The organism is Pseudomonas sp. JL3, from assembly GCF_031570575.1.
Lineage (GTDB): Bacteria > Pseudomonadota > Gammaproteobacteria > Pseudomonadales > Pseudomonadaceae > Aquipseudomonas > Aquipseudomonas cucumis.
On record NZ_JAKWJK010000014.1, the window covers coordinates 115344 to 173014 of the forward strand.

The 57671-nt window shown below is 59.5% G+C and carries 49 protein-coding genes, 4 tRNA genes and 1 pseudogene (2 of these 54 cut by a window edge); 20 read left to right on the plus strand and 34 right to left on the minus strand.

Translation table 11 applies throughout. The features are described from left to right. Both MMG91_RS21725 and MMG91_RS21730 read right to left on the minus strand, forming a co-directional pair. Window positions 1-39: the beginning of a multidrug efflux SMR transporter gene (locus MMG91_RS21725; RefSeq protein ID WP_310660656.1), read on the minus strand. It extends 267 nt beyond the left edge of the window; only the first 39 of its 306 coding nucleotides appear in the window; it begins with the start codon at window positions 37-39; its stop codon lies beyond the left edge, outside the window. Continuing rightward, window positions 40-678 (minus strand): FMN-dependent NADH-azoreductase, encoded by a 639-nt coding sequence (locus MMG91_RS21730; RefSeq protein ID WP_305447996.1) that lies wholly within the window; start codon window positions 676-678, stop codon window positions 40-42. A 123-nt stretch (window positions 679-801) separates the two neighbouring features. On the opposite strand from MMG91_RS21730, the gene MMG91_RS21735 reads away from it, so the two are divergent. After that, window positions 802-1734, plus strand: coding sequence for a LysR substrate-binding domain-containing protein (locus MMG91_RS21735; protein WP_310660657.1), 933 nt, complete (start codon window positions 802-804; stop codon window positions 1732-1734). A 39-nt stretch (window positions 1735-1773) separates the two neighbouring features. Here MMG91_RS21735 and MMG91_RS21740 read toward each other — a convergent pair whose 3' ends face one another. Further along, entirely contained in the window at window positions 1774-3849 is a 2076-nt protein-coding gene (locus MMG91_RS21740) for an AsmA family protein (RefSeq protein WP_310660658.1), read from the minus strand. Between the two features lie 387 nt (window positions 3850-4236). On the opposite strand from MMG91_RS21740, the pseudogene MMG91_RS21745 reads away from it, so the two are divergent. The 8 genes and pseudogenes from MMG91_RS21745 to MMG91_RS21780 form a co-directional block, all read left to right on the plus strand. Next, window positions 4237-4803: pseudogene (locus tag MMG91_RS21745) on the plus strand (hypothetical protein); the annotation flags it as partial. Between the two features lie 186 nt (window positions 4804-4989). Next, on the plus strand, window positions 4990-5421 hold the full coding sequence (locus tag MMG91_RS21750; protein WP_310660685.1) for a hypothetical protein: 432 nt from the start codon (window positions 4990-4992) through the stop codon (window positions 5419-5421). 157 nt (window positions 5422-5578) lie between these two features. Beyond that, window positions 5579-6211, plus strand: a complete 633-nt coding sequence (locus MMG91_RS21755; protein ID WP_008009759.1) for a TetR family transcriptional regulator — start codon at window positions 5579-5581, stop codon at window positions 6209-6211. A 192-nt stretch (window positions 6212-6403) separates the two neighbouring features. After that, window positions 6404-6904 carry an urease accessory protein UreE gene (gene ureE, locus MMG91_RS21760; RefSeq protein WP_310660659.1) on the plus strand — a complete coding sequence of 167 codons (501 nt, stop codon included), beginning with the start codon at window positions 6404-6406 and terminating at the stop codon, window positions 6902-6904. Then, window positions 6901-7575, plus strand: coding sequence for an urease accessory protein UreF (locus MMG91_RS21765; RefSeq protein ID WP_310660660.1), 675 nt, complete (start codon window positions 6901-6903; stop codon window positions 7573-7575). Before ureE ends, MMG91_RS21765 begins: the two co-directional genes overlap by 4 nt. A 23-nt stretch (window positions 7576-7598) precedes the next feature. Then, window positions 7599-8213, plus strand: coding sequence for an urease accessory protein UreG (ureG, locus tag MMG91_RS21770; protein WP_038360437.1), 615 nt, complete (start codon window positions 7599-7601; stop codon window positions 8211-8213). Window positions 8214-8241: 28 nt separating this feature from the next. Beyond that, window positions 8242-8814, plus strand: coding sequence for a HupE/UreJ family protein (locus MMG91_RS21775; protein ID WP_310660661.1), 573 nt, complete (start codon window positions 8242-8244; stop codon window positions 8812-8814). A 170-nt stretch (window positions 8815-8984) separates the two neighbouring features. Continuing rightward, window positions 8985-10112 (plus strand): AGE family epimerase/isomerase, encoded by a 1128-nt coding sequence (locus MMG91_RS21780; protein WP_310660662.1) that lies wholly within the window; start codon window positions 8985-8987, stop codon window positions 10110-10112. A 49-nt stretch (window positions 10113-10161) separates the two neighbouring features. Here the strand turns inward: MMG91_RS21780 and MMG91_RS21785 are convergent, their stop codons facing one another. The 9 genes from MMG91_RS21785 to MMG91_RS21825 all read right to left on the minus strand — a co-directional run bounded on the left by MMG91_RS21785 (window position 10162) and on the right by MMG91_RS21825 (window position 21046). Beyond that, window positions 10162-11067: a cation diffusion facilitator family transporter gene (locus MMG91_RS21785; protein WP_305447988.1), complete on the minus strand. Its 906-nt coding sequence runs from the start codon at window positions 11065-11067 to the stop codon at window positions 10162-10164. Between the two features lie 90 nt (window positions 11068-11157). Beyond that, on the minus strand, window positions 11158-11925 hold the full coding sequence (locus MMG91_RS21790; protein ID WP_095052905.1) for an SDR family oxidoreductase: 768 nt from the start codon (window positions 11923-11925) through the stop codon (window positions 11158-11160). A 751-nt stretch (window positions 11926-12676) separates the two neighbouring features. Then, the gene (locus tag MMG91_RS21795; RefSeq protein ID WP_030128307.1) at window positions 12677-13393 is read right to left on the minus strand and encodes an ABC transporter ATP-binding protein; all 717 of its coding nucleotides are present in this window, start codon (window positions 13391-13393) and stop codon (window positions 12677-12679) included. Beyond that, window positions 13390-14265: an ATP-binding cassette domain-containing protein gene (locus tag MMG91_RS21800; RefSeq protein ID WP_310660663.1), complete on the minus strand. Its 876-nt coding sequence runs from the start codon at window positions 14263-14265 to the stop codon at window positions 13390-13392. The genes MMG91_RS21795 and MMG91_RS21800 overlap by 4 nt, the downstream gene beginning before the upstream one ends. Further along, window positions 14262-15545, minus strand: a complete 1284-nt coding sequence (livM, locus tag MMG91_RS21805; RefSeq protein WP_310660664.1) for a high-affinity branched-chain amino acid ABC transporter permease LivM — start codon at window positions 15543-15545, stop codon at window positions 14262-14264. The genes MMG91_RS21800 and livM overlap by 4 nt, the downstream gene beginning before the upstream one ends. 3 nt (window positions 15546-15548) lie before the next feature. Further along, window positions 15549-16463: an ABC transporter permease subunit gene (locus MMG91_RS21810; RefSeq protein ID WP_030128310.1), complete on the minus strand. Its 915-nt coding sequence runs from the start codon at window positions 16461-16463 to the stop codon at window positions 15549-15551. 170 nt (window positions 16464-16633) lie between these two features. Then, on the minus strand, window positions 16634-17767 hold the full coding sequence (locus MMG91_RS21815; protein WP_305447986.1) for an ABC transporter substrate-binding protein: 1134 nt from the start codon (window positions 17765-17767) through the stop codon (window positions 16634-16636). Window positions 17768-18130: 363 nt separating this feature from the next. Further along, complete coding sequence (locus MMG91_RS21820) at window positions 18131-19414, minus strand: FAD-binding oxidoreductase (protein WP_310660665.1); 1284 nt, start codon at window positions 19412-19414, stop codon at window positions 18131-18133. A 141-nt stretch (window positions 19415-19555) separates the two neighbouring features. Then, entirely contained in the window at window positions 19556-21046 is a 1491-nt protein-coding gene (locus tag MMG91_RS21825; protein ID WP_310660666.1) for an aldehyde dehydrogenase family protein, read from the minus strand. A 184-nt stretch (window positions 21047-21230) separates the two neighbouring features. Here MMG91_RS21825 and MMG91_RS21830 point away from each other — a divergent pair, with 184 nt between their 5' ends. The 3 genes from MMG91_RS21830 (at window position 21231) to nadE (ending at window position 24335) form a co-directional block, all read left to right on the plus strand. Beyond that, window positions 21231-22142 (plus strand): LysR family transcriptional regulator, encoded by a 912-nt coding sequence (locus tag MMG91_RS21830; RefSeq protein ID WP_310660667.1) that lies wholly within the window; start codon window positions 21231-21233, stop codon window positions 22140-22142. Window positions 22143-22276: 134 nt separating this feature from the next. Then, window positions 22277-23503: a nicotinate phosphoribosyltransferase gene (pncB, locus tag MMG91_RS21835; protein WP_305447982.1), complete on the plus strand. Its 1227-nt coding sequence runs from the start codon at window positions 22277-22279 to the stop codon at window positions 23501-23503. A gap of 4 nt (window positions 23504-23507) precedes the next feature. Further along, a complete protein-coding gene (gene nadE, locus MMG91_RS21840; RefSeq protein WP_310660668.1) occupies window positions 23508-24335 on the plus strand; it encodes an ammonia-dependent NAD(+) synthetase in 828 nt (275 codons plus the stop codon). Window positions 24336-24453: 118 nt separating this feature from the next. On the opposite strand, the gene azu is transcribed toward nadE, so the two are convergent. Further along, window positions 24454-24900 carry an azurin gene (gene azu, locus MMG91_RS21845; RefSeq protein WP_305447979.1) on the minus strand — a complete coding sequence of 149 codons (447 nt, stop codon included), beginning with the start codon at window positions 24898-24900 and terminating at the stop codon, window positions 24454-24456. A 344-nt stretch (window positions 24901-25244) separates the two neighbouring features. On the opposite strand from azu, the gene MMG91_RS21850 reads away from it, so the two are divergent. Then, on the plus strand, window positions 25245-25832 hold the full coding sequence (locus MMG91_RS21850) for a TIGR00730 family Rossman fold protein (protein ID WP_305504236.1): 588 nt from the start codon (window positions 25245-25247) through the stop codon (window positions 25830-25832). Between the two features lie 68 nt (window positions 25833-25900). Beyond that, entirely contained in the window at window positions 25901-26089 is a 189-nt protein-coding gene (locus MMG91_RS21855; protein WP_007902706.1) for a hypothetical protein, read from the plus strand. 72 nt (window positions 26090-26161) lie between these two features. Here MMG91_RS21855 and MMG91_RS21860 read toward each other — a convergent pair whose 3' ends face one another. The 15 genes from MMG91_RS21860 to rnr all read right to left on the minus strand — a co-directional run bounded on the left by MMG91_RS21860 (window position 26162) and on the right by rnr (window position 45390). Further along, window positions 26162-26539, minus strand: a complete 378-nt coding sequence (locus MMG91_RS21860; RefSeq protein WP_305447977.1) for an NUDIX domain-containing protein — start codon at window positions 26537-26539, stop codon at window positions 26162-26164. A 134-nt stretch (window positions 26540-26673) separates the two neighbouring features. After that, window positions 26674-27564, minus strand: coding sequence for a transglutaminase family protein (locus tag MMG91_RS21865; RefSeq protein ID WP_310660669.1), 891 nt, complete (start codon window positions 27562-27564; stop codon window positions 26674-26676). After that, on the minus strand, window positions 27564-30050 hold the full coding sequence (locus tag MMG91_RS21870; protein WP_310660670.1) for a circularly permuted type 2 ATP-grasp protein: 2487 nt from the start codon (window positions 30048-30050) through the stop codon (window positions 27564-27566). The genes MMG91_RS21865 and MMG91_RS21870 overlap by 1 nt, the downstream gene beginning before the upstream one ends. An 88-nt stretch (window positions 30051-30138) precedes the next feature. Continuing rightward, window positions 30139-33414 (minus strand): transglutaminase family protein, encoded by a 3276-nt coding sequence (locus MMG91_RS21875; RefSeq protein ID WP_310660671.1) that lies wholly within the window; start codon window positions 33412-33414, stop codon window positions 30139-30141. A 175-nt stretch (window positions 33415-33589) separates the two neighbouring features. Next, window positions 33590-34051 (minus strand): hypothetical protein, encoded by a 462-nt coding sequence (locus MMG91_RS21880; RefSeq protein WP_310660672.1) that lies wholly within the window; start codon window positions 34049-34051, stop codon window positions 33590-33592. Continuing rightward, window positions 34052-34513, minus strand: a complete 462-nt coding sequence (locus MMG91_RS21885) for a hypothetical protein (RefSeq protein WP_310660673.1) — start codon at window positions 34511-34513, stop codon at window positions 34052-34054. Further along, window positions 34513-35430 (minus strand): NAD synthetase, encoded by a 918-nt coding sequence (locus MMG91_RS21890; RefSeq protein ID WP_310660674.1) that lies wholly within the window; start codon window positions 35428-35430, stop codon window positions 34513-34515. Before MMG91_RS21890 ends, MMG91_RS21885 begins: the two co-directional genes overlap by 1 nt. Window positions 35431-35644: 214 nt before the next feature. Further along, the gene (locus tag MMG91_RS21895; RefSeq protein WP_305447973.1) at window positions 35645-37948 is read right to left on the minus strand and encodes a YgiQ family radical SAM protein; all 2304 of its coding nucleotides are present in this window, start codon (window positions 37946-37948) and stop codon (window positions 35645-35647) included. Between the two features lie 149 nt (window positions 37949-38097). Next, entirely contained in the window at window positions 38098-39492 is a 1395-nt protein-coding gene (gene dnaB, locus MMG91_RS21900; RefSeq protein WP_008068885.1) for a replicative DNA helicase, read from the minus strand. 120 nt (window positions 39493-39612) lie between these two features. Continuing rightward, window positions 39613-40059, minus strand: coding sequence for a 50S ribosomal protein L9 (rplI, locus tag MMG91_RS21905; protein WP_003197251.1), 447 nt, complete (start codon window positions 40057-40059; stop codon window positions 39613-39615). Window positions 40060-40078: 19 nt separating this feature from the next. Next, window positions 40079-40972, minus strand: coding sequence for a hypothetical protein (locus tag MMG91_RS21910; RefSeq protein ID WP_305447972.1), 894 nt, complete (start codon window positions 40970-40972; stop codon window positions 40079-40081). A 36-nt stretch (window positions 40973-41008) separates the two neighbouring features. Further along, window positions 41009-41239 carry a 30S ribosomal protein S18 gene (gene rpsR, locus MMG91_RS21915; protein ID WP_002551829.1) on the minus strand — a complete coding sequence of 77 codons (231 nt, stop codon included), beginning with the start codon at window positions 41237-41239 and terminating at the stop codon, window positions 41009-41011. A 28-nt stretch (window positions 41240-41267) separates the two neighbouring features. Further along, complete coding sequence (gene rpsF / locus MMG91_RS21920; protein ID WP_007902678.1) at window positions 41268-41690, minus strand: 30S ribosomal protein S6; 423 nt, start codon at window positions 41688-41690, stop codon at window positions 41268-41270. Between the two features lie 308 nt (window positions 41691-41998). Further along, a complete protein-coding gene (rlmB, locus tag MMG91_RS21925) occupies window positions 41999-42763 on the minus strand; it encodes a 23S rRNA (guanosine(2251)-2'-O)-methyltransferase RlmB (protein ID WP_305447971.1) in 765 nt (254 codons plus the stop codon). Next, window positions 42760-45390, minus strand: coding sequence for a ribonuclease R (gene rnr, locus MMG91_RS21930; RefSeq protein ID WP_310660675.1), 2631 nt, complete (start codon window positions 45388-45390; stop codon window positions 42760-42762). Before rnr ends, rlmB begins: the two co-directional genes overlap by 4 nt. 226 nt (window positions 45391-45616) lie before the next feature. On the opposite strand from rnr, the gene MMG91_RS21935 reads away from it, so the two are divergent. The 6 genes from MMG91_RS21935 (at window position 45617) to MMG91_RS21960 (ending at window position 49395) form a co-directional block, all read left to right on the plus strand. Then, window positions 45617-45703, plus strand: a tRNA-Leu gene (locus tag MMG91_RS21935). Between the two features lie 164 nt (window positions 45704-45867). Continuing rightward, a tRNA-Leu gene (locus MMG91_RS21940) sits at window positions 45868-45954 on the plus strand. 164 nt (window positions 45955-46118) lie between these two features. Then, a tRNA-Leu gene (locus MMG91_RS21945) sits at window positions 46119-46205 on the plus strand. A 164-nt stretch (window positions 46206-46369) separates the two neighbouring features. Further along, a tRNA-Leu gene (locus tag MMG91_RS21950) sits at window positions 46370-46456 on the plus strand. A gap of 363 nt (window positions 46457-46819) precedes the next feature. Further along, window positions 46820-47830 (plus strand): iron ABC transporter substrate-binding protein, encoded by a 1011-nt coding sequence (locus tag MMG91_RS21955; protein ID WP_310660676.1) that lies wholly within the window; start codon window positions 46820-46822, stop codon window positions 47828-47830. Then, complete coding sequence (locus tag MMG91_RS21960; RefSeq protein WP_310660677.1) at window positions 47830-49395, plus strand: iron ABC transporter permease; 1566 nt, start codon at window positions 47830-47832, stop codon at window positions 49393-49395. Before MMG91_RS21955 ends, MMG91_RS21960 begins: the two co-directional genes overlap by 1 nt. 231 nt (window positions 49396-49626) lie before the next feature. Here MMG91_RS21960 and MMG91_RS21965 read toward each other — a convergent pair whose 3' ends face one another. The 6 genes from MMG91_RS21965 to hflX all read right to left on the minus strand — a co-directional run. Continuing rightward, the gene (locus MMG91_RS21965) at window positions 49627-51561 is read right to left on the minus strand and encodes a methyl-accepting chemotaxis protein (protein ID WP_305447967.1); all 1935 of its coding nucleotides are present in this window, start codon (window positions 51559-51561) and stop codon (window positions 49627-49629) included. Window positions 51562-51710: 149 nt separating this feature from the next. Beyond that, the gene (locus MMG91_RS21970; protein ID WP_201189510.1) at window positions 51711-53003 is read right to left on the minus strand and encodes an adenylosuccinate synthase; all 1293 of its coding nucleotides are present in this window, start codon (window positions 53001-53003) and stop codon (window positions 51711-51713) included. 54 nt (window positions 53004-53057) lie between these two features. Then, window positions 53058-54245: an ATP phosphoribosyltransferase regulatory subunit gene (locus tag MMG91_RS21975; RefSeq protein ID WP_007902665.1), complete on the minus strand. Its 1188-nt coding sequence runs from the start codon at window positions 54243-54245 to the stop codon at window positions 53058-53060. A 317-nt stretch (window positions 54246-54562) separates the two neighbouring features. Then, on the minus strand, window positions 54563-55432 hold the full coding sequence (hflC, locus tag MMG91_RS21980) for a protease modulator HflC (RefSeq protein WP_052965949.1): 870 nt from the start codon (window positions 55430-55432) through the stop codon (window positions 54563-54565). Beyond that, window positions 55432-56601 carry an FtsH protease activity modulator HflK gene (gene hflK / locus MMG91_RS21985; protein WP_310660678.1) on the minus strand — a complete coding sequence of 390 codons (1170 nt, stop codon included), beginning with the start codon at window positions 56599-56601 and terminating at the stop codon, window positions 55432-55434. Before hflK ends, hflC begins: the two co-directional genes overlap by 1 nt. A gap of 96 nt (window positions 56602-56697) precedes the next feature. Continuing rightward, window positions 56698-57671, minus strand: partial view of a ribosome rescue GTPase HflX gene (hflX, locus tag MMG91_RS21990; RefSeq protein WP_008009827.1) — the 3' portion only. The gene runs 328 nt beyond the window's last position; the window shows 974 of its 1302 coding nt (coding positions 329-1302); its start codon lies off the right edge, out of view; its stop codon occupies window positions 56698-56700.

Below are 57671 nucleotides of genomic sequence, written 5' to 3' on the forward strand. Positions count from 1 at the left end.
CTCGAACCCGGCGGCGATCAGCAGGAACACCCAGGCCATCTAGAACTCCCTGGCCAGCGCCAGCAAACGCTGCTCGGCCTCGGCCACGGACACCTGGAAGGTGCGCTCGGCGGACTCTTCGCCCTCGGCGGCGACCACGGTGACGTCGGTGATGCCGATAAACCCCAGTGCCGTACGCAGCAATGGATCGGCATGGTTCATCGCTTCAAGTTCACCGCCGGGGCCGAAACCGAACCCGCCGCGACTGGTGACGATCAATGCCTTCTTGCCCTGCACCAGCGGTTCATACTGAGCGATGCCGTTGTCCAGGGTGTGATTGAACGTCAGCCCGAGCCGCACAATCTGGTCGATCCAGGCCTTCAGGCCGCTGGGCACGCTGAAGTTGTACATCGGCGTGGAAATCACCAACAGATCATGACCGAGCAACTCCCCCACCAATTCATCGCTGAGTGCCAGGTCGGCCTGCATCGACAGCGGTCGCGCTTCAGGTTCTGGATGGAAAGCGGCCGCCACAAACGCTTCGTTAACGGCCGGAATCAACGCCCGACCGACTTCTCGACGGGTCAATTGCGACTGCGGGTTGCGGACCTGCCAGGCGCTAAGAAACACCTCGGCCAAACGCCGCGAATGTGAACGGTCGCCACGGGGGCTGGCGTGAATGGCAAGAATTCTGCTCATCTGAATCTCCTTTAAGGGCTAAACTGAAACGGCTTGTGCATGCAGCTTGAAGCGCGTGACTGCCTCTCTTCAAATGAACAAAAATCAGTCTGGATGAATCCATTTCATCCATGGAGTTCTAAAATGTTTGCCTCGTTGCCGCTGACCGCCCTGCGCGCCTTCGAATCCGCCTCACGCCTGTTGAGTTTCAAGGCCGCCGCCGAAGAGCTCTCCGTAACGCCGACGGCGGTCTCGCACCAGATCCGCTCCCTGGAAAACTGGCTCGGCGTGCCGTTGTTCGAACGACTGCCACGCCAGGTGCGCCTCACCGAGTGCGGCGAACGGTTGTTTCGCAGTCTGCATGGCGCCCTGCTCGAAGTGGCGCAAAGCGTCGATACCTTGCGCCCGCAACGCAGCAGCACGAACCTGACGATTTCCACCACCGCCGCGTTCGCAGCCCTTTGGCTGGTGCCACGGTTGGGACGGTTTTACGCCCGCCATCCGAATATCAGCCTGCGGCTGGACACTCACTGCGAAGTGATCGATTTGCATCAGGACGCCAGCGTCGATCTGGTGGTGCGTTACAGCCTCGACGATTACCCGAACCTTTATGGTTTGTGCCTGTTCGACGAATTCTTCGGGGTCTATGGCTCGCCTGAACAAGTGGCCCTGCCGGCCAGTCGGGTACCGACCCTGATCAGCGTGCGCTGGCACAACTCCAAGCTGTACGCCCATGGCTGGGAGGCCTGGTGCGCGCAGTCCGGCGAAACCTGGCTGGCTGCGCAACCGGTGGTGCGTGAATACGACGAGGAGCATTACGCCCTGCAAGCCGCCATCGCCGGGCAAGGCCTGGTGCTGGCGAGCAATATTCTGGTGTCGGAGAGTGTGGCCAGCGGCTTGCTGTTGCCTTATCGGGGTGACATTCAAGTCGATGGGGCCGGATACAGCGCGCTGTGCGTACCGGGCCGTGAACGGCATCCGCCGGTGCGGGCGTTTTTTGCGTGGTTGCAGGAAGAAGCCCGGTTGTCTGGTCTATTGCCAAGATCGCAGCCTGCGGCAGCGCCCACAGGCGCGTAGGAGCTGCCGAAGGCTGCGATCTTTTGATCTACCGGTTTGTTACCGGGTGGGCTTAACCGTCACCGGCGCCTTGCCCGCCTTCATCTGCTCCAGCAACGGCGCACACTGATTCGGCTCACCACCGCTCGGCGCTATCAGCGCCAGCAAGCCCGCCGCCGGCGCGGCGATCACACCCAGTGCAACCATTCCGGCCCCACGCAGCATCAACGGCACCGGTTTCACTCCCGCATCCGGCTTGATGAACTTGCCCCGCACATACAGCGGCGAACGCAGCGAAATCAAACGCCAGCCCTTGGATTCCGGGGAAATGGTCAGGTCCAGTTGCTCGGTCGCCATGTTTGCCGTGCCGTCGACATAAACGATCGCGGTCTCGGTATCGAAAACGAACAGCCGCGTGGTCGCCAGACCGGCCTTGATCTCGAAATCGGCCGCCGCGCAGTTGATCTTCACTTCCCTGTCACCAAAGATCTTGCCGACCACATAGTTGCCGACGTTGAGCCCCGCCAACTCCATCAACTCGCGGCTGATCGCGCCGTCATTGATCAACATCTTCAAATTGCCGTCGGCAGTGCCCAGCAGCTTGGCTACCGAGTTGCCCCGACCGACAAGATCGGCGTCGCCATTAAGCTCACCAAAACTGGTTTTCATCCGCTCCAAGGTGGGGAACAACTGCTTGAGCTTGAACTTGCGCGCGGTCAGTTTGGCCCGACCTTCCAAGGGCTCGGTGCGTCCGTCCAGACGAATCTGCGCATCCAGATTGCCACCGGCCACACCGAAACGCAGGGGTTCGAGGCTGAGCACACCATCAGTCAGCACCACATGGGTGTAGAGATCGTTGAACGGCAGTTTTGCGCTGTGGACGATGCGTTTGCCGGTGAACTCCACATCAGCGTCCATGTCGCGCCAACGTTCAGTCCTGAACTCCTCGACCGGCAGCAGCTTGTCCGCCGGCTGCTTGCTTTCACCGCCACGGGCCTCTTGCTTGGCGTTGGAATCGGCACCGATCAATGGGGCCAGGTCGGTAAATAGCAGTTGATTGGACTCCAGTGCCCCACTGAGTTTGGGCCTCGGCTGGCTCGCCATGTAGGTCAGGTTGCCATGGATGTCACTCTGACCAATGGTGCCGTTGAACGCCTCATAACGGTACACCGCCCCGCCCGGCTCTTGCAGCTTGGCAATCAAGTGCCCGTCGGTGGCGTAAGGTGGGGTATCCGGCAGCGTCACGCCGATCAGCGGATAAAGATTACCCAGGCTGGCACCGGCCAGTTTCAGGCGCAAATCCAGGGCGCCGAGGTTCAATGGATCGGTGAGCGTGCCGGCCAGTTCGACGCTGGTGTCGGCGATCTTCATTTGCGCCTGAAGCGGGAACGGCTTGGTGGTGTCCTGTAAAGCCAGCAAGCCGCCGGTCTTGCCCTGACCCGCGAGATTCTGACCGTGGTATTGGCCTTTGACCTTCAATGCGAAGGCGTAATCCTGTGGCGAGCCACCCTTTTCAAGCGCTTTTTTTGCCGCTTTGTCGCCAACAATGTCGCTGAACGGAATCGGTTTGCCCAACGGATCGATGAGCAGATCAAGCTGGGTCTTCAGCTTCTGGTCGTCGAGCGTGACGTGGCCCTTGTCGAAGCCGATGGCACCGATGTCCAGCGCCCAGTTCGAAGGCTCGGCGTCGGGATCTTTGGGATCGAACTTGAACGTCCAGTTGGCGCGGCCGTCCGCCAGACGTTGCAGGTCGGCATTGGGTTCGGTCAGGTCGATGCGCGGGATCACTACCCGCTGCGCCAGCAAGGCCAGCGGCGAAATGCGCAGCTCCACGCGTTTGAGGGTGGCCATCTGCGGCTGCTTCGACCAGTCCGGGTTGCCCAGGCTCAAATCCTCGGCCACCACATGCGGCCACGGCACCCAGGCCCGCCAGCCGCCCTCATCAGGCTCGCGCCGCCAGATCACCGCAAGGTTGCCATTGATGGTGAACGGACGATGCAGTTCTTCGGACACTTTGGCGTTCAGGGGCGGTTTGATCCGGTTCCAATCGAAGAACGCGATGATCAGCACCAGGACGGCCAGCAGGACAACGAGGCTGGCGAAGGTCCAGGCAAGAATTTTACGAGTGCGCGTCATTGCACAGGGCTCCTGAATACGACTGAGCGCCCCGACAGCGACGCACTGATGAAACGTTAGGCCAGAACCGGCCTGCCATGACATTTAGGACTGGGAAATGGCACGCAGGTTTAACCGAATAGGCGCTTAACACTCAAATAATCGGTTGGGGACACCCTGCTCCCTCATCCGGCGTTACCGCACCCGCACTTTTGCGAGGCGAGAGTGGGTCGAAAATACCCACCCCAGTGCAAAAAAACTCGCCGGAAACACCTGTTCTAGAGCACCGCGGCCGAACAATCAATTCTGTTGATTATTACCATTGCCTTTATGAACTTTTATATCGACTTATCGAGAGTAGCATTGACCTCGTACCCACTTTATCGCCCTCCCAAGGAGCAACCCATCATGAAACGCGAATTACTGCTTAGCCTGACCCTCTCGATGTTAGCCAGCACCGCTTTTGCTTTGCCGGCCGCTGATCAGGCCACTCCACAAGCCAAAGACAGCCACTCGGTGTTCAGCCAGACCGTCGCCGCTGATGGTTCCGACCGCACCCCACAAGGTCAGACCCTGGCCGAAGGTGGCAATGATCGCCTGAAAGAAAAAGGCCTGATTACTCAGGACGGCTCGGACCGTACTCCACAAGGCCAGACCCTGGCGGCTGACGGTTCCGATCGCACTCCACAAGGCCAGACCCTGGCGGCTGACGGTTCCGACCGCACCCCACAAGGCCAGACCCTGGCGGCTGACGGTTCCGACCGCACCCCACAAGGCCAGACCCTGGCGGCTGACGGTTCCGACCGCACCCCACAAGGCCAGACCCTGGCGGCTGACGGTTCCGACCGCACCCCACAAGGCCAGACCCTGGCGGCTGACGGTTCCGACCGCACCCCACAAGGCCAGACCCTGGCGGCTGACGGTTCCGACCGCACCCCACAAGGCCAGACCCTGGCGGCTGACGGTTCCGACCGCACCCCACAAGGCCAGACCCTGGCGGCTGACGGTTCCGACCGCACCCCACAAGGCCAGACCCTGGCGGCTGACGGTTCCGACCGCACCCCACAAGGCCAGACCCTGGCGGCTGACGGTTCCGACCGCACCCCACAAGGCCAGACCCTGGCGGCTGACGGTTCCGACCGCACCCCACAAGGCCAGACCCTGGCGGCTGACGGTTCCGACCGCACCCCACAAGGCCAGACCCTGGCGGCTGACGGTTCCGACCGCACCCCACAAGGCCAGACCCTGGCGGCTGACGGTTCCGACCGCACCCCACAAGGCCAGACCCTGGCGGCTGACGGTTCCGACCGCACCCCACAAGGCCAGACCCTGGCGGCTGACGGTTCCGACCGCACCCCACAAGGCCAGACCCTGGCGGCTGACGGTTCCGACCGCACCCCACAAGGCCAGACCCTGGCGGCTGACGGTTCCGACCGCACCCCACAAGGCCAGACCCTGGCGGCTGACGGTTCCGACCGCACCCCACAAGGCCAGACCCTGGCGGCTGACGGTTCCGACCGCACTCCACAAGGCCAGACCCTGGCTGAAGGCGGTGGTGACCGTGTAATCGAACGCAACAGCGCTGTGAGCTGAGCCCATGGCGGCCCCGAAAAAAAGCCCAATCCCCGGATTGGGCTTTTGACTTTATAGAAGCTGCATCTCCCCGCGTGATCTCCCGATAGTCGTTCGACGCCAGCGATGCCGATTTGCTAGAGTGCGCCGCTGTCCCTGTCCAGAAAACACCCTTGCGATGCTGCCCCGCGCCGAACAGAAACAACAGACCCGCAACGCCCTGATGGACGCTGCTCGCCACTTGATGGAAAGCGGCCGAGGATTCGGCAGCCTGAGCCTGCGCGAAGTGACCAGGACCGCCGGGATCGTACCCACCGGTTTCTACCGGCATTTCGCCGACATGGATGAACTGGGCCTGGTGCTGGTGAGCGAAGTCGGTCAGACCTTCCGTGAAACCATCCGGCTGGTGCGCCATAACGAGTTCGTCATGGGCGGCATCATCGACGCCTCGGTACGAATCTTTCTCGACGTGGTCACGGCCAATCGCTCGCAGTTCCTGTTTCTTGCCCGCGAACAGTACGGCGGTTCACTGCCGGTGCGCCAGGCCATTGGCCGCTTGCGCGAAGACATCAGCTCGGATTTGGCGGCTGACTTGTCACTGATGCCGAAACTGCAGCATCTGGACATCGCAGGCTTGAGTGTCATGGCTGATCTGATCGTCAAAAGCGTGTTCGCGACACTGCCCGACATTATTGATCCCCCGGCCGAGGCGCTACCCGAGCATTTGACGCCGCAGGCGAAGATCACGCAGCAATTGCGCTTCATCTTCATCGGCCTAAAACACTGGCAAGGCCTCGGCAGCACCGAGTAACGCACTTCACCCTGTGGGAGCGGGCACTCGCTGCAATTTGGTGCGCAAAAAATCCTCTCGCACCAACTTCAATCAAAACCCTGCAACATCCTGAACCACCCTTCACGCTCCGACAGGCATTTCCTACCTATCACCCGATTGGCAAGCCCCTTGCTCTATCCCTGAGCATTGTCCATTGCTGGAAGCCTTCCGATGCTGGTGATTCATCGCAGAATCGACCCTCAACCCGTCTGGGCCGCCGAGTTGCACCTGACCTTCGAAGCCCGGAGCAAAAGCCGTTTGCGCTGTTTCAGTGCCGAGGGTGAAGACGTCGGGTTGTTTTTGGAGCGCGGTCAGCCGCCGCTGTATGACGGCGAATGCCTGCAAGCCGAAGACGGGCGCGTCGTTCGCGTCTGCGCTCGCCCCGAACAACTGCTGCACGTCACCTGCGCCAACGCCTTTGAACTGACCCGCGCCGCCTATCACCTGGGCAACCGCCATGTGGCCCTGCAAGTCGGTGATGGCTGGTTGCGCCTGCTCGACGATTACGTGCTCAAGGCCATGCTCGAGCAACTGGGCGCCCACGCCGAGAACATCGAAGCGCCATTCCAGCCGGAACACGGTGCCTATGGTGGCGGCCATCACCATTCGCGGCACGGTGACGAGGATTTCAACTACCCGCCGAAACTGCACCAGTTCGGCGTGCGTTTATGAACCCAGCCTGGGCGCTGCTGCGTCTGGCCAGCCCGCAGCTGCCGATTGGCGGCTACAGCTATTCCCAGGGTCTGGAGATGGCTGTGGATAACGGCCGCGTGGACGATCCCGACAGCGCGCGGCGCTGGATCAGCGATCAGTTGCTGCTCAATCTCGCGCGTTTCGAAGCGCCGCTACTGCTCGCCCATTGCATTGCCGCGGCCGAAGAAAACTGGGCCGAACTGCTGCAACGCTGCGAAGAACATCGCGCCAGCCGGGAAACCCGCGAACTGCATCAGGAAAGTCGGCAGATGGGGTATTCGTTGAAGCAACTGCTCAACGGTTTACCGGAACTGGATGCACCCGCCCGGGCCTTTCTCGACCAATGCCCTGAACCGCATCTGGCCCTTGGCTGGGCGCTGGCGGCCCGCGCCTGGCAGATCAGCCCCCAAGATGCGCTGGCCGCCTGGCTCTGGAGCTGGCTGGAAAACCAATTGGCGGTGCTGATGAAGACCTTGCCTCTGGGCCAGCAAGCCGCCCAGCGCTTGACCAGCGAACTGCTGCCGCTGCTGCAACAGGCGCAGCAAAACGCCACCCGAATCAACCCCGAACACACTGGCAGCGCCGCTTTCGGCCTGTCCCTGGCGTGCATGGCACATGAGCGCCAGTACAGCCGTCTGTTCCGTTCCTAGGGCCTTTTATTTTGGAGAATCACATGAACACACAACCTCTGCGCGTCGGTATCGGCGGGCCGGTCGGTTCCGGCAAAACCGCCCTGACCCTGGCTCTGTGCCTGGCCCTGCGTGATCGCTACAACCTGGCCGTCGTGACTAACGACATCTACACCCGCGAAGACGCCGACTTTCTTGTGCGCAACGAAGCCCTGGCGCCCGAGCGGATCATCGGCGTGGAAACCGGCGGCTGCCCGCACACCGCGATCCGCGAAGACGCCTCGATCAACCTCGAAGCCGTGGATCAACTGAATCGGCGTTTCCCGGGGCTGGATCTGATTCTGGTGGAGTCAGGCGGCGACAACCTCTCCGCGACCTTCAGCCCGGAACTGTCCGACCTGACTATCTACGTGATCGACGTTTCGGCCGGCGACAAACTGCCGCGCAAGGGCGGGCCGGGGATCTGCAAATCCGATTTGCTGGTGATCAACAAGATCGACCTCGCGCCGCTGGTAGGCGCCTCGCTAGAGATGATGGACAGCGACACCCAGCGCATGCGCAACGGCAAACCGTTCGTCTTCAGCAACCAGAAAACCGGCCAGGGCCTGGAAGCAATCATCGCCTTCATCGAACGCCAGGGCTTGCTGACTGCGGCCTGATCACACTTATCAACAAGGAAGCTTATCCATGACACTGAAACGCATTCTGGGCACCATGGCCCTGCTGTTGACCCCGGCCATCGCGTTCGCTCACCCGGGCCACGGCGACAATGGTTTGATGGCCGGCATCAGCCACCCGATCGGCGGCCTCGATCACTTGCTGGCAATGGTTGCCGTGGGGTTGTGGGCCGCGCAGCAGAAAGGCGCCGCGCGTTGGGCGCTGCCGTGCTCGTTCGTGGGCACTATGCTGATCGGCGGCCTGCTGGGGTTTGAAGGGCTGAACCTGCCGGCACTGGAAAGCGGGATTGCCGCATCGGTATTGGCATTGGGCCTGGCGGTGGCTTTGGCGGTGCGTCCGCCGTTGAGCCTGGCGGTGACTGCGACCGCATTGTTCGCGCTGTTTCATGGCGTGGCGCATGGTCTGGAGTTGCCGGAGATGTCGAGCCCATGGGCGTATGCCGCGGGGTTTGTGGCAGCGACAGCGGCTTTGCATGCCGCAGGTTATGCGGTGGTTCGCGTCTTGCCTCAGGCCGCGGCACCGTTGATTCGACTGGCGGGTGCGGCTTCAGCCATGACCGGCGCCTGGTTGCTGGCGGGTTGATTGATCGTTCCCACGCTCTGCGTGGGAATACAGCCCGGGACGCTCCGCGTCCCTTTCGAAGCGGACGCGGAGCGTCCAATGAGGCATTCCCACGCGGAGCGTGGGAACGATCGACGCGCTCACTCTGCTACCATGTCGCGCAATCGCCCCTGCCGTGACGACGCCAGCCAATGCCCTCTGTTTCCCGCTCTGCTTCCCAGCCTGAATTGACCGCCCTGTTCGCCTTGGTGCAACAGCACTTCCAGGACGTGATCGTGCCGCTCTGGCAAGGCCCCGGCTGGAACGCCGACATGGCATTGCCGTATGAAGCGCTGGACGCCGAGCATCGACCATTGCCACCTCAGCGCTATCGGGCCATGGCTTGCGCGCGGCAGCTGTACCTGTTTGCCAGCCTGATCGGCCAAGTGCCGCAAGCCGAAGAACGTGCGGCGGCACTGTTCCGATCCTTGCAACAGCATTTCCACGATGCCGAGCATGGCGGCTGGTTCTACAGCATCGACCCGCAAGGTGCGCCGCTGGATCAGCGCAAAGACCTCTACACCCACGCCTTCATCCTGTTCGCCTGCGCCCATTACTGGGACAAGGGGCGCGAACCGCTGGTGGAGTCGGTGCTCAACGCCACCCTGGAAGTGTTGGCGCAACGCTTCGCCACAGGCGACGGCCTGTACGAAGCCAGCCTGGACCGTGATTGGTCCTCGCTCAACTCCGGGCCGCTGCAGAATCCATTGATGCATTTGGCCGAAGCCTTCCTCGCCATCCTTTCAGTGCGCGAGGACGCTGCTGTGCAGAGCGCGCTTATCGAGTTATGCACAGCCATGCAGAAGCGCTTCATCGACCCGCAACACGCGGTATTGATGGAAAAGCCGCTGGGCGCTGTGGATAACTGGTTCGAGCCGGGCCATCAGTTCGAATGGTATTTCCTGCTGGAGTCCTCACCCTTGCTGCGCGGCTCCAAACTGCATGCCTCGCTGGACCGCGCCTTTACGTTTACCGAGCAACTGGGCGTGGATCAACAGACCGGGGCTGTGTGCGCGATGCTGGAGCTGGACGACCATCCTCGTGATGCGACCCAACGCATCTGGGCCCAAGCCGAATACCTGCGTGCCCTGACTTTGCGCCCGGGCAGCGAAGCGTCCGTGCAGCGCCAATTGCAGGCGCTGCAACAGCGCTTTTTACATGCGGGTGGCTGGTATGAGTGTCGCGATGAGCAGGGCGAAGTAAGCCGCAAGGACATGCCTTCGACCACGCCTTATCACTTGGCGACCTGTTATCGCGGGTTGGCTGACTACCTCGGTTGAGTTTTTTGTGGCGAGAGGGCTTGCCCCCTCGCCACAGGTCACCAGCCAATCAGGCAATCCACTTCCTGTCCCCGGTAAAACTGATGGTCAACCATCTCGCCGCATCCGGCTTGCCGAGCTTCGCGGAAATCTCCTCCCGCAGCGCATCCAGCTGTTTCACGCTCTGCAGCCGGTAATCCGCCGGCAACACCACGTGAATCTCGATAAACCGCGCCCGTCCGTGCTTCTGCACGTAGGAGATGTAGTCGTCGAAACCATGTTCGACTTTGGCCACGTCCATAACCTGGCGCACGGTGTCATTCAATTGATCGGGAGCAATCCCCAGCACATCTTGCAACGCTGGGCCGAGAATCTTGAAGGCCGGTGGCAGCATGCTCAGCGCCAGCAGAATCAGGATCAATGGGTCGACATACACCGCCCACTCGTCATAGCCCTGACTCTTGAGCAGCAGCGCCGCGAGAAAACTGACCAGCAGGCCCACCGAAAGCATCGCGTCCACCAGCCAACTGATGTTGTCGAACTGGATCAGCGTTGATTTGAGCTTTCGATTGCGATGGCGGACGTAGAAGAAATAAGCGAACTCGACGACGGTGAACACCGCCGCGTAGATGATCACCAACCCAAGCTCGATCTCACGACCGCCATTGATAATGCCGAACACACCGTTGAGAAAGGCGTAGATCGCAATCAACAACAGAAAACTGCCTTCGATCAGCAGCACCATGGGCTCCAGGTGCCAGAAGCCGAACTGGAAGCGATGGTTGCTTTCTTTGGCGATCAGTTTGGCGGTGATCAACATAAGGACCTTGATGAAGGTCGCGATCAACGAGAAAAAACCATCGAACAGGATGGATTGGGCACCAGAAATAAAACCGGTGACGATCCCGGCGATCGCCACGGCGAACATCAGGATGGTCGATTGTTTGAGCAGCGACTGCTCACCTCGGTTACTCACGTAGACTCCTCTGAAAACCTTGAAACCGCGGGGTGCGGCGGGGTTATTGGGAAGGAGTCTACCTTATGTCCTGCTTTGTCTATCCCGGCCTTACGCCTTGGCATTACGCTCAATGGCAAACCCGCTCCAGGTCTGGCTCACCGGCATTAGCTCAAGGCTGTTGATGTTGATGTGGGCCGGTGCGTTGAGCACCCAGAAAATGGTCTCGGCGATGTCTTGCGGCTGGATCGGCTCGGCGCCGGCGTACGTGGCGTTGTAACGCTCCTGGTCACCGGCGAAACGCACCAGCGAGAACTCGCTTTCGCACAGGCCCGGTTCGATGTTGCTGACCCGCACGCCCGTACCTTGCAGGTCGCAACGCAAGTTCAGGGAGAACTGTTTGACGAACGCCTTGCTCGCGCCGTACACGTGGCTGCCCGGGTACGGGTAGTTGCCGGCGATCGAACCGAGGTTGACGATGCTGGCGCCACGACCATGAGCGATCAAACGCGGCAACAACAGGCGAGTGCTGTACATCAAGCCTTTGATGTTGGTGTCGACCATGGTGTCCCAATCATCAAGATCGCACTTGGGGGCCGGGTCCACGCCCAAGGCCAGGCCGGCGTTGTTGATCAGCCCGCGCAGCTTGGCGAAGGACGGCGGCAGGTTGGCAATCGCCTCCTCCATGGCCTTGCGATCCCGTACGTCGAGCACCAGGCCATGGACCTCGGTCTGCTTCGACAACTCAGCGCACAGGGCATTGAGGCGCTCTTCACGACGACCTGTCAGCACCAGTTTCCAGCCGGCTTCGGCAAAACGACGGGCACAGGCTTCACCAAAACCGGAGGTTGCGCCGGTAATAAACAGGGTGTTGGACATCGTGTTCTCCTTGCTTCGGCTGATCGACAGCCCTTGGAATAGAAAATCAGTTGCCAGCATGCCCGGCCTTGTCCACAGCGGCAACCATCGTAAAAACCGTACAAAAAACAATCAACACCGGCAACGCCATATGGGCCGTGGCTTGCAGCCATGTACGCGCACCTTATCCACAGGCCGGTCCACAGTTTCCGGGGGCAAGTGCAAAAGCTGCAAGCCGCTGTCCACAAGGCTTTGCGGGCAGATTAGAAAGTTTTTTGCTTGACCCTCGGGGGCCTGCTGTGTAGCCCCGGGCAATTTGCACGACCGGGCGGTCAAACCGACGATGGCGCCAAGCCAGTAACTACGGCCCTCAGCGGACTCTTTCCAGAGTTTAACCACAGACTTATCCACAGGCTTGTCCGCCTCGATTCATAACCTGTTTGCCCCTAACAAAAAGGTTGACAAAGCCGGCTCGAGGTCCAGTAAAAACACCTGATCAAAAAACAACCACATCTCTGTAAGCCACGGATTCAAAGGCTTTCAGCCAGCTACTCCCACGTTATTCACAGCCAGCTCCACAGCAAACGGGGACAAGTCAAAACCGTGACAAAACAGCAATTTGCAGCGGCTTTATGTCGCGCTTTGAGAGGTCATGAATATTGTTTTCCACAATTTCCCTTTACCTCAAAGCACCATCCTGTGCAGGAGCTTCTGCGAGCATAAAAAAACGCCCTGACGTGGAGTTCGTCAGGGCGTTTTTTGGGCTTTTCGGTTAGTGGCCGCCGAGGTAGGCGTTACGCACCTCATCGTTCACCAGCAGCTCCTTGCCGGTGCCGCTGAGGCGAATCTCGCCGTTGACCATCACGTACGCCCGGTCCGACAACTTGAGGGCGTGGTTGGCGTTCTGCTCCACCAGGAAGATGGTCATACCGGTGCTTGCCAGTTCCCGCAGGGTCGCGAAGATCTGTTTCACCACAATCGGCGCCAGCCCCAGGCTCGGCTCATCGAGCAGCAACAGCTTCGGCCGGCTCATAAGCGCCCGGGCGATGGCGAGCATTTGCTGTTCGCCGCCCGACATGGTCATGGCGCGTTGGGTACGCCGCTCTTCGAGCCGTGGAAACAACTCGAACATGCGCTGCATGTCTTCCTTGGCGTACTTGTCACCGATAGGAATGGTGCCCATCAACAGGTTTTCCTCGACGGTCATGTCAGGGAACACCCGCCGGCCTTCCGGCGATTGAGCGATGCCGTTTGACGCAATGTAGTGGGACGACTTGTGCGTGATATCCACACCCTGGTAGATGATCTGCCCGTCAGCGGCCCGTGGCTGGCCGAAGATCGACATCAGCAGGGTCGATTTGCCGGCGCCGTTGGAGCCGATCAGGCTGACGGTTTCACCTTCATTGATGTGCAACGAGACTTTCTTCAGGGCCTGAATCGGTCCGTAGAACACGTCCAGATCCTTGAGTTCGAGGATGGGTGCACTCATACCACTTCCTCTTCTTCGGCGCCCAGGTAGGCGGCAATCACTTTCGGATCGTGTCGAATCGCATCAGGCCCGCCCTCGGCAATGACAACGCCGTGGTCCAGTACAACGATGTGGTCGGAAATACTCATTACCATGCCCATGTCGTGTTCGATCAGTACCACGGTCAGATCGTGCTCGTCGCGCAGCAGCCGGATCATCGCGCTCAGCGCTTCGGTTTCCTGAGGGTTAAGGCCGGCGGCCGGTTCGTCGAGGCAGATGATCTGTGGCCGGGTGCACATGGCCCGGGCGATTTCCAGACGGCGTTGTTGACCGTAGGACAGTTCACCGGCCAGGCGGTTAGCGCAGTCCACCAGGTCCACCACTTCCAGCCAATAGAACGCATGGTCCAGCGCATCGCTTTCGGCTTTGCGGTAACCCTTGGTGTTGAAGATGCCCGAAAGCAGGTTGCGGTTGACCCACATGTGCTGGGCCACCAGCAGGTTTTCCAGCACCGACATTTCCTTGAACAGGCGAATGTTCTGGAAAGTCCGCGCCAGACCGGCACGGTTGATCAGGTGCGTGCCACCGAACATCTTGTAGTGGAGCCGGCTGACGAAGCTTTTCGGCGAAACGAAATCAACGGCCTTGAACGGTTCCCCGAGCATTTTGATGACGTCGGTTTTCACCCCACGGGCATTGAGTTCGATATGCCCGCCGGACGCTTTATAGAACCCGGTCAGGCAGTTGAACACCGTGGTCTTGCCCGCACCGTTGGGGCCGATCAAGGCAAAAATCGAGTTGCGTTTGACTTGCAGGCTTACGTTACTAAGGGCCTTGATGCCGCCAAAGTGCATCATCAGATTTTCGACCGAGAGAACGATTTCTTCGCTCATGGCGCCACTCCTTTACGTGGGGTCACACCGGTACGGCTGATCCGGATCAGGCCGCGCGGTCGCCAGATCATCATCAACACCATCAGGATGCCGAACAGCAGCACGCGATATTCGGCGAAGCCGCGCAGCAGTTCCGGGGCGACCGTCAGCACGAACGCCGCAATCACCACGCCGATGGTCGAACCCATGCCGCCGAGCACCACGATGGCGAGGATCAGTGCCGACTCGAAGAAGGTAAATGAAGTCGGGTTGACGAAACCCTGATAGGTGGCGAAGAACACACCCGCCAGACCGGCAGTCGATGCACCGATGGTGAACGCCGACAGCTTGACCAGTACGTGATTCAAGCCCATGGAACGGCAGGCGATTTCGTCTTCGCGCAAGGCTTCCCACGCGCGACCGACGGGCATGCGGGTCAAGCGGTGCTTGATGTACAGCACGGCCAGAACCACCAGAAACAATACCGCGTATATGAAGTAGTACTTCACGTCCGGGTTATAGGCGATGCCGAAGAACTCATGGAACGGGACGCCGCCCTCCTTCGCTCTTTTACCGAACTCGAGGCCGAAGAAGGTCGGCAACGGAGCCGCCATGCCGTTCGGACCTCCAGTCAGGGACAGCCAGTTATTGAGGATCAACCGGATGATTTCACCAAACCCCAGGGTCACGATCGCCAGGTAATCACCGTGCAAGCGCAGCACCGGGAAACCCAGGATGCAACCGGCCAACCCGGCAGTGATTGCCGCCAGCGGCAGCACCGTCCAGAAACCCAGCCCCAGGTATTGATAACCGAGCGCCAGCCCGTAGGCACCGATGGCGTAGAACGCCACGTAACCCAGGTCGAGCAGGCCGGCCAGGCCGACCACGATGTTCAGCCCCAGGCCCAGCAATACGTAGATCAGCCCGAGGATGACCACGCCCAGCAGGTAGGAGTTGGAGAAAAACGGAAACACCACGGCGATAACGATTATCACCGGGATGATCCAGCGCAAGCGGGATTTGTAATCAGGCGGCAGTACATGAACCCCGGAGCCGGTGCTTTCAAAGCCTTCAAGAATTCTCAGGCCCTTGGGGGTTTGCAGGAACAGGCTCAAGGCAAAGCGGCCGGCCATGACGATGGCAACAATCCATGCCACCCGGGTCGCCTCCAGGTTGAAGCCGTAGCCGTCCAGGACTACACCGACAATCGGGCCGAACACAATCAGGGCTACCAGGCCGGCAAGAATCGCGTCAACCAGGCTTCTTTTGAGATCAATGGTTTTTTTAGTGGTTGAAGACATCGCTTACACCTTCGACACAAGAGGACGGCCGAGCAGGCCTTGGGGCCGAAAGACCAGAACGAGAACGAGCAGCGAGAAGCTGAAAACGTCTTTGTAGTCCGAGTTGACCAAGCCTGAGAACAGTGACTCGGAGATCCCGAGAATAATCCCGCCGAGCATCGCCCCAGGCAGCGAGCCGATCCCACCGAGCACCGCGGCGGTGAATGCCTTGATGCCAATGATGAAGCCCGCGTAGAAGTCGAATGTGCCGTAATTCATGGTGATCAGCACACCCGCCAGGGCTGCCATCGCGGCACCGATGATGAACACGTAGGAGATGACGCGATCGGTGTTGATCCCCAGGATCGAGGCCATCTTGCGGTCTTGCTGGGTGGCGCGGCACATACGGCCGAGCTTGGTGTACTTGATGACGTAGGTCAGCAGGGCCATACCGACAAACGCTGCGATCAGAATGAAGATTTTGGTGTAGGTCAGCTGGACGAAGCCGGTCCCAACTTCAACTCGCCATGCACCGGTCAGCAGTGTCGGTACGCCTTGTTGACGGGCGCCTTGGGAAATCTGTGCATAGTTTTGCAGGATCAACGAAATACCGATGGCGCTGATCAGCGGTGCCAGTCGGGTGGAGTTGCGCAGCGGTTTGTAGGCGACGCGCTCGATGACCCAGCCATACACCGCCGTGACGATGATGGTGAAGACGAGTGTGCCAAGCATCAACAGGGGGAAGGATTCAATACCGAAGTAGGCCAGCAGAGCCAGACTGATCGCCGCGAGGTAAGCGGAAATCATGTAAACCTCGCCGTGGGCGAAGTTGATCATGCCGATGATGCCATAGACCATTGTGTAGCCGATGGCGATCAGGCCGTAGACCGACCCGAGGGTCAGGCCGTTGACCAGTTGCTGCAGGAAAATACCATCCATAACGCAATCTCACGCATTTGAGAGACTGCACAAAAACCGGATGCGCCGGACCGGGGTTCAGCCGCCGACGCAACACGTTGATATGCAGCTCTACGAGAAAAGACAGGTACAACACGGACATGTTCTTTGATTGCCCGGCGCACAAGACGCCGGGCAATCAACCAGTCATATCACTTCTGTTTTTCCAGCTGGTGGTATTTGCCATCCTTGTCCCACTGGTAAACCACGTAGTCGGAGACTTTCAGGTCGCCCTTGGCGTCCCAGGTCTTCTCGCCCATCACGGTTTTAACCGGATTTTTCTTCAGCCACTCGGCGGCTTTCTCGCCATTGTTGGATTTGGAGCCATTGAAGGCTGCGGCCAGAGCCTGGACCGAAGCATAGGCGTACAGGGTGTAGCCTTCAGGCTCGGTGCCTTTCTTGCGGAACTCGTCCACTACGGTCTTGCTGTCTGGCAGCAGGCGTGGGTCGGCACCAAAGGTCATCAGCACGCCGTCAACGAATTGCGGACCGCCAGCGGTGGTCACCAGTTCGTCGGTTACGATGCCGTCGTCGGACATGAACTTGACGTCTTTGAGACCTTGCTCACGCAGTTGACGAACCAGAGGACCGGCTTCCGGGTGCAGGCCACCGAAGTAAACGACGTCGGCGCCAGCGCCGCGGATTTTGGTGACGATGGTGCTGAAATCTTTTTCGCCACGGGTCAGGCCTTCGTACAGGACCGGCGTCACGCCGCGCTTGGCCAACTGAGCCTTGGTAGCATCCGCCAGACCTTGACCGTAGGTATCCTTGTCGTGCAGAACCACGACTTTCTTGCCCTTGAGCACGTCGACGATGTAGTCGCCGGCCACGATGCCTTGCTGGTCGTCACGCCCACACATACGGAACATGGCACTCAGACCGCGCTCGGTAACAGCCGGGTTGGTGGAACCTGGCGTGATCGCGATGATGCCCGCTTCGTCGTAGATCTCGGAGGCCGGGATGGTCGACGAGGAGCAGAAGTGACCGACTACGCCAGCGACTTTCTGATTGGTCAGGTCCTTGGCGACTGTCACAGCCTGTTTCGGTTCGCAGGCGTCATCACCTTTGACCAGTACGATTTTTTCCCCGTTGACACCGCCAGCGGCGTTGACTGCATCAGCCGCTGCCTGCGCACCCTTCATGTACTGCTCGCCAAATGCCGCGTTGGCGCCCGTCATTGGACCCGCTACGCCGATCTTGATGTCAGCCTGAGCAAACGCAGAAACACCCAACGCAGTTGCCACTGCGAGGGCCAGAAAGCCTTTCTTGTAAAACGTCTGGGACATGAGGTGGTGCTCCAAGGTTTTTTTAGTTGGCACTGCGACTTCACTGAATGCTCAGAGCAAGGGCCGTGCCATCGGTTTTTTATTCTGGGAAAAGTCGCTGCCTTATTGTTTTTTCGACTGTTTCGGGCCCATTTTCATTGGGCGTGCAACCGTCTAAACCGCGGGAGGTGAAACCATTTATTCTTAAAGGCGCAACCCGCGCGCGCCATCATTGCAACCGCAGCGCCAAACGATGTGCAACCAGCCTGTAACAGCTCGCGTCACCGAACTGCACACTGCTGGTGCGCAGACTGCTACAACCCGCACCATTACAGGCTAGCCGCTTCGCCGAAAAGCGCCGCTTTCAGCAACATATTTCAACAATCAGATCACGATCCGCAAGCACTGGCCCGCGTGATACAGCGAAAATCCAGCCTCATATAGACAGCTTCGTAGCCCCACACCTGCCAATGGCTGCATCGGGGCGAAGGGAATCGGCAGGGCTTGAGGATTTCCATTACACAAATAATCGGCAAAGGCTTTACCGACCACTGTACCGGTGGTCACGCCCCGACCGTTGTAACCGGTGACGGCCACCAATCCCGGTGCCGGCTCGAACAGGCGCATCAAATGATCCGGCGTGAAAGCGATACAACCGGTCCAGGTGCACTCCCACTCCACCGGTTTCAGGTAAGGAAAGTAGTGCTGCTGCACACGGTCGGCCCAGGCTTTCAGGAACCAGGTCGGTTTCTGGTTGCCATTGCCAAGACTGCCGAGCAACAACCGCCCTTCGGCATCGCGACGGATACTGCTGAGCACCTGCCGGGTGTCCCAAGAACCCTGGCCGCCGGGCAGAATCTGTTGCGCGGCGTCTTCGGTCAGCGGCACCGAGGCCACTTGATAGTAATAACCGGGGAAGAAATTGCGCCGCAGCTCCGTCCAGTCGCCTTCGGTATAAGCATTGGAGGCGATGACTACCTGCTCGGCCAGCACCGAGCCTTGGGCGGTCTGTACCGACCAGCGCTGGCCCTGACGTTCAAGTCGGGTCACCGGGGAATGATCGAACAGCTGACCGCCGAGGCTGATGGCCGCGTTGGCCAGCCCCGTGGTGTAGGCCATCGGGTTGATCGTGCCGGCACGCCGATCAAGCAACGCGGCGGCGATTTTTGTGGTGCCCGTTGCTTGTTCGCAGGCTTGACCGGTCAACAGCTCGACCGGTGCGCCGCGACGTTTCCATTGCTCTTCGCGACTGCGCAGATCCGCTTCACCACGCGCGTTGTGCGCCATGTGCAGCGTGCCTTCGCGGCGTAACTGGCAATCGATGTTGTATTTGTCGACCAGGCTGAACACCAGCGACGGCGCCGCACCCAGCATGCGGTTGAGCTGGCTGCCGACCGCCTCGCCGAAACCGGCTTCGATTTCATCCGGTGGTATCCACATCCCGGCGTTGACCAGCCCGACGTTACGCCCCGAACCGCCATGCCCGGCGCGATGCGCTTCCAGCACACAGACACTTTTACCTTGTTCCAGCAGATGCACCGCCGCCGACAAACCGGTGAAACCGGCGCCGATGACGCAGACATCCACTGTCACCTCGCCTTTGAGCGCCACGTTGTCGGGCCTTTGCGGCGTCAGTTTTTCCCACAGACACTCTTCGCGTAACGGCATTGCCAGACTCCAATCCGAAACCTAACAAACAACAAGCAAAAGCTTCGCGGGCAAGCCTCGCTCCTACAGGTTTTGTGTTTGCCCGCGAATTGCGGGGCGCCACTAGCCCCGTAGGAGCGAGGCTTGCCCGCGAAGAGGCCGTCAGTCGAACGTAATCCCCTGAGCCAACGGCAACTCCAGCGAATAGTTCACGGTATTGGTCTGACGACGCATGTACCCGCGCCATGCATCCGAACCGGATTCACGACCACCGCCCGTTTCCTTCTCACCGCCAAACGCGCCGCCGATCTCCGCGCCGCTCGGGCCGATGTTGACGTTGGCGATGCCGCAATCGCTGCCCACCGCCGACATGAACCGCTCGGCTTCACGCACGTCGGTGGTGAAGATGCACGACGACAGGCCTTGTGGCACGGCGTTGTTCAGGCGCAGCGCCTCTTCGAAATCGTTGTAACCGATCACGTACAGAATCGGTGCGAAGGTTTCGCTGCACACCACATCGCTCTGCTCCGGCATTTCGACGATGGCTGGCGATACGTAATAAGCGTTGGGGAATTTGTCTTCCAGCTGACGTTTGCCGCCGAATACGCGGCCGCCTTCGCTCAAGGCCTGTTCCAGCGCGTCCTGCATGTTCTCGAAGCTGTGTTTGTCGATCAGCGGCCCGACCAGGTTGCCTTCCAGCGGATGGCCGATGCGTACCTTGGAGTAAGCGGTTTTGAGGCGGGTGACGATTTCTTCCTTCACCGACTCATGAGCGATCAGGCGACGCAGAGTGGTGCAACGCTGTCCGGCGGTGCCGACGGCGCTGAACAGAATCGCCCGTACGGCCATGTCCAGATCGGCGCTTGGGCCGAGGATCATCGCGTTGTTACCGCCCAGTTCCAGAATGCTGCGGGCAAAACGTGCGGCGATTTTCGGCGCCACTTCGCGCCCCATGCGGGTGCTGCCGGTAGCGCTGACCAGCGCGACACGCGGGTCATCGACCAGGGCTTCGCCAGCATCGCGACCACCGATGATCACCTGGCTCAGGTGCGGCGGGGCGTCGCTGAAATTCTTCAGGACGCGATCGAACAACGCTTGGCAGGCCAGTGCGGTCAGAGGGGTTTTCTCCGACGGTTTCCAGATCACCGGGTTGCCGCAGACCAGCGCCAGCGTCGCGTTCCAGGCCCAAACGGCGACCGGGAAGTTGAATGCACTGATCACGCCGACGACGCCCAGCGGGTGCCAGGTTTCGCGCATATGATGGCCAGGACGCTCGGAGGCGATGGTCAAACCGTACAGCTGACGGGACAGACCGACCGCGAAGTCGCAGATGTCGATCATTTCCTGAACTTCACCCAAACCTTCCTGAGTGATCTTGCCGGCCTCCCAGGAAACCAGCTCACCGAGATCAGCCTTGTACTCGCGCAAGATGTCGCCCAATTGGCGCACCAATTCGCCACGGCGCGGCGCCGGAACCTTGCGCCACAGTTCGAACGCATGATCTGCGCGACTGATGTGCTGCTCGACTTCAGCGGCGCCTTCCCAGTTCACGGCAGCGATACGGCTGCCATTAATCGGCGAATGCACCGGCACTTTGCCGTTTTGATACAGGGCCGGGTTCACACCAAGACGATCAAGCAATGCGGCAACCATGGGTCACTCCTCAAGCAAAAAACAGAAAACGTGCAGCCGGATTCATTCGGCTGATCAGACCTGTAGTTTTAGCTCCCCGGAGGTTACCCAACAAACGACCTTTAAGAGAGATATCATTCCGTTTATTCATGCTGCGAATTTGCCGGTAAAAAAGAGCATAGAGAAACAAGAAAAAGGACCACCCATGCTGAATAAACGCTACTTGCCGTCGATTACCGCCTTGCAGTGCTTCGAGGCCGTGACCCGGCATTTGAGCTTCACCCGTGCCGCCGAAGAGCTGAACCTGACGCAGAGCGCCGTGAGCAAACAGGTCGCGCAACTCGAAGAATTGCTGCAACACCTGTTGTTTCGCCGGGTGCGTCGACGCCTGCAAATGACCCCCGCCGGCGATTTGTACCTGGTGGAGGTGCGAAAAATCCTCACCCAAGTCGAAATGTCGACTCATTACCTGCGTTCCTACGGCGGTGAAACCGAAGTCTTGCGAGTTTCGACGCCGCCAACCTTCGGTGCGCGCTGGCTGGTGCCACGCCTGAAAGGCTGGCGCCTGCGACATCCGTCGATCCATCTGGACCTGTGCAGCGAACAGGAAGCCGACGACCTGCTGCAAGGTCGCAGCGACCTGGCGTTCTACTTTGGCCAGGGCTCCCGGCCCGGCACCGAATGCCTGAAGCTGTTTGGCGAAGAGCTGGTGCCGGTCTGCGCACCGGGCAGCCTGCCGGACACGCCGTTCACCGACCCTACGCAACTCACTGACCTGGTCCTGCTGCAAAATGCTTCCCGGCCTCAGGCTTGGCACGACTGGTTCGACAGCCAGGGCTACCACACCGAACACAGCTACCACGGCCCGCGCTTTGAAACGTTTTACATGTGCATTCGCGCCGCGCAGGTCGGCTGCGGCGTCGCACTGTTGCCACGGTTTCTGGTGGAAGAGGAATTGGCCGACGGCAAACTGGTCATTCCCTGGCAGCATGCAATGCCCAGCACCGACGCCTATTACCTGGCGTATCCAGAGCATTCGGCGGAAGTGCCCAAGGTGCGGGATTTTGTGAAGTGGATGCTGGAGCAGATCGATAGTCCGGACATGCCATCCAAGTAGGGTTGCCACAGGGATCTGCTGCGATCTGAAAAATCGCTGGCAATCCTCACCATTGATATGCGCCACTAGCCCCATTCATTGAAACTGCTGCAACGCCGCTGCCACGGGCCGCGGCCCGCCTGGAGAACCCCGTTATGAGCGAGAGTGTGTTTGCCGATCGCATCGTGCAGAACCTGCTCGACACCGACTTCTACAAACTGACGATGATGCAGGCGGTGCTGCACAACTACCCGAACGTGGAAGTCGAATGGGAGTTTCGTTGCCGTAACAGTGAGGATCTGCGCCCGTACCTGGCGGAGATCCGCTTCCAGATCGAGCGTCTGGCCGAGTTGAGCCTGAGTGCCGATCAGTTGAGCTTTCTGGAGCGCATCAGCTTTCTGAAACCGGATTTCCTGCGTTTCCTCGGGCTGTTCCGCTTCAACCTGCGCTATATCCACACTGGTATTGAAAACGGCGAGTTGTTCATCCGCCTGCGCGGGCCGTGGTTGCACGTGATTCTGTTCGAAGTGCCGCTGCTGGCCATGGTCAGCGAAGTACGCAACCGCTATCGCTACCGGGAAGTCGTTCTGGAACAGGCCCGCGAGCAGCTCTATCGCAAGTTCGACTGGCTGACCGCCAATGCCAGCGCGGACGAATTGTCCGAGTTGCAGGTAGCCGATTTCGGCACTCGCCGTCGCTTCTCGTACCGTGTCCAGGAAGAAGTGGTGAACGTGCTCAAGCATGACTTCCCCGGTCGCTTCGTCGGCACCAGCAACGTGCACCTGTCCCGGGAGCTGGACATGAAACCGCTGGGCACCATGGCCCACGAATGGATCATGGCCCACCAGCAACTCGGTCCGCGGCTGATCGACAGCCAGATTGCCGCCCTCGACTGTTGGGTCCGCGAATACCGGGGTTTGCTGGGAATCGCCCTGACCGACTGCATCACCTCCGATGCCTTCCTCAACGATTTCGACCTGTTCTTTGCCAAGCTCTTCGACGGCTTGCGCCACGATTCCGGTGACCCGGTGCAGTGGGCGGAAAAAGCCATCGCCCACTATCACAAGCTTGGCATCGACCCGATGAGCAAGACCCTGGTGTTTTCCGACAGCCTGACCCTACCCAAGTCTCTGGAGATTTTTCGGGCATTGCGCGGTCGGATCAATGTGAGCTTCGGTATCGGCACCAACCTGACGTGCGATATTCCGGGTGTCGAACCAATGAGCATCGTGCTTAAAATGACGGCCTGCAACGGCCAGCCAGTGGCCAAGATCTCTGATGAGCCTGGCAAGACTCACTGCAAAGACCCGAATTTCGTCGCCTATTTGCGACATGTTTTCCAAGTACCTGCCGCCATTTCCAGCCCATCTAGCAAGGAGTGAATTCATGCAAGCCGTACAGCGTGAGATTGCTGAACAGCTCAAGGTCCAACCGCCCTTCGCGGATCAACTCGCCCTCGAGGCTGAAGTTGCCCGGCGGATTACCTTCATTCAGGACTGCCTGGTCAATGCCGGGCTCAAGACGCTGGTGCTGGGCATCAGTGGCGGTGTCGACTCCCTGACCGCCGGCCTGCTGGCCCAGCGCGCCATGCGTGAACTGCGCGAGCGCACTGGTGAGGCCAGTTACAAGTTCATCGCAGTGCGCCTGCCTTATGGCGTCCAGTTCGACGAACATGATGCCCAGGCCTCAGTGGATTTCATTGCTCCCGATGAGCGCCACACTGTAAACATCGCCCCGGCGGTCAAATCCCTGGCCAGCGAAGTGGCGGCCTTCGAGGGTAAGGAGGCGGTGCAGAAGGATTTCGTGCTAGGCAACACCAAGGCGCGGATGCGCATGGTTGCGCAATACACCATCGCTGGCGCGGCTCACGGCCTGGTGATCGGCACCGATCACGCGGCAGAAGCGGTGATGGGCTTCTTCACCAAATTCGGTGACGGCGCCTGCGACCTCGCACCATTGAGCGGCCTGGTAAAAAATCAGGTCCGGGCGATTGCCCGCAGCTTCGGCGCGCCGGAGTCGCTGGTGGAAAAAATCCCGACCGCCGACCTCGAAGACCTGTCGCCGGGCAAACCGGACGAAGCGTCCCACGGCGTGACCTATGCCGAGATCGATGCTTTCCTGCACGGTGAGCCTGTGCGTGAGGAAGCGTTCAAGATCATCTGCGATACGTACAAGAAGACCCGTCACAAGCGAGTGATGCCGTTCGCGCCGTGAGCCGTGAATGAACGAAAAAGCCCGCTGAGGAGTTGATCCTCAGCGGGCTTTTCTTTGGCTTAAGCATTTGTCGATGCTGAAGGCCCATTCGCGAAGAACGATAACGCGGTAATCCGCCTTACTTCAGAGTCACAGTGCCTTTCATCATCGAGATATGGCCCGGGAACGAGCAGAAGAAACCGTACTTTTCAGCAGCATCGAGCTTCGACACATCGAAAGTCACCGAGTCGGTTTCCTTCGCACCGATGACTTTGGTGTGAGCGATAACGCGGGCATCGCCGTCTTTCAGGTAGTTCTTGTCGATGCCAGCGGCCAGGCCGTCGGTGGCGATTGGCTGCATGTCCGCTTCTTTACTCAGCACCCAGTTATGGCCCATGACGTTTTTCGGCAAGCTGCCGGAGTGAGTCAGTTCAACGGTGAAGGTTTTGCAGCTTTTGTCGATCTCGATGGCCTTGGTGTTGAAGGACATCTGATCGGTGGAGTCGATGGTCGTTTTGCATTCCGCAGCCATCAATTGGCTGCTGGCCAGTGTCAGCAGGGATACCGCAACAAGTTTGGCAAACATGGTGAATCTCCAAGGCAGGGTTAACAAAAGTGCTAATGGACAGAAGACTGCCTGAAATCTTCGCAAGTTCCTATGACCTGAATCAAAAATTGTATACAACTTTCGGGCTATGACACTCATCGAAACAATCTACCAGCCAGACGTCTGGCCCGGCCCTATCATCAGGGCGTCATTAGTTATCTGGAGCGCCTGTCATGTCTTTCAACCGCTTTTTGAGCAGCTTGCTTGCCGCCTATGCCTGTGGCGCCAGTGGCACCTGTGAAACACCTGAACGCGAGGTTTAATCCTTGGAACGATGCCAACCTGCCTTTACTCTGTGGTCCTGATTGACCATGGAGTAAGGCATGTCTTTAGCATCCGTTTGCGTATTTTGCGGTGCCAGCACCGGCACCAACCCGGCTTATCGTGAAGCGGCTGTCGCCTTGGGGCGAGCATTGGCCGAGCGCAAGCTGACTCTGGTCTATGGCGGCGGCGCCGTCGGGCTGATGGGGATTGTGGCCGACGCCGCGCTGGCGGCCGGCGGTGAAGTGATCGGGATCATCCCGCAGAGCCTCAAGGACAAGGAAATCGGCCACAGCGGCCTGACACGCCTGGAAGTGGTCGATGGCATGCATGCGCGCAAGGCGCGAATGGCCGAGCTCAGCGATGCCTTCATCGCGCTGCCCGGCGGCCTGGGCACGCTGGAAGAGCTGTTCGAAGTCTGGACCTGGGGCCAGCTCGGCTATCACGGAAAACCGCTGGGTTTGCTGGAAGTGAACGGTTTCTACAACAAGTTGACGTCTTTTCTTGATCATATCGTCGGCGAAGGCTTCGTTCGCGAAGCGCACCGTGACATGCTGCAAATGAGCGAATCGCCGCAAACCCTGCTCGACGCACTGGACGCCTGGCAACCCTCGGTACCGCCAAAATGGACCGAGCAAAAACCCAGCTAACGGCTCGGCATCGATACAGGGCAGAATATGCGCCGCTCAACCTCACCTTCGACCCCAGAGGATCGCCCATGGCTAAACCTAATTATTCCTTCGCCAAACGTCAGAGAGACTTGGCCAAGGAGCAGAAGAAAGAGGAAAAGCTTCAGCGCAAGAAAGCTACAGCTGAAGAAGAAGCAGCAGCACTGAACCCGGATACCGAAGGCGAAGTGGCTACAGACGAAACTGAAGCACCGAAAGATCAGGCGCCCGACGCCTGAGACCCCCAGGGCCCGATGATCTGATCAGGCCCACCGATCTGTGTCCAGGGTCAGCAGCCTTGCTGTTGCCCCTCACAGCCCCAGCGCTTTACCAATCGAATCGCGATAGCCCTTGGGCAAGTTGGCCGGCAATTGCGCCGGATCGAACAGGCCGATTTCCTTGTGCTCATGACTGATCGTCGGTACAAAACCGCCCAGCAACTGGCAGCGGTAGGTGGCAATGAACACGTGTTTGCCGGGGATCACCTCGAACAAGTATGAATCCAACGGCTCACCCACAGCCACTTCGACGTCCAGCTCTTCGACGATTTCTCGCGCCAGGCACTGCGGTGCTGTCTCGCCCAACTCGATCCGTCCGCCGGGCAACTCCCACTCTTCGCGCTCGTTGAGCATCAGTACGACCAGACCCTCAGGGGATTGCAGGACGCCTTTGATTGAAACCGGAAACATGGAAAACCCTCATCAGTAAAGGCAACACATCACCCTGTGGGAACGGGCTTGCTCACGAATGCGGCCAGTCAGCCAACATTCATGTTGCCAGGTACACCGCCTTCGCGGGCAAGCCTGCTCCTACATGAGCTGCGCTACTCCAATGGCATCACGGTAACCCGAACCTCCGGGTCATGACTGCCACCGCCCAGAATCACCCCGCGCAATGGCGACACATCGGAAAAATCCCGGCCCCAGGCCAGGGTAATGTGCTCCAGCGCCGGTTGCACATTGTTGGTCGGGTCAAAATCCACCCACCCCAGCACCGGGCAAAACACCGACACCCAGGCATGCGACGCATCGGCGCCGATCAGCCGCGGCTGGCCCGGCGGTGGCTGGGTCAGCAGATAACCGCTGATGTACCGCGCCGCCAACCCGCGCGAACGCAGGCAAGCGAGCATCAGATGGGCAAAGTCCTGGCAAACCCCACGCCGCCGCTCCAGCACTTCCACCAGCGGCGTCGCCACTTGAGTCGCCTCAGCGTCGAAGGTGAATTCGCTGAAGATCTTCTCCATCAATGCTTGAACACCCAGCAGCAATGGCCGACCAGCAGGAAAGCAACTTTCGGAAAACTCGACGAAGCTGCGCTTCAAATGCACATAGGGCGATTCGAACCGGTAACGGCAGGCTTCCAGCAACTCAGGTGAAAGTGGCTGACTGCTGTAGGTCAGCTCGTTGCGAGTATTTTCCCAGGCCGGCGATTGATTGAAGTCCAGCGGCGGCCGGGCCAGCACTTCGACGGTGAGCCGGGCATTGACCAACAATTCATCGTGAGGCCGCTCGAACGCCAACCGGGTCAGCGGATTGCCGAACACATCCAGCTCATCCCGGCGTGAAGTCGGCTCGGGACTGATCTGCAATTGTTGCTCGGTGCAGCGCTGCCAGGCACAGGTCCGTGGCCACAAATGCGCCAGCTGCTGAGCCAGGGACACCGGGCTGTCATAGTGATAATGGGTATCGTGGAAAATCTGGTAATGGGCACTCATCAGACGGACACCGTGCGCTGGCTGACATCATCGACATGGGCGAAATGACGCAAGGCCAGGCGATCCGACACCTGTCCGCTGGCATCGGCGATCTCCTGCAACAGATCGGCCAGCCCCTCTATGGCGGCGCGAACACTGGCCTCGCCGAACAGCGAGTTTTCCAGGCAACCCAGATCGAAGCGCGCCAGGCGCTCCACCCACTGCGGCAGACCTGTTTCGCGTGGCGCACCAAAGTCGTCGTTCAAGCGCTTCAACGTGCGGGTCACCAGTTTCAACTGGAACAGCACCGCGTGAGGGTTCTGCTCGTCGAGCAACAACAGGTCGAGCACCGGGATCAATTGCGCCACCGCCAGGTACCGCGAGCGGTAGGTGATGCTGCTGTTGCCCAGTTCCAGCAGCCATTCCAGCCCGGCCTGATCGAAAACCTCCGCACCACGTAGAAACGCCGCCAGACTGCCGCTGAGAAATTGCAGCCGCTCGATCCGTCGCCCGATCATCAGGAAACGCCAGCCTTCGTCCCGGGTCATGTCGTCCAGGGCAAAACCGGACAGCGCCGCCAGCGACATCACCAGTCGGTTGAGGAAATCCAGCAACTCGCCGAAGTCCGGCTCTTCAGTTTCCAGTTCCATGGCCTCGCGCTGCAATTCCACCAATGCTTGCCAGTTCTCTCGCGAAAGCTTGCCGCGTACTTGCGACGCCGCCCACTGCAAGCGTTGCAGGTTGGAGCGCAGGCTGAACGGCCAATCATCGCCGAGCAGCGCCGCCAGCAAGCGCTCGGGCAACTCGCCCTCCTCCGGCAACAGATTCAGGCGTTCACCGAGATCGACCGCCGCCTCCAGGGCTTGCGGGTCATCGCCATCGACATAGCGCGCCAACATAATCCGCAGCAGTCGCGCGCTGTCATCGCAGCGCTCACAGTAGCGGCCGAACCAGAACAGGTTCTCGACCACCCGTGATGGCAGATACGGATCGCGTCGCACCAGATCGTGAACGCCAATATTGCGCTGGGCTCTCCATTGTTCACCGCTGGGCGGGCGATCGCCCAACACCCAAGTGTCCTTGCTTGCGCCACCGCGTTGCATCGACACCGCTTCGGCATCGGCCTCGGCGGCAACCCGGGTCAGGCCACCGGGCAGCACGCGATAACCCTCCCGACTGGCTACCGCATACACGCGCATGCCAATGGCCCGCGGTTGCAACTGACCATCTTCGGCCTGCCAGATCGGCGCCTGGGACAGCTGCGCCAATTCTTGCGCAACATAGGCGTAAGGCCGTGCCTGCATGCGCTCGGCCAGGGCCTGGCGCTGTTTTTCACTCAAATCACGACCAAACACCGGGGCGAAGCTCTGCGACGGAAACGCCGGTTTGATCAACAGCTCCGGCAGTTTTTCCAGGGCCTGCGCCAGCACCGGCGCTTCACCGCACCACCAGGTCGCGATGGACGGCAGGATCAGCTCTTCACCGAACAGGTATTGATTGATCTTCGGCAGGAAGCCCAGCAACCCCGGCGACTCCAGCACGCCGCTGCCGAGGGCGTTGGCCACCAGCACCCGGCCCTGACGCACGGCTTCGAGCAGCCCCGGCACGCCAAGGGCCGAGTCGGTGCGCAGCTCCAGCGGATCGCAGAAGTCATCGTCGAGCCGACGCATGATCGCGTGAACCCGACGCAGGCCGCTCAAGGTCTTCAGGTATACCGTGGCATTGCGCACGGTCAGGTCGCCGCCTTCCACCAATGGATAGCCGAGCTGGCGAGCCAGATACAAGTGTTCGAAATAGCTTTCGTTGAAACGCCCCGGCGTCAGCAGCACCACCAGTGGTGCTTCGTCACCGCTCGGCGCCTGACGGGCGAGCGTTTCCTGAAGGGTGCGGAAAAAACCGGCCAGGTGCTGCACCTTCAAATCGCGGTACAACTCGGGGAAGGCACGGGACACGATGGTGCGGTTTTCCAGGGCGTAACCGGCACCGGATGGCGCTTGAGTGCGATCCGCGGTCACCCACCAGCGACCGTCAGGCGTGCGCGCCAGGTCCACGGCATACAGATGCAGAAAAGCCCCCTCGGGCGGTGCAATGCCCTGACAAGGCCAGAGGAAGTTGTTGTGACCGAATACCAGCTCAGCCGGCAGCAGGCCTTCGGCGATCAAACGCTGCGGACCGTACAGGTCCGCCAGCACAGCATTGAGCAAACGCGCCCGTTGCGCGATCCCGACCGATAACTGCTGCCACTCATCGGCGGCAATCACATGGGGCAGCAGGTCCAGTTCCCAAGGCCGGTCAGCGCCCTTGGGGTCGGCGTAGACGTTATAGGTCACGCCGTTTTCCTGGATCTGCCGGGTCAGCAGCGCCTGACGCTGCACCAGTTGCGCTGGCGTGCTGCGTTGCAATTGATCGAACAGTCGCTGCCAGTGCGGGCGCACGGCGCCGCTGTCGTCGAGCAGTTCGTGGTAAGTGCCCGCCGTGAGCGGGTAGCGGTCAAGCAGGTCAGGCATGGAAAGCTCGGCAGACAGCAAAGAACGGTCAGACTAACGCAGGCTCATGACGCCCGGATATACGAAAAATCCGAGCGTCGCGTACGGTTTAGAAACGTCGTAAATCGAGAGTCATCGGTAGCTCGTCGTTAATTTCCAGATTCGGTATAGGAAGTTTCCCTGGCGTGTGTCCGAGACGGAAGAAACGCGCCATGCGCCGGCTCTCGGCCTCATTGGCGTTCACCGGCAGGCTGTCGTAGTTGCGCCCACCCGGGTGGGCGACGTGGTACTGACAGCCGCCCAGCGAACGCCCCATCCAGGTGTCGAGCACGTCGAACATCAGCGGTGCGTGGACCGGGATGGTCGGTTGCAGGCAGTTAGCCGGTTGCCAGGCGCGAAAGCGTACGCCAGCGACGAACTCGCCAACCCGCCCCGTAGGTTGCAACGGCACCGGAATGCCGTTGCAGGTCAGCAGATAACGCTGGGGCGGCAGGCCGCTGAGCTTGACCTGCAAACGCTCCAGCGACGAATCCACGTAACGCACCGTGCCACCTGCCGCACCGTCCTCTCCGAGTACATGCCAAGGCTCCAGCGCCTGCCGCAACTCCAGTTCGATGCCGCTGACGGCATAGTCGCCGACCTTGGGGAAACGAAACTCCAGATGCGCCGCGAACCACTCGGCCCGCACGGGATAACCGGCGGCATTGAGGTCGACGATGACGTCAGCAAAATCCTGCTCGATAAAGTGCGGCAACAGGAACCGGTCGTGCAGCTCTGTACCCCAGCGCGCCAGTTTCGGCGGTGCATAAGGCTCGCGCCAGAACCGTGCCACCAGCGCCCGCAGCAACAATTGCTGAGCCAGGCTCATGCGCGCATGGGGCGGCATTTCAAAGGCTCTCAGTTCCAGTAATCCGAGGCGCCCGGTGGCGCCGTCCGGCGAATACAGTTTGTCGATGCAGAACTCGGCACGATGGGTGTTACCGGTCACGTCGATCAGCAAATTGCGCAGCAAGCGATCCACCAGCCATGGCGGACACTCCTCGCCTGGCTTCGGCATCTGAGCGAAGGCGATTTCCAGTTCATACAGCGAGTCGTTGCGCGCTTCATCCACCCGTGGCGCCTGGGACGTCGGGCCGATGAACAATCCGGAAAACAGGTAGGACAAGGATGGATGGTTATGCCAGTAACTGATCAGGCTGCGCAGCAGATCGGGACGGCGCAGAAACGGTGAGTCAGCCGGGGTCGCGCCACCCAAGACGAAATGGTTGCCGCCACCGGTCCCGGTGTGCCGACCGTCGATCATGAACTTCTCGGTGGTCAGTCGAGTCTGGCGCGCCTCTTCGTAAAGAAACTCGGTGCGCTCCACCAATTCATCCCAGGTGGCGGACGGCTGGACGTTGACCTCGATCACGCCCGGATCCGGAGTAATGCGGAAGTTGCTCAGGCGCGGATCGCTCGGTGGTTCATAGCCTTCCAACAACACCGGGCAATGCAATTCCTCGGCGGTGGCTTCGATGGCGGTGACCAGTTCCAGATAGTCCTCGACCCGCTCCAGTGGCGGCATGAACAGGTACAACCGGCCGTCCCGCGCTTCGGCGCAGAACGCGGTGCGGGTCAGCCAGTCGGCGGACTCGTCGATCTTTGGCACACGCTCGTCGGCGGTTTGCGGTTGAGCGTGATTCTGTAGCTGGTCGGTGCCCGGCAGCTCAGGGAAATCCTGATTCGAGTCGACAGGGTGAATGAACGGATACTCCGCTGCCTTCACCCAAGGCTGCGAACCGAGTGGCAAGCGATACCCCAGCGGCGAATCCCCCGGCACCAATCGGCAATGTTCTTCCCGCAGATACCAGCGACCGCTCTGCCACTGATCACCCTTGGCGGTGCGCGCCAGCGGCAGGACCTGGCCGATTACCTTGTCCAGCCCCTGGCTGAAGACTTTGCGCAGACGCGCACGCTCCAAAGGTTCTTCGAGGCGTGAGTCTTCGGCGCTGACGTTCTGCGGCAAAGCGCCTTCGCGCCAGAGGTAATAGAAATTGTCTTCGTAGGCCGGAAACACAAAGCGTGTCGGAATTTTCAGGCGTTCGGCGACACTCGCCAGAAAACGCCCGGCCAACTCGCCATCGGCGCCGTAGTCTTCCTGCTCATCGGCGATCAGCGCGCTGTTGTGCCAGATCGGCACGCCATCGCGTCGCCAGTAGCAGTTCAGCGACCAGCGCGGCAGTTGCTCGCCGGGGTACCACTTGCCCTGACCGAAATGCACCAGGCCCTTGGGCGCGTAATGCTTGCGCATGCGCTGGAACAGTTCGGCGGAAAGGCGCCGTTTGTCTGGCCCGAGCGCCGCGGTATTCCACTCGGCGCCGTCCGGGTCATCGATGGAAACGAAAGTCGGCTCGCCGCCCATGGTCAGGCGCACGTCGCCTTCGAGCAGATCGGCATCGATCTGCCGGCCCAAGGCCTGAATCGCCAACCATTGCTCTTCGGTGTAGGGCTTCGTGACCCGCGGCGCTTCCCAAATCCGCTCGACCGACATCTCGTGGGTGAATTCGCACTCGCACGGTTCCACCAAGCCACTGATCGGTGCCGCAGAGGACGGATCAGGGCTACAGGCCAACGGAATGTGTCCTTCACCGGCAAACAGCCCTGAAGTCGCGTCCAGGCCGATCCAGCCGGCACCGGGCAAATAGACCTCGCACCAGGCATGCAGGTCAGTGAAGTCCACTTCGGTACCCGAAGGGCCGTCGAGGCTTTTGACATCGGCGGTCAACTGAATCAGGTAACCGGACACGAAACGCGCGGCCAGGCCGAGGTTGCGCAGCAACTGCACCAGCAACCACGCCGAATCGCGGCAGGAACCGGAGGCATGCTCGAGGGTGTGCTCCGGGGTCTGTACGCCTGGCTCCATGCGAATCAGGTAACCGATGTCTTCGCTGAGGCGCTGGTTGAGCGCGACCAGGAAATCCACGCTTGGTAGCGGCGTGCGATCGATGCCCTCCAGATAGGCCTTGAATTTCGGCGTCAGGGGCAAGGTTTCCAGGTACGGCGCCAGCTCTTTGCGCTCATCCGCGGCGTAGGTGAAAGGGATTTTTTCGGCGTAAGGCTCGAGGAAAAAGTCGAACGGATTGAACACCGCCATCTCCGCCAGCAAATCGACCTCGATCCGCAGCTCATCGGTTTTTTCCGGGAACACCAACCGCGCCAGGTAATTGCCCTGGGGATCCTGCTGCCAGTTGATGAAATGCTGCTCGGGCGAGACTTTCAGCGCATAGGACAGTATCCGCGTGCGGCTATGAGCAGCCGGACGCAGGCGAACGATCTGCGGACCGAGCTCGACGGCACGGTCGTAGCGGTAATGCGTGACGTGGTGCAATGCGACATGAATCGACACGGCGTGCCTCCTGCGAGCCTGGACGTTATCGAAAGCGGCGCAAGACTTATGCCATGCAGGCAGGTCGGACCCTTTCTTCGGTTACTCAGGGCAGTAGAGCACTAAAAGCGCGCATTGCTCGCTTTCGTGCGCGCAGGGGCGCACATAAATGTGGCGGATCGATGGGTGAGTCGGATCAACGTTGCGTGCGCGATGCCTTGGAAGCCTGCCTGATCAACTCGCGCTGGCGGCGGACTTCAACCAGTTGGATGCGCATTTCGCGGTGGCGTTTACTGTTGAGTAGCAGTAGGCCTAGCAATGGAAAGAGGATGCCTGCTGCATAAACGAATCGATTTGGCCGATAGGCAATAGTCGGCAACACACACAACAGACAGACCACAAAAAGTCCGGCGAATACCCAGACCCAGCCTGGTTTGCCGCGAATGACCATAAAGTTGCTATGGACAAGAACCCCTGTGCAAATAACAGTGCATATGGCGAAAAATTTCGCTTCATCTGCCAGTGGAGCGCTCACAAAGAAGCTATCAAGAAGAGCAAAGAGAGCAAGCAAACATGATATTTTTGCCACGAAGATCGCGGCGATAAAGGTTGGGAAGTAGCGCTTCATGAAATTGTGAAAAATCGGATAGTTTTCCATCTAGCGTCCCTTCTTGTTTTTCTGAAGCCCGACGGCAGATTTTTCTGCGATACGCTCATGACGTAATTCAAGCAACTTCTGGCGCATTTCTCGATGGCGTTTGCTATTAAGCAGTAGCAGACCCAGCATCGGAAATAACAACCCAGTCACATAGGCGACGGGATGCGGCTTATAACCATAGGTGGGGAGGACTGTGAGGAAACACACCAAATAGAACACGACGATGGCCCGCACACCCCAGGACTGCCCCCTGATCATGACGAAGTGGCTCAATGCCAAGAGCAAAGACAGCACCAGCGCCACAATAAAAGAATACTTGCCCCGTTCAGGATCGCCTCGAAAGTAAGTACTTGAGACTAATGAAATCGAAGCAGAAAGAGCAAAACAAGCTAGAAAAAATGCGCAGATAAAGGTTGGAAAATAGTGAGCCAGGAAAGCGCTCAACGAATACTTGCGATCCATTACTCAACCTCCTCATACAGACCAACTGCAATTGTTCGGAGGTTCCCAGCTAAGCTACTTCCTGTTAAGCCTATGGCCGCCCCCAGAGAGTCGCGAATCTGAGTGACCGTCGCGTGATTGATTTGAGTGGCCGTATAACGCTTTGCAAGCGTCCCCGAACGCTGGCGAAGCTTCAATAGTTTACTTGTCAGGCTCGGGTCTTTTAATGTTAACAATTCTTTGGTCAACGCCTTTCTTTGCTGACGTGTCAGACCTTTAGAAAGCTCGTACCAACTCCTGCCGGTCGAGACCTTCCTGGCCTGCAAAAGCCTCAGGGTGGTTAGAGTAGACGCACCGGCTCCCAGCAATGATGCGGCATCCAATACCGGCATTACGTAGCGATACCAGTCCTCGCTGTCCATATCATCATTGGCTGATGGGTCGTTGAGTTCGTTGTGCGTTCTCACGCCTCCCACCACACACTGCGCAGTACTCGCGGCAGCGGCTGTTGCTCCAATTGCTGTTACAACCAAGCTGGCACCTGCAGTAAATGGAACTGCAATCGTGCCACTGAAAACCACGATCCAGCCCAGAATGGCACCGGCACAGGATAATGTCGTATTGACCGCCTCCCCCACTAAACGAGATTCCCGGGGATTGTTCTGCACCTGATCAGCGAATTGCGCAGGCGCAATGTACTTCTGCGCCTCGCGCAAAATGATTCGCTTGGGCCTGATACTGCAAATCGGCTTGAACTCACGCAGGGTCACTACGTTGAATTCGGCGTCGATGTACACAACGCCCGCGCCGACGATTCCGGGGTCGGCGTCGATGGCGGCGAACAGCCGTGGCAGGTTGATCTGGCTTTCGATGCGTTGGCGGGCCATGAACTGGGAGGGGCTGTAGTCCATGCCGATACCCGGTAAGGGGTTGCTCATGTGAATCGTCCTTGAAGATCGGGGGGTGAGATCTTTATTGCCTGTGCTGCCGTCATCGCGGGCAAGCCCGGCTCCCACAGGGTTTGGCGTCGTACAGGGAAATCGGTTTCCCGGGCGCCATTGAAGTGCGCGTCACCTTAGCAAACAGGCCCCACACTCGCTAGAAAACAAAACGCCAGCACTGAGGCTGGCGTTTTGCGATTTGGCGCGCAGATTAACGCGGCACGACTGGCTTGCGGGCCGGTTTGGGTCCCTTGCCTTTAGCCGCGTCCTTGCGCTCCTTGGCCGCCTGCTGGTTGCGGGCAAACGCCGCAGCCTTGGCCTGTTCACGCTTGTCCCACGGGTTGCCGCCATCGCTGGCGCGCGGTGGCAGACCGGTGTGCTGAGTCAGGATTTTGGTGGTCTTTTCCCCTGCCACTTTGTGGCTGCCGGCCGGTGTCGAGTTCTTGCGACGGGCGCTCTGGTAGCTGTCGGTCGCCGGTTGATGCAACGGGATCAACTGGTTCTTGCCCGGCCCGATCAGGTCGGCACGGCCCATGCGGGTCAGCGCTTCACGCAGCATCGGCCAGCCTTTCGGGTCGTGGTAACGCAAGAACGCCTTGTGCAGGCGGCGCTGCTCTTCGCTCTTGACGATGGTCACGGCGTCGCTCTTGTAGGTGACCTTACGCAATGGGTTCTTGCCCGAGTGGTACATCGCGGTGGCGGTGGCCATCGGCGACGGGTAGAACGCCTGCACCTGGTCGGCACGGAAACCGTTGCCCTTGAGCCACAGGGCCAGGTTCATCATGTCTTCATCGGTGGTGCCCGGGTGAGCGGCGATGAAGTACGGAATCAGGTACTGCTCTTTCCCGGCTTCCTTGGAGTATTTCTCGAACATGCGCTTGAATTTGTCATAGCTGCCGATGCCCGGTTTCATCATCTGGTTGAGCGGACCTTCCTCGGTGTGTTCCGGGGCGATCTTCAGGTAACCACCGACGTGGTGGGTCACCAGCTCCTTGACGTATTCCGGCGACTCGACCGCGAGGTCGTAACGCAGGCCAGACGCGATCAGGATCTTCTTCACACCCGGCAAGGCACGGGCGCTGCGATAGAGCTGGATCAGCGACGAATGATCGGTGTTCAAGTTCGGGCAGATGCCGGGGAACACGCACGATGGCTTGCGGCACGCGGATTCGATTTCCGGGGTCTTGCAGGCGATGCGGTACATGTTCGCAGTCGGGCCGCCGAGGTCGGAAATGACGCCGGTGAAACCCGGAACCTTGTCGCGGATCTCTTCGATTTCGCGAATGATCGACTCTTCGGAACGGTTCTGGATGATCCGCCCTTCGTGCTCGGTGATCGAGCAGAAGGTGCAGCCACCGAAGCAGCCACGCATGATGTTCACCGAGAAGCGGATCATGTCGTAGGCAGGAATCTTTTCCTTGCCGTACGCCGGGTGCGGAACCCGTGCGTAAGGCATGCCGAACACGTAGTCCATTTCTTCGGTGGTCATCGGAATCGGAGGCGGGTTGAACCAGACGTCCACTTCGCCATGCTTCTGCACCAGCGCACGGGCGTTGCCCGGGTTGGTTTCCAGGTGAAGCACGCGGTTGGCGTGAGCATAGAGCACCGCATCGCCACGGACTTTCTCGACCGATGGCAGACGAATCACAGTTTTGTCACGCGTCATCTTCGGGCTGGCGAGGATCTGCACAACCTTGGCTTCGCTTGGGTCTTCAACCGGGCCTTTTTCCTGCTCGATTGCGCAAGCTTGAGTGTCCTGGGTGTTCACGTACGGGTTGATGATCTTGTCGATCTTGCCCGGACGGTCGATGCGCGTGGAATCGACTTCGTACCAGTCTTTCGGCGTGTCGCGGCGGATGAACGCGGTACCGCGCACGTCGGTGATGTCTTCGATCTTGTGACCGTAGGACAGACGCTGGGCGACTTCGACGATCGCACGCTCGGCGTTGCCGTAGAGCAGGATATCGGCGCAGGCGTCGATCAGGATCGAGTTGCGCACCCGGTCCTGCCAGTAGTCATAGTGGGCGATTCGGCGCAGGGAAGCTTCAATGCCACCGAGCACGATCGGCACGTTCTTGTAGGCTTCCTTACAACGCTGGCTGTAAACCAGGCTCGCGCGGTCCGGACGTTTGCCCGCCAGGCCACCGGGGGTGTAGGCGTCGTCGGAACGGATTTTCTTGTCGGCGGTGTAGCGGTTGATCATCGAGTCCATGTTGCCGGCCGCGACGCCGAAAAACAGGTTCGGCTCGCCGAGCTTCATGAAGTCGTCTTTGGACTGCCAGTTCGGCTGCGCAATGATCCCGACGCGGAAGCCCTGGGCCTCCAGCAGCCGGCCGATGATCGCCATGCCGAACGATGGGTGATCGACGTAGGCATCACCGGTGACGATGATGATGTCGCAGGAATCCCAGCCAAGCTGATCCATCTCCTCCCTGCTCATCGGCAGGAATGGCGCTGGCCCGAAACATTCGGCCCAGTACTTGGGATAGTCAAATAACGGCTTGGCTGCTTGCATGTCGATAACCGGTGTTGGCTTTCATTGAATTTCGCGGGCGCGGAATATAGCACAAAATTTGATCAATTCCGACGGCTATGGTCGGAAATTGGTGTCGGGGCGCTTCGCGGGCAAGCCTCGCGAAGAGGCCCGACCAGACAACGAATAACTTACTCGTCGTCGAAGTTGTAGCTACCCGGCGCCAGGTTTTCGAAACGGGTGTATTTACCGATGAACGCCAGTCGTGACGTGCCGATCGGGCCGTTCCGCTGTTTGCCGATGATGATCTCGGCGATGCCTTTATGTTCGGTTTCCGGGTGGTACACCTCATCCCGGTACACGAACATGATCACGTCAGCATCCTGCTCGATCGCTCCAGATTCCCGCAAGTCAGAGTTGATCGGGCGCTTGTTCGGTCGTTGCTCCAGAGAACGGTTGAGCTGGGACAGCGCCACGACCGGGCAGTTGAATTCCTTGGCGAGGGCTTTCAAGGAACGGGAGATCTCGGAAATCTCGTTGGTCCGGTTGTCGCCGCCGGAACCTGGAATCTGCATCAGCTGCAGGTAGTCGATCATGATCAGGGCGATATCGCCGTGTTCACGCACCAGACGCCGGGTCCGCGCGCGCATCTCCGACGGGCTGATACCGGCCGTGTCGTCGATGAACAGCTTGCGATCGTTCAGCAGGTTGACCGCCGAGGTCAGGCGCGGCCAATCGTCATCGTCCAGGCGACCGGCCCGGACCTTGGTCTGGTCGATACGCCCAAGGGACGAAAGCATACGCATGATCAGCGATTCGCCTGGCATCTCCAGCGAGTAAACCAGTACGCACTTGTCGCTGCGCAATACGGCGTTTTCCACCAGGTTCATCGCAAAGGTGGTTTTACCCATGGACGGACGGCCGGCGACGATGATCAGGTCGGCAGGCTGCAAGCCGCTGGTCTTCTCGTCGAGGTCGGTGTAACCGGTGGACAGGCCAGTGATGGCGTTGTCGGTGTTGAACAAGGTGTCGATGCGGTCGATAGCCTTGGTCAGCAGATCATTCACGCTCACCGGGCCACCGGTTTTTGGCCGGGCCTCGGCGATCTGGAAGATCTGCCGCTCAGCTTCGTCGAGAATCTCTTCAGCCGTGCGGCCTTCCGGGTTAAAGGCGCTGTCGGCAATTTCGGTGGCGATGCCAATCAACTGCCGCAACGTCGCCCGCGCACGAACGATTTGCGCATAGGCCTTAATGTTGGCGACGGACGGCGTGTTTTTCGCCAGTTCACCGAGGTAACCGAGGCCACCGACTTGCGAGGTCTGACCTTCCTTGTCCAATTGCTCGGCAAGGGTCACGACGTCGATCGGGGAGTTCTGGTCCGCCAGCTTGGCGATGGCCCGGAAGATCAGGCGGTGGTCATGCCGATAGAAATCGCCGTCGGAGACTTGATCGAGCACGCGTTCCCAGGCGTTGTTGTCCAGCATCAGACCACCGAGCACGGCCTGTTCGGCCTCGATGGAATGCGGCGGCACCTTCAGGGCAGCGGTTTGCAGATCATATTGCTCGGGAGCGGAGATATCGTTCATGGCCACTTGGTTTATTTAGGGAAATCAGGAACTGCAGAAAGACAAAGGGCACGACCTGTAAACAGGATCGTGCCCGATGTTACCGGCAAGCACCCGAGGGTGCCAGCCGACAAGTGCTGCTTAAGCTGCTACCACGACAACGCGTACGGTGGCTTCAACTTCGGCGTGCAGGTGCACGGCTACGTCGAATTCGCCTACGTTGCGGATGGTGCCGTTCGGCAGACGAACTTCGCTTTTTGCAACTTCAACGCCAGAGGCGGTCAGTGCATCAGCGATGTCGTGGGTGCCGATCGAACCGAACAGCTTGCCTTCGTCACCAGCGGTGGCAGTGATAGTCACTTCCAGCTCAGCCAGTTGGGCGGCACGGCTTTCAGCCGAAGTTTTACGGTCTGCTGCGGCTTTTTCCAGCTCAGCGCGACGCTCTTCGAACGCAGCCAGGTTGGCAGCGGTCGCAGCGGTAGCTTTGCCGTAAGGCAGCAGGTAGTTACGACCGTAACCAGCCTTAACGTTCACTTTGTCACCCAGGTTGCCCAGGTTGGTGACTTTTTCCAGAAGGATCAGTTGCATGTGAAAATCCTCTTAACTTTTAACCTTCACCGTTCGCGTTATCGGCATCTTTCGGTGCCGAACGACCGCGAAAATCAATCAGGCTGTCGACGATGGCCAAGACCACCAGCAACGGATAGATCAGTTGCATGAACAGCAACAGCGTGACGTACAACCCCACCAACCAGAATTTGGCCAGTCGCTTTTGCGCCACCAGCCCGTGAATCAGGGCCAGCCCGGCGAACACCAACGGTACACTGCACAACGGCGTCAACATGGCCATCTGCGAGCCTAAATTAGGCCCCAGAAGCATTAACGCCAGCAGCAACATCGCCGGTCCCAGCGGGATTCGGATGGCGCGAAACTCGCGACCAAAACCACCCGGGTTGTACAACAACGCCTGCCAGTAGCGCCCGACAATCAGGCTCAGCACACTGACGATTTGCAACAAAGCCGCAATCAGGCCGGTCAGGACCGGTGCAATCAGGGACGCGAAACGCGCTTGCTCGTCTACCGACAATTGCTGGTAGACATCACCGAGTAGCGACGGCATGACTTTTATCAAAGCCTGCGCCAGCATCTCGATCTGGGGCGCAAAAGCCGCCCCCAGCACCACTGAAAACACCAACCCCATCGCTATGCTGACCAGCAGCACGCGGTTCCAGGACTCGCTTGCGCGCAAAACCAACGCAAGGCTCGAAGACCCCAGCAGCACCAGAAGTGCCCGTGGGTCATCGGAGTAAAGCCACCAGATCAACGCCGGCAGCAGTCCCAGAGCAAGAACGCCCAAGGCGTCCTTCAATCCGCGCCGCAGGAGCACAAGGCATCCTGCGGCAGCACCCAACCAATACAACAACGGCAACGTTGCACATCCGGCCACTACCAGAGTGGCCTGCATACGGCCGCGCATGATGAACTCAGCTAAGGCGCGCATGCATTCAATCCTTTGCTACGTGTCGACTGCCCGGTCTCAGCGGCCGTGGCTGTCGGTGTAGGCCAGCAGGGCCAGGAAGCGGGCGCGCTTGATAGCGGTGGCCAGCTGACGCTGATAACGTGCTTTGGTACCGGTGATGCGGCTTGGAACGATTTTGCCGGTCTCGGATACGTAAGCTTTCAGAGTGTTGAGATCTTTGTAATCGATCTCTTTCACGTCTTCAGCGGTGAAGCGGCAGAATTTACGACGACGGAAGAAACGTGCCATGTAATAGGCTCCTCAAAAGGTCCGTGGATTACTCGTCAGCGTTATCGCTGGCGTCGCTGTCATCACCATCAACGCCTTCAGCGTCGGAGTGCTCAGGACGGTCGCGACGCTCACGGCGCTCACTGCGGTTTTCTTCAGCCTTGAGCATCTCGGATTGGCCGGTAACGGCTTCTTCGCGACGGATGACCAGGTTACGGATCACTGCATCGTTGTAGCGGAAGTTGTCTTCCAGCTCGGCCAGGGCCTTGCCAGTGCACTCAACGTTCAGCATCACGTAGTGAGCCTTGTGAACATTGTTGATTGCGTAGGCCAGTTGACGACGGCCCCAATCTTCCAGACGGTGGATTTTGCCGCCGTCTTCTTCGATCAGCTTGGTGTAACGCTCAACCATGCCGCCGACTTGCTCGCTTTGATCCGGGTGGACCAAAAAGATGATTTCGTAATGACGCATGAATGCTCCTTACGGGTTGTAGCCTGCCGCTCAAAAGCGGTCAGACAAGGAGTGAATGACACTTATGGACTTGCTTGCGATAGACACATGCGTGCCTGCCGTCACAGCAAGGGGCGCAATTGTAGAGAAGGGACAAGAGAGGCGCAAGGCAATTGGTGATTATTTGAACAACCCCCAATCTTCGCCCAGACACAAAACCACTGTGGGAGCGAGCCTGCTCGCGATGGGGTACAACACCCAACATTTATGCTGAATGTAATTCCGCTATCGCGAGCAGGCTCGCTCCCACAGGGATTACAACCGGATCATTACTTTTTGGCGGTCCCGGCAGCTTTGACGCCGCGCTGGCGCAGGGCCTCGAACAGGCAAACGCCAGTCGCTACCGAAACGTTGAGACTGCTGACACTGCCCGCCATTGGCAGACGCACCAGGTAGTCGCAAAGATCGCGAGTCAGGCGGCGCATGCCGCTGCCCTCCGCGCCCATGATCAGGATGGTCGGGCCGGTCAGGTCTTGCTGATACAGCTCCTGCTCAGCCTCGCCCGCCGTACCGACGACCCACAAGCCACGCTGTTTGAGTTTTTCCAGGGTGCGCGCCAGGTTGGTCACGGCCACCAACGGAATTACTTCCGCCGCGCCACAGGCGACTTTACGCACCGTCGGGGTCAGGGTGGCTGACTTGTCCTTTGGCACGATCACCGCCAGCGCGCCGGCCGCATCGGCCGAACGCAGGCAAGCGCCAAGGTTGTGCGGATCGGTCACGCCGTCGAGCACCAGCAACAGCGGTGCGCCTTCAGTGCGATCGAGTAATTCGTCGAGCATCGCTTCGCCCCAGACCTGACTCGGACTCACGTCCGCGACCACGCCCTGGTGCACGCCTTCTACCCACGCATCCAGCTCACGACGCTCAGCCTGACCGACCGCTACGCGATTTTCGGCAGCGAGTGCGATCAGCGTCTGCACCCGCGGATCACTGCGGCCTTCAGCCAGCCAGATCTGCTTGACGCGTTTTGGGTGATGACGCAGCAACGCTTCTACAGCGTGCACGCCATAGATTTTTTCCAACTGACTCATGACTTGGCCTTAGGTTTACGCGCCCCGCCGCTTCTGGCGGCTGGAGCGGAACCCGCTTTTGGCGGGCCTTTACGGTGTTTGCTCGGTTTTGCTGGCTTGCCGCCGGGGGCCTTGTCAGGCGCCGACCGCCCGGTCTTTCCCCCAGACGCCGCTTTACCGCCGCTTTTCGCTTCAGACAGCAACGCCTGTTTCAGTTCACGGCTTTTGCGCAACTCGGCATTTTTTGCCGCTGCATCGCTCGGACGATAGGCTTCGACAGCCTTTTCCTTGGCAGGACGACGACCGGTTTTAGCCGGTGCCGACTCCACAGCTGTTTTGGCGGCCGGAGCAGCGGTTTCAATTCCACGTTTTTTGCGACCAATCGGCGCGCTGATGGTTTTTTCAGCCATCTCGAAGTCGATCTTGCGCTCGTCGAGGTCGACGCGCATGACGCGCACTTCAACGGTATCGCCAAGGCGGAAGCTGCGACCGGTACGCTCACCGGCGAGGCGGTGGTGTACAGGATCGAAGTGGTAGTAATCACCCGGCAGCGCAGTGACGTGCACCAGACCTTCGACGTAGATATCGGTCAGCTCGACGAACAGGCCGAAACCGGTCACGGCAGTGATCACACCCGGGAACGATTCGCCCACGCGGTCTTTCATGAACTCGCACTTGAGCCAGTTCACCACGTCGCGGGTCGCTTCGTCGGCACGGCGTTCGCTCATCGAGCACTGCTCGCCGAGTTGCTCCAGGATCACTTCGTCGTACGGGTAGATGCGCGCTTTGGGAATGATCATCGCGCCGGCACGGCGAACGTGCGGGGTGTCCATTTTCGAATGGATGACGCTGCGGATCGCCCGGTGCGTGAGCAAGTCCGGGTAGCGACGAATCGGTGAAGTGAAGTGGGTATAGGCTTCGTAATTCAGGCCGAAGTGGCCCTGATTATCAGCGCTGTACACCGCCTGGCTCAACGAACGCAGCATGACGGTCTGGATCAGATGGAAATCCGGACGGTCCTTGATGCTTGCCAGCAAAGCCTGGTAATCCTTCGGCGACGGACCGTCCTTGCCTTTGTGCAGGGACAGGCCGAGCTCACCAAGGAAGGCGCGCAGTTTTTCCAGACGCTCCGGTGGCGGACCATCGTGGACGCGGTACAACGCAGGGATTTCGTGCTTTTTCAGGAATTCGGCGGTGGCCACGTTGGCCGCCAGCATGCATTCCTCGATCAGCTTGTGGGCGTCGTTGCGAACGGTCGGACGGATTTCGGCAATTTTGCGCTCGGAACCGAAGATGATACGGGTTTCCTGCGTTTCGAAATCGATCGCGCCGCGCACGTGACGGGCCGCCAGCAGAACCTTGTACAGCGCATACAGCTGCTTGAGGTGCGGCAGGACGTCGGTGTATTCACCACGAAGCTGACGCGCTTCGGTGGCTTTCGGCGTCTCCAGCATGGCGCTGACCTTGTTGTAGGTCAGGCGAGCGTGGGAGTGAATCACCGCTTCGTAGAAGCAGTAGTCGGTCATCTCGCCGGATTTGGAGATAGTCATCTCGCAGACCATGGCCAGACGATCGACGTGCGGGTTCAGCGAGCACAGGCCGTTGGACAATTGCTCAGGCAGCATCGGCACGACACGCTCGGGGAAGTACACCGAGTTGCCACGCACCTGGGATTCGTTATCCAGCGCTGAACCGATTTTCACGTAGCTGGAAACGTCGGCGATCGCCACGTACAACTTCCAGCCACCGGAGAACAGGCGCAGTTTGCCCGGCTTGGCTTCGCAGTAGACCGCGTCATCGAAGTCCCGTGCATCTTCGCCATCGATAGTCACGAACGGCAGATGGCGCAGGTCGATGCGCTTCTCTTTGTCCTTCTCTTCGACTTCCGGCTTGAGCTTGGCGGCTTCTTTGAGCACCGCTTCTGGCCAGACGTGAGGAATATCGTAGGTGCGCAGGGCGACATCGATTTCCATGCCCGGCGCCATGTAGTTACCCACGACTTCGACCACGTCGCCTTGCGGCTGGAAGCGTGGCGTCGGCCAGTGAGTGATCTTCACTTCGACGAACTGACCGATCTGGGCGTTGGCGTTGCGGCCCGGAGTCACCAGCACTTCTTGCTGGATCTTCGGATTGTCCGCGACCACAAAACCGATACCGCCCTCTTCGAAGTAACGACCGACGATGGTCTCGTGGGCACGGGACACCACTTCAACGATCATGCCTTCGCGGCGACCGCGACGGTCGAGGCCGGAAACACGGGCCAGGGCGCGGTCGCCGTCGAACACCAGGCGCATTTGCGCCGGGCTCATGAACAGGTCGTCACTGCCGTCGTCCGGGACCAGGAAGCCGAAGCCGTCACGGTGACCGCTGATGCGACCCAGGATCAGGTCGAGCTTGTCCACCGGCGCATAAGTGCCGCGACGGGTATAGATGAGTTGAGCGTCGCGCTCCATGGCGCGCAGACGGCGACGCAGGGCTTCGATCTGGTCTTCTGTGGTCAGACCAAACTCTTCGACCAGTTGCTCGCGGTTAGCAGGCGAACCTCGATCAGCAAGGTGCTGAAGGATCAGTTCGCGGCTAGGAATAGGGTTTTCATATTTTTCCGCTTCACGAGCGGCCTCGGGATCGAGGGACTGCCAATCGGCCATTAGAGAGTTTTCACCTTGTCTATATGCGGGTTAGTTTGGCATAGGCGTAATGAAACGGGAAATTTCAGGCTATGACAGCCCATCTAAAGCCCTTTATCGACATCGCAAAGCTGATTTGAATACCACTGGAGAAATTTTCCAGGTTTTTTCGATGTCGGGGGTTTACAGTTAAAAAGACGCTCCGTATAGTGCGCGCCATCGACGACGCACACGCGCTGCCGATACTGCCCAGATGGTGAAATTGGTAGACACGCCAGCTTCAGGTGCTGGTGACCGCAAGGTCGTGGAAGTTCGAGTCTTCTTCTGGGCACCAATTTCGAGCTTGAGATTAGAACAATTTCAAGGCTCACACAAAACCCGCGAAAGCGGGTTTTTGCATTTCAGGCTTCTGGTTTATTAAAATTAAATCAGGGGTTTACAGATCAAAATGCTCTCCGTATAGTGCGCCACATCAACAGCGGCAACGCTTGCGATTATGCCCAGATGGTGAAATTGGTAGACACGCCAGCTTCAGGTGCTGGTGACCGCAAGGTCGTGGAAGTTCGAGTCTTCTTCTGGGCACCAATTCAGAGCTTGAGATTAGAACAATTTCAAGGCTCACACAAAACCCGCGAAAGCGGGTTTTTGCATTTCAGGCTTCTGGTTTATTAAAATTAAATCAGGGGTTTACAGATCAAAATGCTCTCCGTATAGTGCGCCACATCAACAGCGGCAACGCTTGCGATTATGCCCAGATGGTGAAATTGGTAGACACGCCAGCTTCAGGTGCTGGTGACCGCAAGGTCGTGGAAGTTCGAGTCTTCTTCTGGGCACCAATTCAGAGCTTGAGATTAGAACAATTTCAAGGCTCACACAAAACCCGCGAAAGCGGGTTTTTGCATTTCAGGCTTCTGGTTTATTAAAATTAAATCAGGGGTTTACAGATCAAAATGCTCTCCGTATAGTGCGCCACATCAACAGCGGCAACGCTTGCGATTATGCCCAGATGGTGAAATTGGTAGACACGCCAGCTTCAGGTGCTGGTGACCGCAAGGTCGTGGAAGTTCGAGTCTTCTTCTGGGCACCAATTCAAATTCAAGGTCACAATCTTGAATTTCACAGAAACCCGCGAAAGCGGGTTTTTGCGTTTCTGGCTTTAAAAAAAACGAGAGCCATTCCCACACCACAAACTCATGAGTCCCGTAGCAGCTGGCGAAGCCTGCGTTCGGCTGCGAAGCAGTCGCAAAACCTGAGTACATGGTCTTCCTGAAACACCGCATCGCCTGAACTCACGACTGCTTCGCAGCCGAACGCAGGCTTCGCCAGCTGCTACAAGAGCCCGCGCCAGCCATCTAGCAACACCATGCCAGCCCTGCAAAACGCACATGAGAAACAATATCGTTTATCATTGTTACAAGTTTTTGCAATGCGACAGTGAGGAACCCTGCGAATGATGCTTCGAAATACCCTGCGCCGCGGCCTGACCATCACCCTGCTCGGCCTGACACTCGCCACTCCCCTCACCCAAGCCGCCGATCCGTTTTCCCTGACTCTCTATAACGGCCAACACAAGGAAGTCGGCGACGCCGTCGCCAAAGCCTTCGAAGCCAAGACCGGGATTCACGTCAACGTGCGCAAGGGCAGCAGCAACCAGCTCGCCAGCCAGATCGTCGAAGAAGGTGATCGCTCCCCCGCCGACGTGATCTACACCGAAGAATCCCCACCGCTGAACAAACTCGGCGAACAAGGCCTGCTGGCGAAAACCGACGCCACCACCCTCGCCGTTCTGCCCAAGGACTACGTTGCCGGAAACGGCACCTGGATCGGTATCACTGCGCGGGTCCGCGTTGTTGCGTTCAATCCCAAGTTGATCGATGAAAAAGACCTGCCAAAATCGGTAATGGAATTCTCCGATCCGAAATGGCAAGGCAAGGTCGGTTTCGTTCCAACCAGTGGCGCATTCCAGGAGCAAGCCGTAGCAATCATCAAAGTGCATGGCATGGATGCTGCCGAAGAATGGCTCACCGGCCTGCGCGCTTTCGGCAAGACCTACAGCAACAACATGGTCGCACTGAAGGCTGTGGAAAACGGTGAAGTCGCGACCGTGCTGGTGAACAATTACTACTGGTTCGCCCTGCAGCGCGAAAAAGGCCAGCTCGATTCGAAACTGCATTATTTCACCGGCGGCGACGTCGGCGGGTTGATCACCGTCTCCAGCGCTGCGGTGTTGAAATCCAGCAAGCATCCAAAAGAAGCCCAGCAATTGCTCGCCTACATGGCCAGCGAAGAAGGTCAGCGCGTGATCACCCAGACCACCGCCGAATACCCGCTGCACAAAGGCATGGAATCGGATCGCGACCTCAAGCCGTTCAGCGAACTGCAAGCGCCGAAAGTCACGCCCGCCGACCTCGGCAACGCCGAAGAAGCCCTGGACCTGGAACGTGACGTTGGCTTGAACTGATGAGCGCATCGTTGTCTGCCACCGCCTTGGGCGGCGGCTACGTGCCACGGCGCAAGCGGCCTTCGATCTGGTTGTTGCTGCCGGTTTTGCTGCTGGTGGTGCTCAGTCTGTTGCCACTGGCTTATGTCGGCCTCAAGACCTGGCAAGCAGGCTGGGCCGAGGCGCTGCATCTGTTGTGGCGACCCTACGTGTTTGGCCTGCTGCGTAATACGCTGGCGCTGATGGCGGGCGTCACGCTGGCCTGCGGCGTAATCGGCCTGTCGCTCGCCTGGTTGCTGGAACGCAGCAATCTGCCGGGTCGACGGCTGTGGGGCGTGATCCTGTGCCTACCATTCGCGGTGCCGGCGTTTGTCAGCAGCTTCACCTGGGTCTCTCTGAGCGCTCACTTCGAAGGGCTGGGCGGGGCGATCCTGGTGATGACCCTGTCCAAATACCCGCTGATTTTTCTGCCGGTGGCGGCAACCCTGCGCAATCTCGATCCGTCCCTGGAGGAGTCAGCACGAACCCTGGGGCAGAATCGCTGGGGCGTATTCTTCAAAATCACCCTGCCCTTGCTCTGGCCGTCACTGCTGGCCGGTTCGCTGCTGATTGCGCTGCACATGCTGGTGGAGTTCGGCGCGCTGTCGATCATCGGCTTGCAGACTTTCACGACAGCGATCTACCAACAGTTCGAACTGGAATTCAGCAACGCTAACGCAGCGATGCTTTCGGCAGTGCTGTTGGCGCTGTGTCTAATGTTGCTATGGCTGGAGCTACGCGTGCGTGGCAAGGGCCGACATGTGCGCACCGGCCAGGGCGCGGCGCGGCATGCGGAACAGGTTCACCTGGGGCATTGGTCTGGCGCAGGACAACTTTATTGCTTGGCACTGGCGATCATCGGCAGCGGCATTCCGCTGGGGATGCTTATGTATTGGCTGGCGGCTGGTTCATCGGCAGCATTTCCGGTGGCGGCTATCAGCGAGGCGCTGTTGTCTTCCTTGGCGCTGTCGCTTGGTGGCGCAGCGCTGTGCCTCGTGCTGGCGGTACCGGTGGGGTTGCTGGTGGTGCGCCATAAAGGCCGACTGGCAATCTGGGCCGAGCGCTTGCCGTATCTGCTGCATGCGCTGCCGGGATTGGTGATCGCGCTGACCCTGGTGTATTTCGCCCTGCATTATGTGCCGGTGCTGTATCAGACCTCGGCGCTGCTGCTCATTGCTTATGCGCTGTTGTTTATGCCGCTGGCTCAAGCGCCGATTCGTATCGCGCTGAACAAGGCAGCGCCGCAACTGGAAGAGGCTGCACGCACCCTGGGAGCGTCGTCCTTCAGCGCGTTTTGTCGGGTGACGTTGCCGATAATCTTCCCAGCCTTGGGGGCAGCGTTTGCGCTGGTGTTTCTGGATGCGATGAAGGAGCTGACAGCAACGCTGTTGCTGAGTCCGACCGGGCTCAATACGTTGGCGACGGAAGTCTGGGCGCATACCGCGAATGTGGAATTTGGGGCGGCGGCGCCTTATGCGGCGTTGTTGATTGTGGTGTCAGGGTTGCCGGTGTACCTGTTAACAACCCGGATGTATTTGAGCCGCTGAGATCGCTATCGCGGGCAAGCCCGCTCCACAGGGGGAGCGGTCATATACAAAATTTGTGTACGACACAAATCCTGTGGGAGCGGGCTTGCCCGCGATGGCGTCCGCACAAACAATACAAAACTTAAGCCCTGAACTGCCCCAGACTCGCCTTCAACTGCGCCGCCAAACCATCCAGCACCTTGCCACTCGCCGTAGTCTCCACCACNGGCGTCCGCACAAACAATACAAAACTTAAGCCCTGAACTGCCCCAGACTCGCCTTCAACTGCGCCGCCAAACCATCCAGCACCTTGCCACTCGCCGTAGTCTCCACCACCGCCTGAGCAGCCTTTTCAGCCTGAGCATGAATGGTCTCAACCCGTCCACGCACTGCCTGCGCACCTTGCGCCTGATGCGCCGCGGCCTGGGTCGCCAGACCGATCGCCGCATGCACCTGCTCGACCGACGCCTGCACCGACTGCTGTAACCGCGCACTGTCGCGCAACACCAGCAAACCTTCGCTGGCCTGACGTCCGGCCTGCCCGATTGCCGCGACGGCCTCGCGCGCGCCCTGCTGCAACGCAACGATGTGCGCCTGAATGTCGCCGGTTGAGCTTTGGGTCTTGCTCGCCAGTGCCCGCACCTCATCCGCCACCACAGCAAATCCGCGACCGGTCTCGCCGGCACGCGCCGCCTCAATGGCGGCGTTCAACGCCAGCAAGTTGGTTTGTTCGGCGATCCCGTGAATCACTGTCAACACCACTTCAATCTGTTCACTCTGCTGCGCCAGGCGCTCGATGACTTTCGCGCCGGTGTCGACTTGTCCGGCCAACGCTTCGATCAGGCTGCCGACTTTCGCCGAGGTCCGAGTGTTTTCATCCGTGGCCTGGCGAATGCCCACCACCTGCTGCAAAGCGGCCTGCATGGCGTGGCTTTCAGACTGAGCTTCGTCAGCCATTTGCGACAACGCGCGCAAGCTTTCGGCCACCTCATCGCGCTGCATGCCCGCCGCTGCATCCGCACCGGCATTGCGCAAGGTCATGGCGCCGATTTCCACGCCGGTACGCTGGGCCACATCGCCCGCCTCCCGCACGATCGGCTGCAACTTATCCACAAAGCGATTGACCGCCGAGGCCATGTCGCCAATCTCATCCTGGCTATTGATCTGCACACGTTTGGTCAGATCGCCCTCACCTGCAGCCAGGTCATCCATGGCGGCGATCAGCAGCTTCAAGCGATTGACTACTCGACGACCCAGCACCACCGCCAGCAACAGCAGCACACCAAAACCCACCACCGCCAGGCCCATGCCGATGCGCCAGCGCAAAGTCCCGGCAGCTTCCTGCACGGCACCGGTGGTATTGGCTTTCATTTCAGTGGCGGTGGACTGCGCCGATTGCAGACGCCCGCGCATCGCCGTTGCGCTGTCAGCCGCTGCGCCTTTGAGGCTGTCACCCACCAGTTGATCGCTGCTGGCGATCAGCGCCGAGAAGCGCTTGTCCAGCGCCGCCAGATCGGTTTCCACGGAAGCGGTCGAGACCCCCATCAAAACCTTGCCAATCTCCACCCCATTAGGGTTGATCGAGGCTTCAAGGTAGTAGACCGACGGATCGTTCTTCGCCGCATCCAGAACTTTGTCGAGCGCCCGCTCGCCCTGGCCTTTTTCCAGAAGCGCCTTGTTGATCGGGTTCTCCCGGTTAAGGTAGCGCGTCAGGTGCTGGCCCGTGGCGTCGTCGTAGACCACGAACAACACATTGGGATTGCGCTGGGCACGGCGAGCGAATTCGGACAGGGTAGGAATGTCGCTGTCCCACATGGCGCGGGGTGCGACCGAGGCCAGAAGCTGCGCCATGTCATTGGCCGAATCCTTCAGGTCCTTCTCCAGCGTCGTACGCAGTTGTGCCTGCTCGTCCTTCAGACGCGAAGACAGCCCGGCTGTCAGGCGCTGACGGGTACTGGTAGACAGGTTATCCAGGCTCGACGTGACTTCACGCCCGGCTTGCTCAAGTTCACCAGAGAGCTTTTGGCTGTCGGCGTCCAACCGCGCCCCCAAATCAGCTTCCAGCGCAGTCACTGTGCTCCGGGTCAGAGCGACAGCGACCAGCACCTGCACCAAAAGGGCGATACCAAGGGTAACGAACACGGGCCGCAAGAGACGGCTTTGTAACAGTGAGAGAACGGCCGACACTGAAAATCCCTCTGCTTTGACGCCATCAAATTGATGGCACGTCAGAAACGATGCTTTTTCAATGTTCACAGCAAAGGTCATGCCGTTCGACAGCCATAAACGACAAAGGCCCCAATTAAGGGGCCTTCGTGTTTTACATCAAAGACTTATTAAGCGAACGGGTGACGCAGAACGATGGTTTCGTTGCGGTCCGGACCCGTCGAAATAATGTCGATCGGCGCACCGACCAACTCTTCAACGCGCTTGATGTAGTTGCGTGCAGCCTGAGGCAGCTCTTCCAGGGTCTTGGCACCGACGGTGGATTCGGTCCAGCCTGGCATTTGCTCGTACACCGGCTCCAGGCCAATGTAGCTGTCGGCGTCAGTCGGCGCGTCGATCACTGCACCGTCCTGGTTCTTGTAGCCAACGCAGATGTTGATGGTTTCCAGACCGTCCAGTACGTCCAGCTTGGTCAGGCACAGGCCCGAAATGCTGTTGACGTCGATGGCGCGACGCAGGATGACGGCGTCGAACCAGCCGCAACGACGGGCACGGCCGGTGGTAGCACCGAACTCGTGGCCACGCTTGGCCAGGAAAGCACCGACGTCGTCGAACAGCTCAGTCGGGAACGGACCCGAACCCACGCGAGTGGTGTAAGCCTTGGTGATGCCGAGGATGTAATCCAGGTACATCGGGCCAAAACCCGAACCGGTGGCGATGCCGCCCGCGGTGGTGTTGGAGCTGGTGACGTACGGGTAGGTGCCGTGGTCGATGTCCAGCAGGGAGCCTTGGGCGCCTTCGAACATGATGTCTTTGCCAGCGCGACGCAGCTCGTGCAGTTCAGCGGTGACGTCGAGCATCATCGGCTTGAGCAGCTCGGCGTATTCCATGCACTCGTCGAGTGTCTTCTGGAAGTCGATTGCTGGCTCTTTGTAGTAATTGACCAGTACGAAGTTGTGGTAGTCCAGCAACTCGCCCAGCTTGGCAGCGAAACGCTCGCGGTGGAACAGGTCACCGATGCGCAGACCGCGACGGGCAACCTTGTCTTCGTAAGCCGGGCCGATGCCGCGACCGGTAGTACCGATCTTCAGCTCGCCACGGGCCTTTTCACGGGCCTGGTCCAGCGCTACGTGGTAGGACAGGATCAGCGGGCAGGACGGGCTGATACGCAGGCGCTCGCGCACCGGTACGCCTTTCTCTTCCAGCTTGATGATTTCCCGCAGCAGGGCATCGGGTGCAACCACCACGCCGTTACCGATCAGGCACTGCACGCCTTCGCGCAGCACGCCCGAGGGGATCAGGTGCAAGACGGTTTTTTCGCCGTCGATTACCAGGGTGTGGCCAGCGTTGTGGCCACCTTGGTAGCGCACTACGGCGGCAGCATGTTCGGTCAGCAGATCAACGATCTTGCCTTTGCCCTCATCACCCCATTGGGTGCCCAGGACTACGACATTCTTACCCATAACACTTGTCCTCATTCGCGCAAACTTGGTGCCGGCGGCGGCCGGCAGGAAAACTCAAGAAGCCAGCGGCAATACTTGCCAAAGCCCGTTCTGCTGAATCAATTGCCGGTCGCAGTCCGCTTCACGGGCGGCGGCCAAAAGTTGCCCAGGCAATGCCTGAACGACACGCTGACCCTCACTGCGCAACTGGCAAACCTGCTGCCAGAGTGCTGCATCCGTACTGTCAGGCATCCAGATACCGCCAGACGGTAGCTCGATTTCAGCACGCCCCAGGGTCACCAGGGTTTTCAAATCGGTAGAGAAACCGGTCGCCGGACGGGCGCGACCGAAGTCGGCGCCAATGTCGTCGTAACGACCGCCCTGAGCAATGGACTGGCCGACACCCGGTACGAACACTGCGAACACCACACCGGTGTGGTAGTGGTAGCCGCGCAACTCGCCCAGGTCGAAATACAGCGGTAATTCCGGGAAACGCGTGGATAGACGCTCGGCAATCGCCAGCAAATCGTCCAGGGCCGCCAGCACGGGTGCCGGCGCATTGGCCAGACGCTCACGCGCTGCACTCAACACTTCACGACCACCACACAGATCGACCAGCGCTCGCAGCATGCCCGACAGATCGGCAGGCAGGCCTTCGGTCAAGGTAATGACCTCGTCGATGGCTTTACGTTGCAACGCATCGAACAACTGTTGCTCGACTTCACCGGACAAACCGGCGGCGCGGGCCAGGCCGCGGTAGATGCCGACATGACCGAGGTCCATGTGCACATCCGGCACATCGGCCAGTTGCAGCATGGCCAGCATCAGGCTGATGACTTCCACGTCGCTGCTCGGGCTGGCATCGCCGTACAACTCGGCGCCCAGTTGAATCGGGCTGCGCGAGGACGACAAGGCACGCGGCTGAGCATGCAGCACGCTACCGGCATAACACAGTCGGCTCGGGCCTTCGCGACGCAGGGTGTGCGCATCGATGCGCGCCACTTGCGGCGTGATGTCGGCACGGAATCCCATCTGCCGGCCCGACTGCGGGTCGATGACCTTGAAGGTACGCAGATCAAGGTCCGAACCCGCGCCGGTCAGCAGGGATTCCAGGTACTCGATATGGGGAGTCACGACAAACTCGTAACCCCAGCTCTGGAACAGATCCAACACCTGGCGACGCGCTACTTCGATGCGCGCAGCTTCTGGTGGCAGTACTTCTTCGATGCCATCTGGCAGCAGCCAGCGGTCTACCGTTGCCATTACGCCATTCCCCTATGATCCGGGCGACAAGCCTTTGGGCGAGCCTTGAGTGAAGCAGAAAATGATCGGCCCATGCGCACAAACCGCGCGCATGGACAACGGGGCGAAAAGCCTGAAAACCGGCTTCGCCAACCACTTTCCTCGAAAAACCTGTCGAGTCATTCAACTCGGGCGCCTGCATACAAACAGCAATCAAACGTGCAGACGCAAAAAAGCCGGGAATTTCCCGGCTGCCGCATCATACACACGTTTTCCCAAAGGATCACCCCGCCCGAGGTTTTAGCCGCCGGGCGGGGGATATTCAGGTCAACGTCGTATCAAGGCTTGGCTTTTTCCAGGTAACGGAAGAAGTCGCTGCCCGGGTCCAGGACCATGACGTCGGATTTGTTCGCGAAGCTTTCACGGTAGGCACGCAGGCTACGGTAGAACGCGTAGAACTCCTGATCCTGGCCGTATGCCTTGGAGTAGATCGCAGCAGCCTGGGCGTCACCGTCACCGCGAACCTCTTCAGATTCACGATAGGCTTCAGCCAGCAACACGCGGCGCTGACGGTCAGCGTCGGCACGGATGCCTTCAGCCAGCTCGTTACCCTTGGCGCGGTGCTCGCGAGCTTCACGCTCACGCTCGGTGCTCATACGCTCGAACACACTGCGGTTCACTTCCTTCGGCAGGTCGATGGTTTTGACCCGGACATCGACAACTTCGATGCCCAGCTCTTTTTCCGCCATCTTGTTCAGCGAATTGGTGATGTCAGCCATTAGCGCATCACGCTCACCGGACACCACTTCGTGCAGGGTGCGCTTACCGAACTGGTCACGCAGGCCCGATTCCAGACGACGGGAAAGACGCTCGTCGGCAATCTGCTTGAGGCCGGAAGTCGCGGTGTAGAAGCGCTCGGCATCTTTCACGCGCCACTTGGCGTAGGCATCGACCATTACGGCTTTCTTTTCCAGCGTCAGGAAGCGTTGTGTCGGTGCATCCAGTGTCATCAGGCGCGCGTCGAATTTGCGCACCTTGTTCACGTAAGGCACTTTCACATGCAGGCCCGGCTGAACATCGGACTGGACCACACGACCGAACTGCAGCATCACCGCGCGCTCGGTCTGAGCCACGATGTAGAAGCAGTTCCAGGCAACGATCGCCACGACGACGCCGATAATAAGGGCGATCAGCGATTTATTGCTCATCAGCGACTCTCCCTGGTACGTGTTTGCTGTTGCTGCAGATCAGCCGCCGCACGCGCATTCACTTCATTGCTGCTGGCTGCTGCGCCGGTCACCGGAGCGCCGCTGCGACCACTGTCGATCATCTTGTCCAGCGGCAAGTACAGCAGATTGTTCTGGCCTTCCTTGTTGCCGGTCACGAGAACCTTGCTGGTGTTGCTGAAGACTTCCTGCATGGTGTCCAGATACAGACGCTGGCGGGTGACTTCAGGGGCCTTGCGGTACTCGGCCACCAGTTTGGTGAAACGATCAGCCTCACCCTTGGCGCGGGAGACGGTCTCGTCGCGGTAACCGTTGGCATCCTCAAGGATGCGCTGGGCCTGACCACGGGCTTCCGGCACGACGCCGTTGGCGTAGGTTTCAGCCTGGTTGCGCGAACGCTGCTCGTCTTCACGGGCGCGGATCACGTCATCAAAGGCTTCCTGAACTTCACGCGGTGCAGCTGCGCTCTGTACGTTGACCTGGGTGACGCTGATACCGGTGCGATAAGTATCGAGGAAGCGTTGCAGACGCTCCTTGATTTCGCTGGCCATCAATTCACGACCTTCGGTCAGCACCTGATCCATGGCGGTAGAACCCACCACGTGACGCAAGGCACTGTCAGTCGCATGTTGCAAGCTGATTTCCGGCTGATCGACGTTCAGCACGAAGTCCTGCAGGTTGCTGATCTTGTACTGCACGGTCAGCGGCACTTCGACGATGTTTTCGTCTTCAGTCAGCATTTGACCCTGCTTGGTATAGGCACGCTCACGCGTGACGTTTTCCATGTACTTGCGATCGATCGGCGGGAAGTAGATGTTCAGGCCCGGGCCGACGGTTTCATAGTACTTGCCAAAGCGCAGCACTACGGCTTGCTCCTGCTCGTCGACCACATAGACCGCGCTGTACAGCCATACGGCCGCCAGCACGACCAGGCCGATGCCGAGCAGGCCGCCGAAGCCACCACTCTTGCCCGAACCGCCGCCCTCGTCACCGCGTTTTTTACCACCACCGAACAACCCGTTCAGGCTTTCCTGCAGCTTTCGGAAGGCCTCGTCGAGATCCGGTGGTCCCTTGCGGTCGCCGTTATTGCGGCGCTTGCCACCCCAAGGATCCTGATTATTCGAGTTGCCACCCGGCTCATTCCAAGCCATAGCGCTCTCCATCTGATAAAGCAAAGACGCACCCACGGCGCGCCGACCAATGCTACAGAATGCCTGTCACCGCGGCACAACCGCTTTCTCAGGCTTTTATTGCAAAGTGTGTTGCTCGATGAATTCCATCGGTTGCAGACCTTCGCGGCTCACGAGTCGATTCAATTCGATCCGTGGCAAGCGAACGGCCAGCAGGCTGATGCCTTCTTCGTCGTGTTCTTCTTTTTGCACCGCACCGAGTTCGAAAAACTGCGCACGCAGTCGAGCAAAACGCTGCGGCAAGCGCAAGGTGCCAACAAACAAATCACTGCCCAACAGCTCCGCCACAGCCTGCTTGAGCAGGTCCAGACCGGTACCGTCCTTGGCCGACAACCAGACCCGCTGCGGTTTGCCATCGGCATCGCGCTGAATCTGCGGCTCAACACCCTCGAGCAAATCGAGTTTGTTGTATACCTCAAGGATCGGCAAGTCCTGCGCCCCGATCTCCCCGAGCACCACCATGACCTGTTCAATCTGGGCCATGCGCTCAGGCTCGTGCGCATCGATCACGTGCAGCAACAGGTCGGAGTTGCTCGACTCTTCGAGCGTAGCTCGAAATGCCTCGACCAGTTTGTGCGGCAAGTGACGAATAAAGCCCACAGTGTCGGCCAGCACGATCGGACCGAGGTCGTCGAGTTCGAGTCGGCGCAAGGTCGGGTCGAGGGTAGCGAATAACTGGTCGGCGGCGAAGACGTCGGAATCGGTGACCGAGTTGAACAGCGTCGATTTGCCGGCATTGGTATAACCCACCAGTGAAACCGTCGGAATGTCAGCACGTTTGCGCCCGCGACGAGACTGCTCGCGCTGGCTGCGGACCTTTTCCAGGCGCCCCTTGATCTGCCGCAGGCGAACCCGCAACAGGCGCCGGTCGGTTTCCAGCTGGGTTTCACCCGGGCCGCGCAGACCGATACCGCCCTTCTGCCGCTCAAGGTGAGTCCAGCCACGAACCAGCCGCGTACTCATGTGTTCAAGCTGGGCCAGTTCGACCTGGAGCTTGCCTTCATGGGTGCGGGCGCGTTGGGCGAAGATAT

Coding starts and splice junctions, on each gene's coding strand:
- MMG91_RS21730 (WP_305447996.1), bottom strand. CDS start 678: ATGAGCAGAATTCTTGCCATTCACGCCAGCCCCCGTGGCGACCGTTCA.
- MMG91_RS21735 (WP_310660657.1), top strand. CDS start 802: ATGTTTGCCTCGTTGCCGCTGACCGCCCTGCGCGCCTTCGAATCCGCC.
- MMG91_RS21740 (WP_310660658.1), bottom strand. CDS start 3,849: ATGACGCGCACTCGTAAAATTCTTGCCTGGACCTTCGCCAGCCTCGTT.
- MMG91_RS21755 (WP_008009759.1), top strand. CDS start 5,579: ATGCTGCCCCGCGCCGAACAGAAACAACAGACCCGCAACGCCCTGATG.
- ureE (WP_310660659.1), top strand. CDS start 6,404: ATGCTGGTGATTCATCGCAGAATCGACCCTCAACCCGTCTGGGCCGCC.
- MMG91_RS21765 (WP_310660660.1), top strand. CDS start 6,901: ATGAACCCAGCCTGGGCGCTGCTGCGTCTGGCCAGCCCGCAGCTGCCG.
- ureG (WP_038360437.1), top strand. CDS start 7,599: ATGAACACACAACCTCTGCGCGTCGGTATCGGCGGGCCGGTCGGTTCC.
- MMG91_RS21775 (WP_310660661.1), top strand. CDS start 8,242: ATGACACTGAAACGCATTCTGGGCACCATGGCCCTGCTGTTGACCCCG.
- MMG91_RS21780 (WP_310660662.1), top strand. CDS start 8,985: ATGCCCTCTGTTTCCCGCTCTGCTTCCCAGCCTGAATTGACCGCCCTG.
- MMG91_RS21790 (WP_095052905.1), bottom strand. CDS start 11,925: ATGTCCAACACCCTGTTTATTACCGGCGCAACCTCCGGTTTTGGTGAA.
- MMG91_RS21795 (WP_030128307.1), bottom strand. CDS start 13,393: ATGAGTGCACCCATCCTCGAACTCAAGGATCTGGACGTGTTCTACGGA.
- MMG91_RS21800 (WP_310660663.1), bottom strand. CDS start 14,265: ATGAGCGAAGAAATCGTTCTCTCGGTCGAAAATCTGATGATGCACTTT.
- livM (WP_310660664.1), bottom strand. CDS start 15,545: ATGTCTTCAACCACTAAAAAAACCATTGATCTCAAAAGAAGCCTGGTT.
- MMG91_RS21810 (WP_030128310.1), bottom strand. CDS start 16,463: ATGGATGGTATTTTCCTGCAGCAACTGGTCAACGGCCTGACCCTCGGG.
- MMG91_RS21815 (WP_305447986.1), bottom strand. CDS start 17,767: ATGTCCCAGACGTTTTACAAGAAAGGCTTTCTGGCCCTCGCAGTGGCA.
- MMG91_RS21820 (WP_310660665.1), bottom strand. CDS start 19,414: ATGCCGTTACGCGAAGAGTGTCTGTGGGAAAAACTGACGCCGCAAAGG.
- MMG91_RS21825 (WP_310660666.1), bottom strand. CDS start 21,046: ATGGTTGCCGCATTGCTTGATCGTCTTGGTGTGAACCCGGCCCTGTAT.
- MMG91_RS21830 (WP_310660667.1), top strand. CDS start 21,231: ATGCTGAATAAACGCTACTTGCCGTCGATTACCGCCTTGCAGTGCTTC.
- pncB (WP_305447982.1), top strand. CDS start 22,277: ATGAGCGAGAGTGTGTTTGCCGATCGCATCGTGCAGAACCTGCTCGAC.
- nadE (WP_310660668.1), top strand. CDS start 23,508: ATGCAAGCCGTACAGCGTGAGATTGCTGAACAGCTCAAGGTCCAACCG.
- azu (WP_305447979.1), bottom strand. CDS start 24,900: ATGTTTGCCAAACTTGTTGCGGTATCCCTGCTGACACTGGCCAGCAGC.
- MMG91_RS21850 (WP_305504236.1), top strand. CDS start 25,245: ATGTCTTTAGCATCCGTTTGCGTATTTTGCGGTGCCAGCACCGGCACC.
- MMG91_RS21855 (WP_007902706.1), top strand. CDS start 25,901: ATGGCTAAACCTAATTATTCCTTCGCCAAACGTCAGAGAGACTTGGCC.
- MMG91_RS21860 (WP_305447977.1), bottom strand. CDS start 26,539: ATGTTTCCGGTTTCAATCAAAGGCGTCCTGCAATCCCCTGAGGGTCTG.
- MMG91_RS21865 (WP_310660669.1), bottom strand. CDS start 27,564: ATGAGTGCCCATTACCAGATTTTCCACGATACCCATTATCACTATGAC.
- MMG91_RS21870 (WP_310660670.1), bottom strand. CDS start 30,050: ATGCCTGACCTGCTTGACCGCTACCCGCTCACGGCGGGCACTTACCAC.
- MMG91_RS21880 (WP_310660672.1), bottom strand. CDS start 34,051: ATGGAAAACTATCCGATTTTTCACAATTTCATGAAGCGCTACTTCCCA.
- MMG91_RS21885 (WP_310660673.1), bottom strand. CDS start 34,513: ATGGATCGCAAGTATTCGTTGAGCGCTTTCCTGGCTCACTATTTTCCA.
- MMG91_RS21890 (WP_310660674.1), bottom strand. CDS start 35,430: ATGAGCAACCCCTTACCGGGTATCGGCATGGACTACAGCCCCTCCCAG.
- MMG91_RS21895 (WP_305447973.1), bottom strand. CDS start 37,948: ATGCAAGCAGCCAAGCCGTTATTTGACTATCCCAAGTACTGGGCCGAA.
- dnaB (WP_008068885.1), bottom strand. CDS start 39,492: ATGAACGATATCTCCGCTCCCGAGCAATATGATCTGCAAACCGCTGCC.
- rplI (WP_003197251.1), bottom strand. CDS start 40,059: ATGCAACTGATCCTTCTGGAAAAAGTCACCAACCTGGGCAACCTGGGT.
- MMG91_RS21910 (WP_305447972.1), bottom strand. CDS start 40,972: ATGCGCGCCTTAGCTGAGTTCATCATGCGCGGCCGTATGCAGGCCACT.
- rpsR (WP_002551829.1), bottom strand. CDS start 41,239: ATGGCACGTTTCTTCCGTCGTCGTAAATTCTGCCGCTTCACCGCTGAA.
- rpsF (WP_007902678.1), bottom strand. CDS start 41,690: ATGCGTCATTACGAAATCATCTTTTTGGTCCACCCGGATCAAAGCGAG.
- rlmB (WP_305447971.1), bottom strand. CDS start 42,763: ATGAGTCAGTTGGAAAAAATCTATGGCGTGCACGCTGTAGAAGCGTTG.
- rnr (WP_310660675.1), bottom strand. CDS start 45,390: ATGGCCGATTGGCAGTCCCTCGATCCCGAGGCCGCTCGTGAAGCGGAA.
- MMG91_RS21955 (WP_310660676.1), top strand. CDS start 46,820: ATGATGCTTCGAAATACCCTGCGCCGCGGCCTGACCATCACCCTGCTC.
- MMG91_RS21960 (WP_310660677.1), top strand. CDS start 47,830: ATGAGCGCATCGTTGTCTGCCACCGCCTTGGGCGGCGGCTACGTGCCA.
- MMG91_RS21970 (WP_201189510.1), bottom strand. CDS start 53,003: ATGGGTAAGAATGTCGTAGTCCTGGGCACCCAATGGGGTGATGAGGGC.
- MMG91_RS21975 (WP_007902665.1), bottom strand. CDS start 54,245: ATGGCAACGGTAGACCGCTGGCTGCTGCCAGATGGCATCGAAGAAGTA.
- hflC (WP_052965949.1), bottom strand. CDS start 55,432: ATGAGCAATAAATCGCTGATCGCCCTTATTATCGGCGTCGTCGTGGCG.
- hflK (WP_310660678.1), bottom strand. CDS start 56,601: ATGGCTTGGAATGAGCCGGGTGGCAACTCGAATAATCAGGATCCTTGG.